The sequence below is a fragment of the Lacimonas salitolerans genome (assembly GCF_042677865.1).
GTDB lineage: Bacteria > Pseudomonadota > Alphaproteobacteria > Rhodobacterales > Rhodobacteraceae > Lutimaribacter > Lutimaribacter salitolerans.
In genome coordinates, this window is sequence record NZ_JBHUDD010000059.1 from 1 (window position 1) to 55,206 (window position 55,206).

Here is a 55,206-nt window from a genome sequence, read left to right on the forward strand (position 1 = left end):
TCCCAGCAAGCCGCTTCCTGCACGCTTCAGGCCAGAAAACCCGCCCTGAACCGCGGAAAACGACGAAAAATCGAGGTGCCCTTGTGTTAATATTCGCAACAATCCATCAAAACGTGATTACGTTTCCGTGACACTGGCCAAGTCCCGGGAAGATCCGGCTTGTCACAGCCAGTCGCGCAGAATCGGGATCAGGGGGATGTCGGCCGGCGGCATCGGATAATCGCGCAGCTCGCGCGCATGTGCCCAGGCCAGTGTCTGCCCCTCTTTCGGGTGGGGGATGCCGTTCCATTTGCGGCAGGCGAACAGTGGCATGAGCAGGTGAAAATCGTCATAGCCGTGGCTGGCAAAGGTGAGCGGAGCAAGGCAGGAGTTCCAGGTCTCGATCCCCAATTCTTCGTGCAGTTCACGCACAAGGGCCGATTCCGGGGTTTCGCCCGGCTCGACCTTGCCGCCTGGAAACTCCCACAGGCCCGCCATGGATTTCCCCGGCGGGCGCTGCGCCAGAAGGATGCGGCCATCGACGTCGATCAGGGCAACCGCGGCAACCAGAACGACCTTCAAGACCGGTAATCCGCGTTGATCGAGATATAGCCGTGGGTCAGATCGCAGGTCCAGACGGTTGCCTGCCGGGTGCCAAGGCCGATGTCTACCGTGATGGTCAGATCTGGCTGTTGCATGTAGGTCGCGCCCTGATCCTCGGCATAGCCGGGGGCGACCCAGCCGTTTTCAGCCACAAGGATGTCGCCAAAGCGGATGGTCAGGCGGTCGCGGTCGGCGGCGGCACCGGATTTGCCGATGGCCATGACGATGCGGCCCCAGTTGGGATCTTCGCCCGCGATGGCGGTTTTTACCAGCGGCGAGTTGGCGATGGACAGGGCGTGCGTGCGGGCGTCGGCGTCGCTGGCTGCGCCGGTCACCTGCACGGTGACGAACTTGGTGGCGCCTTCGCCGTCGCGCACGACTTGATGGGCCAGATCCTGCATCACGTCGTGCAGGGCGGCTTCGAATTCGGGGGCGTCATCGACCGCCACACCGGATGCGCCGGTGGCGGCCAGCAGCAGCGTGTCCGAAGTCGAGGTGTCGCTGTCGACCGTGATGCAGTTGAAGGTGCGGTCGGTCAGCCGGGACAGCATCGCCTGCAAGGGGGGCTGGGCAATCTGTGCGTCGGTGAAGATGTAGACCAGCATCGTGGCCATGTCCGGCGCGATCATGCCCGAGCCTTTGGCGATGCCCGCGATGCGCACGGGCTGACCGTCCACCATGATTTCCGCGCCAGCTCCCTTGGGAAAGGTGTCGGTCGTCATGATGGCGCGGGCGGCGTGCTCCATGTTGGCGGCTTCCAGTGCGCTGGCCAGATCATCGAGCTTGGCGATGATGCGGTCATGGGGCAGCGGCTCGCCGATGACCCCGGTGGAGGAGGTGAACACGCGCTCCACCGGCACGCCGGTGGCATTGGCCACGGACTGCGTGATGGCCTGCACCGATTCCACGCCGCGCCCGCCGGTGAAGGCGTTGGAATTGCCCGAGTTGACGAGGATCGCCGCGCCTGCGTCGGATGCGGTGCCGATCTTGGCCTGACAATCCAGAACCGGGGCCGAACGTGTGGCAGAGCGCGTGAACACCCCGGCCATCGTGGTGCCGGGGGCCAGACGGGCCAGCATCACATCGGTGCGGTCCTTGTATTTCACACCGGCGGCGGCGGTGGCAATCTCTACCCCGCCGATGTCGGGCAAGGTGGGAAAGCTGGCCGGGGCCAGTGGGGAAACGGCCAGCGCCTTGCCCATCAATTACTTCTCCAGCATGTCGAGGTTGGACAGCAGGGATTTGTCGATGCCGTCGGCCATGGTTTCGACCGTTGCGGCCTCGGTCAGTTCCTGAACGCGGGCGTCGACGACCTGCTGCTGCAATTGTGCCTCGACCTCTTCGCGGACCTCTTCCAGCGCGGGGATGTCCTTCATCCGCGTATCGTTCAGGCGCACGACGTGCCAGCCGAACTGGGTCTGCACGGGATCGGACACGCCTTCGGGGTCAAGCGTTTTCACCGCTTCTTCGAACTCGGGCACCATCATGCCGGTGCTGAACCATCCCAGTTCGCCACCGTTGGGCCCGGACGGGCCGGTGGAGTTGTCGCGGGCCAGTTGAGCGAAATCCTCGCCTGCGCGGGCACGCTCGGCCAGGGTTGCGGCCTCTTCCTCGGTCTCGACAAGAATGTGGCTGGCGTTCCATTCGGTGTCGGGTTCGGCACCGGCGTATTGGTCCTCATAGGCGGCCTGAATGGCGTCTTCGGTCATGGAACCGGCCAGCAGATCGTCGATCGCCTCGGCGGCAAGCAATTGGCGCATTTCGTTTTCCACGGCCATTTCCACGCGGCGTGGCGTTTCAGTCAGGGTTTCGGCCAGCACGCTTTGCTGCACAAGCTGGTTGAGGATGCCGTCGAACAGCACCTCGTCGGGCAGTTGGGTGAACTGCTGGGGCAGGTTGGCGCGCACAAGGATCATGTGGCCCAGGGTGATGTCCTGACCGTTGACCGTGGCGACGACGGTGTCGGCGGTGGGCGCGTCCTCGGCCTTGGCGGGCAGCGACAGGCACATGGCCAGGGCGGCAGCGGCAGCAAAGGTGAAACGGTGTGACATCTGGTTATCCTTTCAGGGCGCGATGGCCCGTGACATTGACACTTGCACAGCCGCCCCTTACGTAGCCTTGTGGCCGGTTTGGCTGTTATTTCCCGCCCGTTTTAGGCGGTGTGGATGCAGCGGGCAAGCAGTAGGCCCGCACTATTTTGTCAACGACCGGAACGGATGGACCATGCTTGGATTCGGAACTCTTACCCGAAAGGTGTTCGGCACCCCGAACGACCGCAAGGTCAAGGCCACGCGCCCCGTGATCGAAAAGATCAACGCGATGGAAGCCGAGTTCGAAAAGCTGGACGATGCAGGGCTGATCGCCAAGACCGAAGAGTTTCGCAAGCGGGTCGCCGGTGGCGAGACGCTGGACGCGATCCTGCCCGAGGCCTTTGCGAACTGCCGAGAGGCGGCGAAACGCGCGCTGGGGCTGCGCGCCTTTGACGTGCAGCTGATGGGCGGCATGTTCCTGCATCAGGGCAATATCGCCGAGATGAAGACCGGCGAGGGCAAGACGTTGGTGGCGACCTTTCCCGCCTATCTGAACGCGCTGACCGGCAATGGCGTGCATATCGTCACCGTCAACGACTACCTGGCCCGCCGCGACGCGGAATGGATGAGCAAGGTTTACGGCGCATTGGGCATGGACACCGGCGTTGTCGTGCCACAGCAGCCCGATGCCGAGAAACGCGCGGCCTATGCCTGTGACATCACCTATGCCACCAACAACGAGCTTGGGTTCGACTACCTGCGCGACAACATGAAGGCCGAACTGACCGACATGGCGCAGCGCGGCCATCACTTTGCCATCGTGGACGAGGTGGACAGCATCCTGATCGACGAGGCGCGCACGCCGCTGATCATTTCCGGCCCGTCCGACGACCGCAGCGATCTGTACGTGGCGATCAACCGGTTCATCCCCGAGATCCGCGACGAGCATTTCACGCTGGATGAAAAGCAGCGCAACGTGACCTTTACCGACGAGGGCAACGAGTTTCTGGAAGAACAGTTGCTGGCGCGTGGTGTGCTGCCCGAGGGGCAATCGCTGTATGATCCCGAAAGCACCACGATCGTGCACCATGTCAATCAGGCCCTGCGTGCGCACAAGCTGTTCCAGCGCGACAAGGATTACATCGTGCGTCCCGCCACCAATCAGGCGGGTCAGCCGCTGGGCCATGACGAGGTTGTGCTGATCGACGAGTTCACCGGGCGGATGATGTCCGGTCGGCGGCTGTCGGATGGCCTGCATCAGGCGATCGAGGCCAAGGAAGATTGCAAGATCCAGCCCGAGAACGTGACGCTGGCGCAGGTGACCTTTCAGAACTATTTCCGCCTGTATGACAAGCTGTCGGGCATGACCGGCACGGCGTCGACCGAGGCGGAAGAGTTCCAGACGATCTATGGTCTGGGCGTGGTCGAGGTGCCGACGAACCGGCTCATCGCGCGCAAAGACGATGACGACGCCGTCTACCGCACCGCGCAGGAAAAATACGACGCCATCGTCGCGACCATCAAGGAGTCGAACGCCAAGGGGCAGCCGATCCTTGTGGGCACGACCAGCATCGAGAAATCCGAGTCCCTGTCGGAGCTTCTGAAGAAAGCGGGGGTGGAGCACAACGTCCTGAACGCCCGCCAGCACGACAAGGAGGCGCAGATCGTCGCCGACGCGGGCAAGCTGGGCGCGGTGACCATCGCCACCAACATGGCCGGGCGCGGCACCGACATCAAGCTGGGCGGCAATCTGGATTTCCAGATCATGGAAGCCATCGAAGCCGACCCCGAGGCCGACCCCGAAGAAATCCGCAAGCGGATCGAGGCCGAGCACGTGACCGACGAGCAGAAGGTGAAAGAGGCCGGCGGCCTGTTCGTTCTGGCCACCGAACGGCACGAAAGCCGCCGCATCGACAACCAGTTGCGCGGCCGGTCGGGCCGTCAGGGCGACCCCGGACGCTCGGCGTTCTTCCTGAGCCTCGAAGACGACCTGATGCGGATTTTCGGGTCAGAGCGGCTGGACAAGGTGCTGTCGTCACTGGGCATGAAGGAAGGCGAGGCCATCGTTCATCCTTGGGTCAACAAATCGCTGGAACGCGCGCAGGCCAAGGTCGAAGGCCGCAACTTTGACATCCGCAAGCAGTTGCTGAAATTCGACGACGTGATGAACGAGCAGCGCAAGGTTATCTTTGCCCAGCGGCGCGAGATCATGGAAGCCAAGGACCTGTCGGAAATCGTGACCGACATGCGCCACGAGGTCATCGGCGATCTGGTGGACCAGTACATGCCGCCGAAAACCTATGCCGACCAGTGGGACACCGAAGGGCTGTATGCCGCGTGCATCGAGCAGTTGGGTGTCGATGTGCCGGTGATCGCCTGGGCCGCCGAAGAAGGCGTGGATGACGAGGAAATCACCGAGCGGCTTGAAAAGGCCAGCGACGAGATGATGGCCGAGAAGGCCGCTGCCTTTGGCCCCGAGACGATGCGCCAGATCGAAAAGCAGGTGTTGCTGCAGACGATCGACGGCAAGTGGCGTGAACATCTGCTGACGCTGGAACACCTGCGCAGTGTTGTCGGGTTCCGGGGCTATGCACAGCGCGACCCGCTGAACGAGTACAAGACCGAAGGCTTCCAGTTGTTCGAATCGATGCTGGACAGCCTGCGGATCGACGTGACGCAAAAGCTGTCCCAGATCCGGCCGATGACCGAAGAGGAACAGCAGCGGATGGTCGCGGAACTGACCGCGCAGCAAAGGGCGCAGCAGGACGCGCTGGACATGGCGCGCGAGGAAAGCGAGGCCGAAACGCTGGCCCCGCCCGAAGAGCGCGAGTTTGACGAAAATGACTCCGCCACCTGGGGCAACCCGGGCCGGAACGAGCTTTGTCCCTGCGGGTCGGGCAAGAAGTTCAAGCATTGCCACGGACGCTTTGCCTAGGCACATTTTGTGCTGAAAGAGCCTGAAATACTCCGCAACGGCGCCATATGGGCGCCGTTTTTGTTAATGAAACTCCGATACTGAAGCAGTGGGTTTCAGGAGTCGGCAATGTTTGATCCAAAGCGCTATATTCTGGCAGGTGGCACCGTCGTGGTTGCGCTTGGCATCGGTTTCGTGATGCAGCAGGCGCCTTCGCCGGTGACGCAGACCGCGTCGCTGAACACGCAGATGGATGTCATGACCGAACCGCCTGTGGTTGCTGCGGGCATGTCGGGCATGGAGTTGAGCGGGATCGCCCACACCGCGGCCACGTCGCGCACCAATGATATCGAGCGGTCTGCCCCCGTTCTGCCCGAGCCCGATACCGAACTGGCCGCCGCCGTGCCCGGTCTGGACGAGGTGTTGCGGACGCAGGATGCCCCGGGGACGCCGCCGCAGGGCTGTGATCCGGTGATGACGGCCCGCCCGGCCCCTGCCGCCATGGTCGATCTGACCGTGACCGCCGATTGCCTGCCGCAGGCCCGGGTGACGATCCATCACAACGGAATGATGGTGCAGGCGCTGACCGATGGGGATGGTGTCCTGCGGATGCGCGCGCCTGCCCTGACGCCCGAGGCGCTGTTCATTGCGTCGTTCGAGAACGGAAGCGGCGCGGTCGTGCGCGCGCAGGTGCCGGATTTTGATGCCTATGACCGCGTGGTCCTGCAATGGCGCGGCGATGCCGGGTTCCAGATACACGCGCTGGAATATGGCGCGACCTATGGCGATGCGGGCCATGTCTGGGAGGAGGCGCCGGGCGATCTGGATCGTGCGGTTGCCGGGCAGGGTGGCGTTCTGACCACGCTGGGTGACACGGCCATAAACGACGGTCTGCGCGCGCAGGTCTATACCTTCCCGTCCGGCGCTGGGCAGGCGGGCGAGGTGGAACTGACCGCCGAAGCGGTGATCACCTCGGGCAACTGCACCCGCGATGTCGAGGCGCAGGCGCTGCAGGTCGGGCCCGGCGGCGCGCTGAGCGCGCAGGACGTGGCGTTGACCATGCCCTCTTGCGATGTCGAGGTCGACATTCTGATGTTGAAAAACCTGCTGCAAGACCTGAAGATCGCCGGCAACTGACAACCGCGTTTTCTGGGGCAGACATCTTTCATGGTTTTCTTGCGTGCGGCGGCCTGCGCCGCACTTTTCCTTGTATGGGGCACGCTTGGGGCGGTGGCACAGGATGTCACGCTGACCTCGCGCGATGGCTCGGTCGAGATCACCGGCACGCTGCTGGGATTTGACGGCGAATTCTACCGCGTCGAAACGGTCTATGGCGAATTGACGGTGGATGGCTCGGGTGTGCTGTGTGATGGGCCGGGCTGTCCGAACCTGACCGCCTTTGTGGCCGAACTGCGGCTGGCTGGGGCAGAAACCATGGGTGCCGTGCTGATGCCCGCGTTGATCGAGGCCTTTGCCCTGCGCAGCGGGCTGACAGCCACCCGACAGGACGAGGGGCCGGCGCGCGCGACCTACCTGTTGCGCGACCGTGACAGCGGGGTGCTGGTGGGGCGGTTTCATATCCATGCCACAAATACGGACGAAGGATTTGCCGATCTGCTGGCGAACGAGGCCGATATCGTCATGTCGCTGCGCGAGGTGCGCGGCCCCGAGGCGGCCCGTGCGCAGGAGGCCGGGATGGGTGATCTGCGCGGGCGGGGCCGGTCACGGGTTCTGGCGCTGGATGCGCTGGTGCCGGTGGTGGCTGCCGACAACCCGCTGAGCACCATCACCACCCCCGATCTGGCGCAGGCCTTTGCCGGGCAGATCGACAACTGGCAGGCGCTGGGGGGGCCGGATGCGCCGATCACCCTGCATCTGCGCGATGCGCGCTCGGGGCTGGGGCAGGCGGTCGTGGACCGGCTGCTGCGCCCGATCCGCGCCGATCTTCCACCCGGCGTGCAGCGCCATACCAGCAATGCCGATCTGGCCGAGGCGGTGGCGGGCGATCCGTTCGGTCTTGGCCTTGCTTCGGGGGCTGCGCTGGGCCGGACCAAGCCGCTGGCCCTGTCCGGCGATTGCGGTTTTGCGTTGCAGGCCGGCCGGCGCAACGTCAAGACCGAGGATTACCCGCTGACCGCGCCGCTGTTTCTGTATCTGCCCGCACGGCGGTTGCCGTCGCTGGCGCGCGATTTCCTGACCTATCTGCGCGCGCCCGAGGCCCAGTTGGTGATCCGCCGCGCCGGGTTTGTCGATCAGACGCCCGAAGAGATTCCGGTGGATGCGCAGGGCAACCGTTTTGCCAATGCCATCGCGCAGGCAGGTGAGGAAGTCGGGCTGGACGAGTTGCAGCGCATGGTCTCGGTGCTGTCGCCGATGCGGCGGCTGACCACGACGTTCCGGTTTGAGCAGGGGTCCACGCGGCTGGATGCGCAATCACGCTCGAATGTCGAGCAACTGGCCCGTGCGATGGAGGCCGGGGTATATGACACGCGCAATTTGCTGTTCGTCGGGTTCACGGATGGGCAGGGCAGTGCGGGGGTCAACCGCGAGATTGCGCTTCGCCGGGCCGAGGCGGTGCGCGGCGCGGTGATCGTGGCCGCGGAAACCGCCAACCTGACCCGCATCGACCTGGGGGTCGCGGCCTTTGGCAAGGCGATGCCGATGGCTTGCGATGACAGCGCGTGGGGTCGGTTGGTGAACCGGCGGGTCGAGGTCTGGGTGCGCTAGATCAACCCCTCGGCCCGAAAGCTGAGTTCGCGGGATTTTCCGATGATCAGGTGATCGTGCAACGTGATCGACAGCGCCTGCGCCGCCAGCTCGATCTGATGGGTCATGGAAATGTCCGCCTCGGACGGGGTCGGGTCGCCCGAAGGGTGGTTATGCACCAGAATCAGCGCGCTGGCGTTCAGTTCCAGCGCGCGCTTGACCACCTCGCGCGGGTAGACCGGCACGTGATCGACGGTGCCCTGCGCCTGTTCCTCGTCCGCGATCAGGACGTTCTTGCGATCGAGGAACAGCACACGGAATTGTTCGGTATCGCGGTGCGCCATGGTGGTATGGCAATAGTCCAGCAACTGATCCCAACTGCTGACCACGTGGCGTTGCAGGATGCGGCCGCGGGCAAGGCGCTGCGCCGCAGCCTCGACGATCTTCAGCTCGCAGATTACGGCGTCGCCCACGCCCCTGACTTCTTTCAGGCGTTGGGCGGGGGCGGTGATGACCCCGTTGAAATCGCCAAAGCGGTCCAGCAACGCGCGTGCCAGCGGCTTGACATCCTGCCGGGGAATGGCGCGGAACAGGACGAGTTCCAGCATTTCGTAATCCGGCATGGCCTGTGCCCCGCCGTCCATGAACCGCACGCGCAGGCGTTTGCGGTGGTCGGCGATGTACGAGGGCAGCCGCCCGGCCGCCATGGGCGCAGGCGTCGTCGCCTCGTCCGGGTCGAACAGCGGCAGGGGCATTTCGGCAAAGGCGTTGGGCTGTTGCGTCATGCCGTCACGATGCGCGCCCAGTGGTGAACAGGCGGTTAACGCCCATGAAAAAGGCGCGCCCGGTGTGGGGCGCGCCATTTGTCGTTTTCAGGCGGTCAGCCCTTCATCGAGTCCCAGAAGCTTTTGACCGAGGCGAAAAAGCTGTGGGATTCCGGGTTGTTGTCTTCTGACAGGGCTTCGAATTCGCGCAGCAGTTCCTTTTGGCGGCTGGTCAGGTTGACCGGGGTTTCCACCGCCAGTTCGATGAACATGTCACCGACCGCCCCGCCGCGCAGGGCGGGCATGCCCTTGCTGCGCAGGCGCATCTGGCGGCCTGCCTGGCTGCCGCCGGGGATCTTGACGCGGCTGCGCCCGCCGTCGATCGTCGGCACCTCGATATCGCCACCAAGCGCGGCTGTCGTCATCGAGACGGGCACGCGACAGAACAGGTTCGTGCCCTCACGTTCAAAGATGTCATGCGGCGCGACCTCGATGAAGATATAGAGATCGCCGGCCGGTCCGCCGCGCATTCCGGCCTCGCCCTCGCCACCCAGACGGATGCGGGTGCCGGTTTCGACGCCTGCGGGGATGTTGACCGACAGCGCGCGATCCTTGTGGACGCGACCCTGACCGCCACAGGATTTGCAGGGATTCTTGATCGTCTGGCCCAGACCGCCACAGGTGGGGCAGGTGCGTTCGATGGTAAAGAAACCCTGCTGCGCGCGCACCTTGCCCATGCCCGAACAGGTGGGGCAGGTGGTGGGTTCGGCCCCGCCTTCGGCGCCTGATCCATTGCACGAATCGCAGGCGACCGAACTGGGTACGGTGATGGTTTTCTGAAGGCCCTGATGAGCCTCTTCCAGCGTGACGCGTAGATTGTAGCGCAGGTCGGCCCCGCGTGCGGCGCGTTGCCGTCCGCCCGGTCCGCCGCGCCCGCCCATCATGTCGCCGAACAGGTCGTCGAACACGTCCGAGAAAAAGTCGCTATTGCCGTGGAAGCCACCGCCGGGACGCGCGCCGCCGCCCCCGCCGCCGGGCATTCCGCCCTCGAACGCGGCATGGCCATAGCGATCGTATGCGGCCTTCTTGTCGGCGTCTTTCAACACCTCGTAGGCTTCGTTGGCTTCCTTGAACTGCGCCTCGGCCTCGGGATTGTCGGCGTTGCGGTCGGGGTGCAGTTCCTTGGCCTTGCTGCGGTAGGCTTTCTTGATCTCGTCGGGCGATGCGCCCTTCTTGATCCCAAGCACGTCGTAAAAGTCACGTTTTGCCATTGGGGGTCCCCCTTTACCGGAACGTCAAGGGCCGGCCCGGTGCCCGGACCGGCCCCCGCAGGTTCCGCAAAGCGCGCTTACTTGCGCTTGTCGTCGTCGAGATCTTCGAAGTCGGCATCGACGATGTCGTCATCGTCGGACCGGGTTGCACCATCTTCGCCGGTGGCGGGGTCTTCACCCTCTTCGGCCTGTGCCTTGTAGATGGCCTCGCCCAGTTTCATCGCCGCCTCGGTGACGTTCTGGATGCCGGACTTGATCTTGTCGGCATTGTCGTTTTCCAGCTCGTCCTTGAGAGCGGCCACGGCCAGTTCGATGGCTTCGACGGTCGAGGGGTCAACCTTGTCGCCGTGCTCCTCGATCGATTTCTCGGTCGAGTGGATCAGCGATTCGGCCTGGTTCTTGGATTCGACCAGTTCGCGGCGCTGCTTGTCGGCTTCGGAGTTTTCCTCGGCCTCTTTCACCATCTTCTGGATGTCTTCCTCGCTCAGGCCGCCCGAGGCCTGAATGGTGATCTGCTGCTCCTTGCCGGTGCCCTTGTCCTTGGCGCCGACCGACACGATGCCGTTGGCGTCGATGTCGAAGGTCACCTCGATCTGGGGCATGCCGCGCGGGGACGGGGGGATGTTTTCAAGGTTGAACGCGCCAAGCAGCTTGTTGTCCGAGGCCATTTCACGCTCGCCCTGGAACACCCGGATGGTCACGGCCGACTGGTTGTCCTCGGCGGTCGAGAAGATCTGCGACTTCTTGGTGGGGATCGTGGTGTTGCGGTCGATCAGGTGGGTAAAGACACCGCCCAGCGTTTCGATACCCAGCGACAGCGGGGTGACGTCGAGCAGGACGACATCCTTGACGTCGCCTTGCAGAACGCCGGCCTGAATCGCGGCACCCATGGCCACGACCTCGTCGGGGTTCACGCCCTTGTGGGGCTCCTTGCCGAAGAACTTGGTCACTTCCTCGACCACCTTGGGCATGCGGGTCATACCGCCGACCAGCACGACCTCGTCAATGTCGCTGGCCGAAAGGCCCGCGTCCTTCAGTGCCGCAGCGCAAGGCTTCATCGACGCCTTGATCAGATCGCCCACCAGGCTTTCCAGCTTGGCGCGGGTCAGTTTCATGACCATGTGCAGCGGCGTGCCGCTGTTGGGGTCCATCGCGATGAAGGGCTGGTTGATCTCGGTCTGGCTGCTGCTGGACAGTTCGATCTTGGCCTTTTCAGCCGCCTCTTTCAGGCGCTGGAGGGCCATCTTGTCCTTTGTCAGGTCGACGTTGTGTTCCTTCTTGAACTCGTCCGCCAGGTAGTTGACCACCCGCATGTCGAAGTCTTCGCCACCCAGGAAGGTGTCGCCGTTGGTCGACTTGACCTCGAACAGGCCGTCGTCGATTTCAAGGATCGTCACGTCGAAGGTGCCGCCGCCAAGGTCATAGACGGCGATGGTCTGGCTGTCTGTCTTGTCCAGACCATAGGCCAGCGCGGCCGCGGTCGGTTCGTTGATGATGCGCAGCACTTCAAGGCCGGCGATCTTGCCTGCATCCTTGGTGGCCTGACGCTGGGCGTCATTGAAATAGGCAGGAACGGTGATGACCGCCTGCGTCACATCCTCGCCCAGATAGCTTTCGGCGGTTTCCTTCATCTTGCCGAGGATGAAGGCCGAAATCTGGCTGGGGCTGTAGTTTTCGTTCTTCACCTCGACCCAGGCGTCGCCGTTGCCGCCGTCGATGACGTTGAACGGCATGTTCTTCTTGTCCTTGGCCAGATCCGAATCGTCCGAACGACGCCCGATCAGGCGCTTGACGCCAAAGATGGTGTTGGTGGGGTTGGTCACGGCCTGCCGCTTGGCGGACTGGCCGACAAGACGCTCGTTGTCGGTGAAGGCGACGATCGAAGGAGTCGTGCGCGCCCCTTCGGAATTCTCAATGACCCTGGGCTGAGAGCCGTCCATGATGGCGACGCAGCTGTTGGTGGTGCCAAGGTCGATACCGATAACTTTTCCCATGTTTTCGATCCCTTTCTATTCAAGGCGATGACACGAGACGCGGACCCTTTTTGGCATCCTTGCCCCGAATTGATACCGTGCAGTACCGGGATGCGGTACTGCGCTTCCCGGCGTATATAAGGAGGGGTCTGGCACCCTGCAAGCGTCGCAAATATGGCGAACAGGTGAATCGGAGGTAATTTCTTGACGAATGCGCCGCAAAATCTGCGTGGAGTCGCGATATATCAGGGGTTTCTGGGGCCCGAGGCACAGCAATCTCTTGTCTCGACCTTGCGTGACGTGGTGGCGGCTGCCCCGATGTTTCACCCCGAAACGCGTGGTGGCAAGCAGATGAGCGTGCGCATGACATCGGCCGGGGTGTGCGGCTGGGTCAGCGACAGGCGCGGTTACCGCTATGATCCGCGGCATCCGTCGGGCGTGCCATGGCCGCCTATACCTGCGCAGGTTCTGGAGATATGGCGCGCACTGGTCGGTGGTTCGCGCGACCCTGATTGCTGTCTGATCAATTACTATGCGGAAGGTGCGCGGATGGGCCTGCATCAGGACCGCGACGAGGCCGATTTCTCGTGGCCGGTGATGTCGGTCAGCCTGGGCGACGAAGGGTTGTTCCGGGTGGGCAACGTCGCGCGTGGCGGCAAGACCGAAAGCATCTGGCTGCGCTCGGGCGATGTGCTGGTGATGGCGGGCGCTGCGCGGCTGGTGCATCACGGGGTGGACCGGATCAGGTTCGGTTCCTCCACCCTGTTGCCGCATGGCGGGCGGCTGAACCTGACCTGCCGGGTGGTCACCTGAAATGGCGGGTTTCGCGAAAAATCGCATGATTTCAGGATGCGGGCATGCCACGGCCGTTAACCCGCTGGCAAGAAACCTTACGCTATCCCTGTCATCGGGTGAGATGAAAGGTGGTGGAGATGGGCGCGCAAACGAATGCGTCGCCAGTCATCATCAAACGGAAAAAGGTCGTCGCAGGCGGCGGGCACCACGGCGGGGCGTGGAAAGTCGCCTATGCTGATTTCGTGACCGCCATGATGGCGTTTTTCCTTTTGATGTGGCTGTTGAATGCGACAACGGAACAGCAACGCAAGGGCATATCCGACTACTTCACGCCAACCGTGCCGATGGCCCGGATTTCCGGCGGGGGTGATGGGGTGTTCGGCGGCGACAGCATGTTTTCCGAAGATACCTTGCCGCAGATGGGCACCGGGGCGACAAACCTGCGCCCGACCGAGGCACGTCAGGCCCGCGGCGAGACCGGAATATCCGAGGCCGGACCACAGGCCGAGTCCGGGGCCGATCACGAGGCATTCAAGGCTGTCGAAGAGGCGCTTATGGGTCGCGGCGGTGAAAGCATCGTGCGCGAGGATCAGTTGAAGCATATCGTCACCCGCGTCACCGACGAGGGTCTGGTGATCGAGCTGTTCGATATCGACCAGGCGACGCTGTTCAACGGCCAGACCGACGAGCCGACGCTGTTGCTGCGGGAGCTGGCGGGGATGCTGGCGCGGGTGGCAGGGCTGGTGCGCAACCCCGTCGCCGTCGAAGGGCATGTGGCCGCGCGGCCGCTGGTTCTGGCCGACAACCCGGTCTGGTCGCTTTCGGCTGCGCGCGCGGATGCGATGCGCCGCCTGCTGGAGGGCCGCGACCTGCGCCCGGATCGTATCCTGCGCGTGACGGGCCATGCCGACCGTGAACCCGTGACGCGTGACCCGATGTCGCCGCGCAACAACCGACTGGAGGTGATCCTTCTGCGCACGTCGCGTTGATCGCATTTTAGCTGTTAGCCCGGCGTTAAGCCCGCGCCGTTATGTCTGTGCTCCGACGACTGGTTGATGCAGCAGAAAGGCGTATGCATGACAATATCCTCTTCGCTTAACGCGGGTGTGGCAGGGCTGGCGGCAAATGCCAGCCGGTTGGGCTCGATCTCGGACAATATCGCGAACTCCGCGACCTACGGGTACAAGCGGGTGGAAACGGACTTTCATTCGATGGTCCTGGCCAACACGGGCCGGTCCTATACCGCCGGGGGGGTGCGCACCACGAACCAGCGCATGATCGATCAAAGCGGATCGCTGGTCACCACATCAAACGCCACCGATCTGGCGGTGCGGGGGCGCGGGTTTCTGCCGGTGGCACAGGCGACGCAGGTGGCTGCGGGCAATGGCGAGCCCACGATGTACCTGACCACCACCGGATCTTTCCGCACCGATGCCGACGGTTTTCTGCGCACCGAGTCCGGGTTGATGCTGCTGGGCTGGCCGGCGCAGCGCGATGGCAGCATCCCGACCTTTCCGCGTGACAATTCCGCCGGGCTGGAGCCGGTCCGGGTGAATGTGAACGAGTTCACGGGCGATCCGACGACGCGGATGTCGCTGGGCGTGAACCTGCCGGCAACCGACACTGCCGCAGGTGCACCGGGCGATGTGCAGGGTTTGACGATCGAGTATTTCAACAACCTCGGCACGTCCGAAGACCTGTTGGTGGAATTCTCGCCCACCGTTCCTGCCGCAGGCATGTCGAATGAATGGACGATGGTGATCCGCGATTCGGCCTCGGCCGGGGCGGTTATCGGGGAGTATACGCTGACATTCGACGACGGGCGCACCGCAGGCGGAACCCTGGCATCGGTCACCACCGTATCCGGCGGCGCCTATGACGCCGCGACGGGCGCGTTGATCGTGGATGTGGCCGGGGGCCCGATGGAAATCGCCATCGGCCGTCCGGGTGAGTCGAGCGTGCTGACCCAGCTGTCCGACAGTTTCGCACCGGTTGCGATTTCCAAGGATGGCGCGCCCGTGGGCAACCTGACCGGGGTCGAGGTGGACGGCAACGGGTTCGTCAACGCCTTCTTTGACACCGGGATCACGCGGCGGGTCTATCAGGTTCCTCTGGTGGATATGCCCAACCCCAATGGCATGATGGCGCTGGACCAGCAGACCTATCTGCCCTCACTCGACAGCGGCAGCTATTTTCTGTGGAACGCCGGTGACGGACCCACAGGCGATATTGCGGGCTATGCGCGCGAGGCATCCAGCACCGATGTGGCGGGTGAACTGACCGACATGATCCAGACGCAGAGGGCCTATTCCTCGAATGCCAAGGTCATTCAGACCGTGGACGAGATGTTGCAGGAAACCACCAACATCAAACGCTGATCCCTGAAGAAAGGCTGATCCGATGAGCATTTCCGGCGCGCTTTCCAACGCCCTGTCAGGCCTGACCGCCGCCTCGCGCGGGGCGCAGGTCGTGGCATCGAACGTGGCGAACGCCTCGACCGAGGGCTATGCCCCGCGCGAGATCGAACTGGCGTCCCGCGCACAGGGCGGCAACGGCGGTGTGATCGTGGCGGGCATGACCCGCCACGTGGATCAGGCCTTGCTGTCGGATCGCCGGTTGGCGGATGCCGCGTTTGGCAACAGCGATGCGCGCGCCGGGTTCCTGTCGCGCGTGTCGGATATCGCAGGCATGCCCGGCGCGCCCGGTGCGCTGGGCACCCTTGTGGCCGAGTTCGACGCGGCGCTGATTTCAGCGGCAAGCCAGCCCAATTCGACCACGCGGCTGGACATCGCCGTGGGCCGTGCAGGCGAGGTGGTCGCGCGGCTGAACACCATGTCGCGTGCCGTGCAAGACCTGCGGCAAGAGGCGGATGGAAAGATCGCGGCACAGGTCACACGGCTGAACGAATTGCTGAACGGGCTGCAGGAGATGAGCCCAAGGCTGGTCACTGCCACCGGCCATGAAGAGGCGGCGATGCTGGATCACCGTGACCGGATGATCGATGAGATCAGCCAGATCGTCCCGGTGCGCATGGCAGTGCGGGCCAACAACGGCATCGCGCTGTACACGCCGGGCGGGGCGATCCTGTTCGACGGGCGCGCGTCCGAGATCGGGTTCACCCGGTCACCCACCATCATGCCGCATATGACGGCGGATGCAGGCCTGTTGTCGGGGCTGATGATCAATGATGTGCCAGTGCGCACCGATCCGCCGGGCGGGTCACTGCGGGGCGGATCGTTGGGCGCGCTGTTCGAGATGCGGGATGAGGCTCTTGTCACCGGGCGACGCGGGGCTGTTCACCGATGAGGGTGCGCAGGTTGTCGCCGCCGATGAGGTCGGTCTAGCTGGCCGTTTGCGCTTGCATGCAAGCGTGGACCCGGCCGCCGGTGGTGCGGCGTGGCGTCTGCGCGATGGTCTGGCGGCGGTGGGTCCGGGGCCCGTGGGCAATGGTTCTTTGCTGACCGCCATGGGCACCGCGCTGGCCGAGATCCGCGTGCCCGGATCAGCGGCGCTGCCGGGGGTGGCACGGTCGTTTCACGGGATGGTCGCCGACCTGCAATCGGACGCGGCGGCTGCGGTCAATGAGCAGGACCGTCGGCAGGGGTTTGTGACCGCGCAGCGTGACGCCCTGCGCACCACCGAGAGGGCGGGCGGCGTTGATACGGATGCCGAGATGCAAAGGCTGATGCTGGTCGAGCAAAGCTATGCCGCCAACGCCCGGGTGATGGAAACCGTCGGCAAGCTGATCGACACATTGATGAGGATTTGAGCGATGACACTCACTACGTTGGGCGATCTGACATCGCATTTCATGTTGCGCCGGCACAATGTCGCCCTGCGCACCGAAATGCAGCGTCTGAGCCAGGAGCTTGCTACCGGGGAAACTGCCAACCCGATCCGCCATCTGACCGGTGATTATGCCATACTGGCCGATATCGAGCAGCGTATGGTGGGCAATGCGGCCTATCGCCAGGCCAGGGCCGAGGCATCGACCACCACGGATGCGATGCAAGGCGCGCTGGGCGGTTTGCAGGACATGACCGTGGGGCTGGCGTCATCCTTGATGACAACATCCGACTCGGGGCTTCTGGCTTCGGGTCGGGTGGCGGCGGATCAGGCGCGCGAAACGCTGGATCGGGCGGTATCGCTGCTCAACACGCGCGTTGCGGGCCGCGCGCTGTTTGCCGGAAACGAGGTGGCAATGCCGGCCATGGCGGATGCGGAAACCATCATGGCGGATCTTCGGGTGTCGGTTGCCGGCATGACGACGTCTGCACAGATCGGGGCGGCGTTGGATGCGTGGTTCAATACGCCCGGCGGGGGCTTCGATACGGTGGCCTATGTCGGTTCGGACATGTCGGTGCCACCGTTTCGCGTGGCCGAGGGGGAAAGCGTTTCGCTGGATCTGCGCGCCGATCACGCAGCCTTGCGTCAAAGCCTGAAGCCCATTGCGCTGGCGGCCCTGGCAGGCGATGCGACACTGGACATGGCGACACGGAACGCGATCTATCGCGCGGCGGGCGATCAGCTGTTTCAGGCCCAGGACGGGCTGACTGCCCTGCGCGCCGATCTGGGTGTAACCCAGGCGCGGCTGGAGGAAACGGGAGTTCGGCTGGCGTCGGAAAAACTGGCGCTGGAAGGGTCGCGGAGCGGTTTGCTGTCGGTCGATCCCTACGACACGGCGACGCGGCTGCAGGAGGTGCAGTTCAACCTCGAAAGCCTGTATACCCTGACCGTGCGCATGTCGCGGCTGTCGCTGACGGAGTACATGTGATGCGCATCGTTCTGGCCGCTGTTCTGGCGGCGACCCTTCCCGTTCATGCGATGGCAAATCCGGTGCGGATCAAGGATCTGGTGGAATTCGACGGGGTGCGCGGCAACGATCTGGTGGGCTATGGTCTGGTGGTCGGGCTGAACGGCACCGGTGATGGCATACGCAACGCGCCCTTCACCGAAGAGATCATGACCAACATTCTTGAGCGGCTGGGAGTGAATGTCAGCGGCGAGCAGTTTCGCCCGAAAAACGTGGCGGCGGTGTTCGTGACCGCCACGCTACCGCCTTTCTCGCGGGCGGGCGGGCGGATCGATGTGACCGTGTCGGCGATCGGCGATGCCAAAAGCCTGCTGGGGGGCACGTTGATCATGACGCCGCTGAACGCGGCCGATGGCCAGATCTATGCGGTGGCGCAGGGCACGATCATCGCGGGCGGTGCCGCAGCCGAGGGCGATGGTGCCCGGGTCGTGCAGGGTGTGCCCACGGCGGGCACCATTCCGTCAGGCGCGTTTGTCGAGCGCGAGATCGATTTCGATTTCTCGCAGCTTGCATCGCTGCGTCTGGCGCTGCGCGAGCCGGATTTCACAACAGCCGCACGGATCGAGACGCGGATCAACGCCAGTTTCGGGCGTGAGGTGGCGGTAATGCTGGATTCCGGCACGGTTGAACTGAACATCGCGGCAACGCGGGCGCGCTCACCCGCCCATGCCTTGGGGCAGATCGAGAACCTGCCGGTGGAGCCCGAGCGGCGTGCGCGTGTCGTGGTTGACCAACGCTCGGGCACGATCGTCATGGGTGAGGATGTGCGCATTTCCCGCGTGGCCGTGTCGCAGGGCAACCTGACCTTGCGGATCCAGGAGCGCCCGTTGGCTGTGCAGCCGAACCCCTTTGCCAATGGTGAAACCGTGGTGGTCCCGCGTACCGACGTGGCCATCGAGGAAGAGCCGGGGATCGGCCTGGCCGAGGTGCCTCCGGGCACGTCGTTGTCCGAAGTGGTTGCGGGGCTGAACGCGCTGGGGGTGGCCCCCCGCGACATGATCGATATCCTGAAAAGCATCAAAGCCGCAGGTGCGCTGCATGCGGATTTCATTGTGCGCTAAGCGGGCCTTGTCTGCCTGTTCGTCCCCGAAAACGGTATAGTCAGTTGGACGCCAGGAAAATGCCCGGATGATGGACCGGGTGTTTTCGGTTCAATGTGGCTCTGAAGGCGGCGCGCCGTCGGATCAAAGATAGCCGCGGACCAGTGCGCCGGCAATCAGCGCCCAGCCATCGGCAATCACGAAGAACGCCAGCTTGAAAGGCAATGAGACGATTACAGGGGGCACCATCATCATCCCCATCGACATCAGCACGGCCGAGACCACCAGATCGATGATCAGGAAGGGCAGAAAGATCAGAAAGCCGATCTGGAACGCGCGGGCGATCTCGGACAACAAGAAGCTGGGCACCAGAACCGAAAGCGGCGCATCGGCACCTGCGGGTATTGGTCCGAGGTCCTGGCGCAGGGCGGCGAGGGTTTCAAAAGTCTCGGTGTCCATCCGTGCGGACATGAAGGCACGAAACGGGTCAAGCGTGGCGGCGAAGGCGCGCTCCAGCTCCATCTCGCCTGCCATGAAGGGGCTGACCCCTGACTCCCAGGCAGTGCGCAACACCGGGTCCATCACGAAATAGGTCAGAAACAGCGCCAGCGTGACGATCAGCATGTTGGGCGGGGCCTGTTGCAGACCGATGGCCTGCCGCAGGATCGACAGAACCGTGACGATGAAGGGAAAACAGGTGATCATCACTGCCAGCCCGGGCACCAGCGACAGCAGGGTGATCAGTGCAAACAGCTGGATCGTACGGGTGGTGAGCGTGTCGCCATCCGACAAGGTGATCGACACGTCCTGCGCCACCGCCATCCCGGGTGCCGCAAGCGCAAGCAAGACAAGCCCGTGCAGCAGGCGCGTCATTCCAGCCCGTCCTGAAAGTCGCTGACCTCGGTCAGACGGACGGCCAGTTGTCCGGGCAGGTCGCCATCCACCTCTTCAAGCTGCCCACGCGCGATCAGGCGGTCGCCGATGTAAAGCTCGACAGGATCATCGACCCTGCGATCAAGCGTCAGGACCGAATTTTCACCCATCTGCAGCAGGTCACGGATCAACGGGCGGGCACGGCCGACCGAAATGGTGATCTCGATCGGGACCGAGGCAAAGGCGCTGCCAAGCTCGGCCATCGGGGTGGTGTGGTCGCCGTCAGCCATGTTTCTGGGCCTCCCTGGATGCGTGGAAAAATGCTGAAATACGCTGGCGGATTTCATCGAGAGCGGTGTCGAGATCGATCATCCGCTCGCGCTGCCCAAGGCGCAGGAAGGCCTGGCCTTCGCTTAAGGTTTTGTCCGGTTGCACGGAAACAGCGAGGGCATCCATGGTGCCGAGCAAGGCCTCGACCCTTTCAGCATGGGCGGGCGCCACGGACACGATCACGGTACCCCCACCCAACTCGCGCGACAGGGCGGTGAGTTCTTCGACTATCCGCGCGTCGAAGCCCTCTGTTGCTGCTTTGGGCAGGATGGTGTGCAGCAAGTGCTGAAACAAGGGTTCCAGATTGCGCAGCATCGCGGCCTGCGCCTCGTGAAAGGTAAAAGAAAGATCGCGCAGGTTGCGGGCCAGATCGCTGCCGATATGGCCTTGTTCCTGCGCGTGCGCCTTGCTGGCATCCTCCCATCCGGCCTGATAGCCCCGCTCGAATGACGCCAGCCGCTCTTCTTCAAGGGCCTGGTCTGTCATGACAAGCTGCTCGGCTTCCAGATCACCGAAGTCTTCAAGCAGGTGCTGAACGCTCATCGGGTCGGCTCCTCATCTTCAAGCCAGGTGCGCAGGATCTCGACCGTTTCATCCTGCCGTTCACCGATCAGCGCACGAAGGCGTTCAACCGCGTCAGATTGTGCGCCCGGATTGGCTGGGGACAGGGCGGTGCCGGTGGCTCCTGCGCCGGAGCTCATTGCAGGAATGAAGTTGCCGTCTTCATCCTCGATTTCGCCGGTCAGGGCCTCGGACTGCGGTGACGGTGCTGCACGGGCGGGCGCGGGTAGCGCTGCTGCGGCAGTCGCCTGCCGTCCGGATAGCACCGGTCTGACCACGAACAATCCGAGCAGCAGTGCGACAACCGCCAGAACCGCCATCTGGATCAGGGACATCGCATCAAGCGCAAGGCGGTCGAGCATCCCCGGCGTCGCCGCGGTGCCAAGCGGCGATATCGGCTCGAAGGCCATGGATTTGAGGGTGATGACGTCGCCGCGGGTCTCGTCATAGCCCACTGCCGAGGCGACAAGGTCACGCAGGGCGGCCAGTTCTTCATCGGGGCGTGGTTGGGACACCGCCGTGCCGTCATCGGCAGGGACGTTGGCGCCATTGACCAGAACCGCCACGGTCAGGCGTTTTATGGCCCCGGCGGCGCGTTGAATTTCGCGTTCGGTTTCAGAGACTTCATAGTTCACCCGTTCCCGTGTGCGGCTGTTCTGGCTGTTGCTTTGATTGCCGCCCCCGGCTTCGCCATCCGGCAAATTCGAGGCAACGGTCACCTCGCCCCCGCCTGCGTTCTGGGCGCTGTCACTGCTCTCTTCGGTTTCGGTGCTGATTGCGACGCGGCCCTGGGGGTCAAAGCGCTTTTCTCGGATCGATTCGCTTTCGTTCAGCGTTTCCAGCGTGACCTCGACCACGGCGTTGCCGGGGCCGACCCGCGCTTCGAGCAGTCGCTGCACCTTGTCGCGCAAGGCGGCGCCGCGGTCTTCGGCGGTGTTGCTTGGGGCCTCGGCCTCGGTACCGGCGACGATTGCCCCGGTGCCGTCAACGATCGTAACGTCCTCGGGTAGCAGACCCGACACAGCCGCGGCGACCAGATACCGCAGCGCCCGGGCCTGCGCAGGCGGGAGCGCGCCCCCAGCCGTCGTGACCGACACCGAGGCAGAGGGGCGCAGATCGCGCCGGAACGGATTGCCGCCGGCATTGGCGATATGCACGCGCGCAGATGTGATCCCGGGACCGGCAAGGATCGTGCGGGCCAGCTCGCCCTCCTTTGCGCGCCAATAGGCGGCATCGAACATCTGGGCCGTGGTTCCGAAACCCGACAGCCCGTCCAGTAGCTCATAGCCCTTGGCAGTGTTGGCAGGCAGGCCTTCGCTGGCCAGTGTCATGCGCAGGGTGTCGCGCTGAGCGGCCGCGACGAAAATGGCACCGCCGCGCACTTCGTACACCACGCCGCGTTGGTCAAGAGCACGCACGACCTCGCCCGCAGCACCGTTTTCCAGGCCGGAATACAGAAGCGTCAGACTGGGTTTTCCGGCCATTCTGGCCAACCCGATTACCGCTGCCAACATGGCAAGGGTGGCAAGGATCACGATCACCTTGCGGCGTGTTTCAAGCGCGTTCCAGACATTCACGATCTGCTGCACGGGCGACCTCCGGTTGACATGGCGTTCTGCCATTGTTCGCTCCGATCTATGGCGGATCAGGCTTAACAATCGGTTAGTCCCTGGCGGGTTATGCAGTCTGTGCGGATGAACGAATGCACAGGTGACGAAATGACCGACGCAACAGCACCGGAAGAGGTGAAGAAGCCTTCGAAAACCCCTTTGATTCTGGGGGTTTTTCTTGCCGTCGTTGGGGGTGGGGGCGGATTCTACGCGGTGTATTCCGGCATGCTCCTTGGAGGCGAATCGCCGGTTGCGCAAAGCACCGATGACAGCGCACCGCTTGCCGATCAAGCAGGGGAAAAGGGTGCGCAGCTAGGCGCGGCCGTTCCAATGGGTGACACGGCCTTTGTTCCGCTTGATCCGCTTGTCATTTCGCTGGCACCCGGGTCGGGCAGTCGTCATTTGCGGTTTCGGGCCCAGCTTGAAGTGCCCGCCAGCAAGGAGCGTGAAGTGAGCGCACTGCTGCCACGGGTGGTTGACGTTCTGAACAGCTATCTGCGTGCCGTCGAGCCGCGGGATTTCGAAGATCCCGCCATCCTGAGCCGGTTGCGGGCCCAGATGCTGCGCCGGGTGCAGATCGTGACCGGGGCAGATCGCGTGCGCGACCTGTTGATCATGGAATTTGTCCTGAACTGAAAGAGGGGACCATGGAACTGATTGCCGATATACTTCTGGTGGCTGGCGCGCTGGGGGCCGGATTCTACTGCTTCATCCTGGCGCGCCGCCTGAGCCGGTTCAACGACCTGGAAAACGGGGTTGGCGGAGCGGTCGCGGTGCTGTCGGCGCAGGTGGATGACCTGACCAGGATGCTGGCCACGGCGCAGAAAACGACGCAGGAGTCGACACAATCCCTGACGGCATTGACGGACCGGGCCGAAGCGATGTCCAAGCGGCTGGAATTGCTTTTGGCGTCGATGCATGACCTGTCCGAAACACCGCAGGAAGAGGTGCAGGAGCCGATGTTCGTGCGCCATGGGCGCGCGGACGAGGAGGCCCGCCAATGACCGTGCGCCGCAGACGAAAAACGGGGCGCGGCACACTTGCGGTGATTGCCGTTCTGTTGATCGGATCTGCGCTGGTCCGGGCCGGATTGGGGGCGGGCAGTGCCCTTGCACGCGCAGAAGAGTTTGCAGCGACCGAAGCTGCGGCAAGCACGCCGCCTGTCTGCGAGCCACCCAAGGAAATTGCCGCAGTTCTGGCTGCGCTGGATGAGCGTGAGACACGCCTGACCCAGCGTGAGGGACAGATGCGTGACCGTATGCGCGCGCTGGCCACCGCCGAGGAGGAACTCTCGCGAAAGACAGAGGAGCTTGTGGCTGCGGAAGAGGCGCTGCGGGCTACGATCGCACTGGCGGACAGTGCCGCCGAAGATGACATCACGCGGCTGGTCGCTGTCTATCAGGCCATGAAGCCAAAGGAAGCGGCCGCCCTGTTCGAGACAATGGCACCAGAGTTTGCGGCCGGATTCATGGGCCGCATGGAGCCGCAGGCCGCCGCGGGCATCATGGCGGGACTCAATCCGCAGACAGCCTATTCCGTCAGCGTGATTCTGGCTGGCCGCAATGCATCGGTTCCCAAGGAATAAAGTGACCGCGCTGAAGGTTTCTTAACCCCTCCTGTGCCACCGTCGGAGCAGGTGATCTGGTCGGAGGAAATCATGCTGGGACTTATCGGCATCGTCATGATCTTTGCCATGGTGTTTGGCGGCTATCTGGCTGCTGGCGGCAAGCTGGGCATCATTCTCAAGGCGTTGCCCTTCGAGATGATGATGATCGGCGGCGCTGCGGTCGGGGCGTTCCTGATCAGCAACGACATCGGCGCTGTGAAACACACGCTCAAGGATATCGGCAAGGTGTTCAAGGGAGCAAAATGGAAACCCGGCGATTATCGGGATCTTCTGTGTCTCTTGTTCGAGTTGATCCGCCTGGCCAAAGTCAGCCCCGTTGCAATCGAAGAGCATATCGAGGCTCCGGCCGAGTCGTCGATCTTTTCAAGATATCCTCGCATCCAGAAGGACAAGGAGGCGATCAATCTCATCTGTGATACCCTGCGGTCGGCATCGATGAACTATGACGATCCTCATCAGGTCGAGGAGGTTCTGGAAAAGCGGATAGATGCGAATCTGCACCATGCCATGCATGGCAGCCATGCCCTGCAGACCGTTGCGGATGGCTTGCCTGCCCTGGGCATCGTGGCTGCGGTTCTGGGTGTGATCAAGACGATGGCCTCGATCGATCAGCCGCCCGAGGTATTGGGCAAGATGATCGGCGGCGCCCTGGTGGGAACCTTCCTGGGCGTGTTTCTGGCCTATGGTTTGGTGGCGCCGTTTGCCGGGCGCGTGAAAGCCGTTGTCGAGGAGGACGCGCATTTCTACCAGCTGATCCGCGAGGTTTTGGTGGCGAACCTGTACAACCACCCGGCCAATATCTGTATCGAAGTCGGCCGTCAGAATACGCCATCGCACTACCGGCCCGACTTCAATGATCTGGAGGAGGCTCTGAAAGCTCTCAAGCAGGAGGCCGCATGATCCGTCTCGTGCTTTTCATGGCGGCTTTCTGGTCCATCGGCGTGGACCGGACTTTTGCGGCCGAGGCTGTGGTCCGGTCAGGAGAGCATGGCAGCTTTACCCGCCTTCTCATCGATCTGCCGCAGCAAAGCAGTTGGGAGCTGGACCAGTCAGCAAGGCAGGTCGTACTGCGGATTGCCCGAGGCGTGACGGGTTTCGACGTCTCGCAAGTGTTCACGCGCATCGATCGCCGTCGGCTGGCAGACTTGCGCAGCCTTGGCGGATCCGGCGATTTGGTGCTGGACCTTGGCTGCGAATGTTCGACCCGTGCTTTTCTGTTTGGGCAGAGCATGCTGGTTGTGGATATCTCGGATGCATCCGGCCCAATCGTGCCCGCGCCTGCTGCGCAGCAGACCGAGCAGCAAGGTCTGAGCTTTGGTACCGTCTTGCCCGAAAAACCGACCGTTGATCTGCCACTTTTCCTGCCACCACGCACCGCGCAATCGGAGCCTCTTCCGATACAATCGCCCGACTTGCCTATGCTCGATACCCGGACGGCAAATGCGGTCAAGGCGGCTGAGGAAAGACTGTTGCGGCAGCTTGGTCGCGCGGCGACTCAAGGACTCCTGGAGCCCGACATCCGGACGATGACGCCGCGACCCGAGCCCATTGAACGGGCCCCAAGAGAGGAGTTCCGGACCGTACTTGAGCAGGCCGCAGCTGAAGAGGTACCGCTTCGCGCGGTCACCAGCCGGGATGATGCCCTGACGGATCATCTGCGGGTAAATGAAGAAAGCCTTGCCGGGGCAGCCTGCCAGCCTGATGCAGAATTTGCCGTAGCCGATTGGGGATCTGACGATTTCGGGGCTGGCCTCGCCATGTGGCGGTCCAAACTCTACGGAGAATTTGACAAGATCGACCCGGTGGCTGCGATCGGTATGGCCCGACATTACCTGCACTATGGCTTTGGGGCAGAGGCGCGGCATAGCCTGTCGATGCAAACACAGCCACAAGCCCTTCTGACCATACTGTCACGTTTGGTGGATGGCGACGTGGTCGAGGATGCAGGGCCGCTACTTTCGCAGACCGTCTGTGACGGGGCCGTGGCACTGTGGGCCGTGCTGGCCCTGCCGGACCGGAAGGGGCGTGTCGAGATCGACGACAGGGCAGTGGTCCGCCATTTTTCCACCCTTCCGGTTCACTTGCGCAAGAGGCTCGGTCCCGATCTGGCGGGCCGCCTTTCGGCATTCGGTTACCGGGATGCCGCCGACATGGTGATGCGCCGACTTGACCTCCTGACGCAGACAGAAAGCCCCGAGCAGAATATGGCCCAGGCCCGAATTGCCGAAATGGAGGGTGCGTCGGACATTGCACAGGCCGCACGACAGGATGTGGTTGAAGCCAACGGTGCACAATCCGCGCAGGCTCTGGCGGACATGATTGCCGGTGAACTGGCCGCGGGTCGGGAGATATTGCCTGAAACTGCGGACTTGGCTGCGGCTTTTGCGTATGAACGCCGCAGAGAGCCGGAAGCGATCCGCCTCGCCTGGGCGGAGGTTCAGGCCAGGGCTGGGGCGGGTCAGTTTGCGCTTGCTTTTGAAAGGCTTGCTGCACTTGAAGACATGAGTGCAGATAGCCTGTCACAGGAACAAATCTCCGATCTGCTGCGCGAAAACGCGCCGGATACAGAGTTTCTGACAGTGCTTTTTCCGCGATTGGAGCAGGCAGCGGTGCTGGCGTCCAAATCAGCCAACGCCTTGGCCGAGCGTCTTTTGCGGTTGGGTTTTCCGCAACAGGCCTTGGTCGTCCTGCGGGAGGGGGCGACGGGACCGGACGGGCGCGCAAGACGCGTGTTGCGGGCAGAAATCGCCTTGAGCCTCGAGCGACCGCGACAGGCCGAGGCCGAGATCCTTGGGCTTTCCGGCAGGGATGTGGATGACCTGCGCATGCGGGCCAGGGAATTTGCAAGCGATTGGTCGGAACTGGACGGCGCCGAGGACACTGCTCTGTCTGCTTCCCGCCAGACAGCGCCGCAAGATCTCAGCGACCGCCCTGACCCTGATGGCGTTCTGGCACGCAACCGCGCCTTGTTGGATCGCAGTGCCGAAACACGGCGGTCGCTGGACCAGCTATTGGCGGCCTCTCCCGAGGTGGAGGCGGTGTCCGATAGCGCGCAACCAGACCAGTAACCGAATCGCAACGACCTGTGCCTAGACCTGAACACGCTGGAAGAACACGGCGGAGGACAGGATGAGCAGCAGAACACGGTTCGATCAGTCGAAGACGCAAAGTCGAACTCTGCGCGTGATCCTCGGCCTGACCCTGTTTTTCTCCGCCTCGGCGCCCCATGCCGAAACCACCTCAGGTCTGTGCGACCGGGCTGCTCAGGCAGCTGCGCAGGACACTGGGGTGCCGATTTCGGTTCTGCGCGCCATCACCCGGACCGAGACCGGGCGCAGCCGTGGCGGGATGCTGGCGCCTTGGCCATGGACGGTCAACATGGAAGGGCAGGGGGTCTGGTTCGATACGCTCGACGAAGCCAAGGCCTATGTCTTTCGACACTTCAAGCGCGGTGCGCGCAGTTTCGATGTGGGTTGTTTCCAGATCAATTATCGTTGGCACGGCGATGGTTTTCGCTCGATCGACGAGATGTTCGATCCCTTGGCGAACGCGCTTTACGCGGCGCGTTTCCTGCAGGACCTCCATGCCGAAACCGGCGACTGGACAAAGGCGGCAGGCGCATACCATTCGCGCACTGAAACCCATGCGCAGCGCTACGAGGCCCGGTTCACCGAAATCCTTGCTGATCTTGCGACGGATCCTGACAGGCCCGCGATCCTCGCACAGACGGCGGTACGCCAGAACCGGTTTCCATTGCTGAGGTCGGGACAGGCCCATGGGAGCAACGGGTCGCTGATGCCCGGAAGTGCCGGGCCTGTCCGCACTTTCATCGATTTCGGATCAGAGGAGCGTGGGTGATGAAAACCGGACTGACGATACAGGCAGTCTTTCAACCGACAATGCTGCTGGCCATGGCGCTTTTGGCGGTGATCGTGATGATGATCCTGCCAATGCCGGCCTGGGTTCTGGACATCGGGCTGGCGGTTTCGTTTGGTCTGGCGATCCTGATCTTCACGGTGACCCTTTTTGTCGAAAAGCCGCTGGATTTCTCGGCATTCCCCACCATCCTTCTCGCGTCACTTATGCTGCGCCTGTCACTGAATGTATCGTCCACCAAGCTGATCATCGGTGAGGGGCATACGGGCACGCGTGCCGCAGGCGGCGTGATCGAAGGCTTTGCCAATTTCGTCATGGGCGGCAGCCTTTTTCTGGGGCTCGTTGTCTTTGGCGTTCTGCTGATCGTGAATTTCATGGTGATCACCAAGGGTGCCGGTCGCATGGCCGAGGTGGGTGCGCGGTTCGCGCTGGACGGCATGCCCGGCAAGCAACTGGCCATCGACAGCGATCTGTCCGCGGGTGCCATTGATCACGCCGAGGCGCGCGCACGCCGCGAACGTGAGCAGCAGGAAACCACGTTCTTCGGGTCGCTGGACGGTGCCTCCAAATTCGTCAAGGGTGACGCGTTGGCGGGGCTGCTGATCACCTTGCTGAACCTGATCATGGGCCTTGTCATGGGTCTTGTCGTGCATGATCTGCCACTGGGAACCGCGTTTGAAACCTATGCGATCCTGACCGTGGGCGACGGGTTGGTCACGCAGATCCCAGCAGTCATCATCTCGATTGCGGCCGCACTTTTGCTGGCGCGCGGCGGCACCATCGGGGCAACTGACACCGCGCTGACAGCACAACTGGGCCGGTACCCGGCCGCCTTGGCCACAGTTGCCGTGATGATGGTTCTGTTCGGTCTGGTGCCCGGGTTGCCTTTCGTCCCCTTCGTTCTGGGTGGGGTGGTGCTGGGCTCGGCGGCGGCTCTGGTCCTTCGCCGCAAGACCCGCGAGGGACAGACCATGCTGGATGTCCAAAAGGACGAGGTGCCTGCCCCGCAGCCGCTGGGCGATGTGCTGGATCTTGATGATATCCACGTGGAATTTGCGCCCGATCTTGTGAACATGGTGCTGGACGCCGGCACCGGGCTGGACGTCCGCATCGCCAATATGCGCCTGCATGTGGCCAAGTCCTTTGGCCTGATCCTGCCGGAAATCAGGCTGACCGATGACGCGGCTTTGCCGCCGGGCACCTACGTGATCAGGATTCAGGGTGTAGAGCAGGTGCGCGCGCGGCTGTTTCCGGACAGGGTGCTGGCGTTGATGCCCGAGGGCAATGCCGCCATGCCCCCGGGAGAAGACGTTGCCGAGCCGGTGTATGGCGCGCCCGCGCGCTGGATTGCCCAAAGCGCGCGCGAGAAACTGGCGCTGGAAGGCGTGACCATCGTTACCCCGGCCGAGGTTCTGGCGACGCATCTTCTGGAAACGATCAAGCGCAACTTTTCGCGTCTCCTGTCGCTCAAGGCCCTGCGGCGCCTTCTGGACGAGATGGTGAACCTGTCGGATGCGACGCGATCCGAGGCGAACCGCAAGATGCTGGACGAGATGATACCGGATCGCGTGCCCATCGACCTGCTCCACCGCGTCACTCGCCTGTTGCTGGACGAGCAGGTGTCGATCCGCAACCTGCCCCTGATTCTCGAGGCAACTGGCGAAGCGCGCGCCGGGGGTCTAACCACGCCCGACGCGATCTGCGAACACGTCCGCCAACGGCTGGGCTTTCAGCTGGTTTCCGGCCTAAAGCGGACGGATGGCACGCTTCCGCTGATCCAGCTTGCGCCCGAATGGGAGGATACGTTCGCATCCTATCAGGTTGAAGGGGACCGCGGCGCGCTGGATATCGCCCTGCCACCCGAGATCTTTGCCAGGCTGACCGACGGCGTGGCCGCGAAGCTGACAGATGCCGCGGAACGCGGGGTTTATCCGGCACTGGTCACCGCGTCGCGTCGCCGTCGGTTCCAGCGCACGGTTCTGGCGGCCAAGGGCCTCGGCACGCCTGTGCTCTCGTTCGAGGAAATCGGCGTCGATGCCCAGCCGGCGCTTGTCGGCACGGTCGCGGCATGATCGAGCAGGCTGCGGCCTTGTCCGGTCTGACACAGGCTATGATCTGGCATGGCTTCGCGGTGTTCCTCCGGGTGGGTGCGCTGATTGCTTTGCTGCCCGGGTTTGGCGAAACATCCGTCCCCGTACGGATAAAGCTGGGCCTGGCGCTTGCCTTTACCGTGCCTGTGGCGGCTGTGGTTCCGCCTTTTTCCGGTGCACCCGATCTGTCGCGACTGGCGACGCTGGTTCTGACAGAGACGCTGGCGGGGACGCTGCTTGGCCTGTCCTTGCGGCTGTTCGTTCTGGGCCTTTCAGCCGCCGGGTCAATCGCGGCGCAATCCACCTCGTTGTCGCAGATGTTTGCCTCGGCCGGGTCCGACCCGCAACCCGCGATGGCACATGTCCTGGTGCTTGCCGGGCTGGCGCTGGCGATGATGACCGGCCTGCATGTCAAGGCCGTCAGCTTTGTCATCCTGTCCTATGATCTTTTTCCGCCCGCGCGCCTGCCCGATCCCGCTGTCGTGTCAACTTGGGGCATCGGCCTGGTCTCGCAGATGTTTGCGCTGGCCTTTTCGTTGGCCGCGCCGTTCGTCATTGTATCAGTGCTGTACAACCTGGCGCTCGGTGCCATCAACCGGGCGATGCCGCAACTGATGGTGGCCTTCGTCGGTGCGCCGGCCATCACCTTTGGCGGGCTTGCCCTGCTCATGTTGCTGTCGCCGCTGATCCTGCAGGTCTGGCTGGCCGCCATCGATGCCTTCCTGATCGCACCGCACGGGGCACCGTGATGAGCGCGCAGGAGGACGATGCCGAGAAATCCCACGAACCGTCGCAGCGCAAGCTGGATGAGGCCCGCAAGAAGGGTGAGGTTGCCAAGTCGCAGGATCTGTCGGTCGCGGCAGCCTATGGCGGGCTGTTGCTGGCGTTCCTTTTGACCGGCCTGCACGGGGTCGACCGTCTGGGCACCGCGCTCCAAAGCCTGATTGCACGCGCCGATAACTGGAGCCCAATATTCTTCGACGGCGCGGCCAGTGCACCGACCCTCGGGTTGATCGGCGCGGTCGCCGGGGCGGTCGCTCCCTGGTTCGCGATCCCGACGGCGGCGGTGCTGTTGACGGTGATTGCGCAGCGCGCCTTTATCGTGGCCCCGACCAAGCTGGCCCCGAAACTGAACCGCATTTCCTTGATCGCCAATGCCAAGAACAAGTTTGGCCGCAGCGGGCTGTTCGAGTTCGCCAAGAGCTTTGCCAAGCTGGTGATCTACTCCACCGTGCTATTCGTCTTTCTGAATGCCCGTCTGGAAGAGATGTCTGCCACTGTGCAGGCGGATCCCGGCGTGGCGATGGCGATCATGGCGCGGCTGTGCATGGAGTTCCTGCTGATCGCCTTGCTGGTGGCGCTGATGATCGGCGGCGTGGACTACCTGTTCCAGCATCACGAGCATCTGCGCAAGAACCGCATGTCACACAAGGAAATGCGCGACGAGCACAAGGAAACCGAAGGCGACCCGCAGATGAAGCAGTCGCGCCGCCAGAAGGCGCAAGAGATCGCCTCGCGCCGGATGATGCAGGATGTGCCAGGCGCGGATGTGATCATCGTCAACCCCACCCATTATGCCGTCGCCCTGAAATGGAGCCGCGCGCCCGGTACCGCGCCCGAATGCGTGGCCAAGGGCGTGGACGAGATTGCCAGAACCATCCGTGATATCGCACTGACGCATGGGGTGCCCGTTCATTCCGATCCGCCCACCGCGCGCGCGCTGTTCGCAACGGTCGAGATTGGGCAGGAAATCACCCCGGACCACTATCGTGCCGTGGCGGCTGCGATCCGTTTTGCTGATGTGCTCAAGCAAAAGGTGCGACGCAGATGACCGACCGTTACGCGGATCTGGCGCGGTTGACCGGCATGGTCTACCGCCAGCGACAAGCCGAGTTGCAGGCTTTGCGCGCCGAAGAACACAAGCTGCAAGAGGCAATGATGGCATTGCGCGACAATCGCCGCGCCTCGGCACAGGCGGATCACGCCGATCCGGTGCGCCAAAGCCTTGGGGCCGACATCTTGTGGCAGGGCTGGCTGGATGCGCGCCAGCGCGAGCTGAGCATCGAGATGGCGCGCCTGCGTGCTCGGCGCGAACCGGTCGAACAGCGGTTGCGACTGGCCTTCGGACGCGACCAGGTGGCGCAGAAACTGCATGAAAGAGCCGCGCAGGCAGAGCGTGCGCGGCGGGCCGCAAAGCAGCAGGGCTGACGGTGTGATCAGACGTCTTGCCGCGCGATGTCGGTGATCAGCACATTCGTCACGTCCCCCCCCATCACGCCCTGCGCCGCATCCAGCAGGGCCTGGCGCAGCGAATCCATGTTGCCGGATGTCGTGAAAGCGCCCCGAAACCCCCCGACGTTGGCGTGATCAAACAGCACCTGCAGGAAAACGTCGCGCAGTTTCGGCTCGCGGGCGAACACCGCGTCACTGGACCCTGCCCTGGCTTCGAGGCTGAGCGACAAGACCACCATGGATGCGACCCGTTCGCGGTCGACCACGGGCACGACAAACTGGTTGTTCAGCTTGACGTATTCCGGCTGCACCGGCGTGCTACCCGGGGTGATCTGTGCGGTTTCAACGGGTTTGCAATCAGGCAGCGAGGCCTGCTCGGACGTGTCCGGGCGCAAGGCCAGCCCCGCGCCGACACCGCCGCCGACACCGACAAGCACCAGCAGGATAGGAAGGATTTTGCCCATGATCGGCCTCCTGTTCAGAACGGCAACACGGCGTCCAGCACCTGTTGGCCATAGCGGGGTTGCTGCATGTCGGAAATCTGTCCGCGCCCGCCATAGGACACGCGCGCCGAGGCGATCTTGTCATAGGTCACCTCGTTCTGGCGCGAGATGTCCTCGGGGCGGATGTAGCCGGTGACCAGCAATTCGCGCATCTCGGCGTTGACGCGCACTTCCTGACTGCCGGAAACCGCCAGGACCCCGTTCGGCAGCACCTCGGTGACGGTGGCCGCGACACGCAGCGTCAGCTTTTCGTTGCGCCGGACCGATCCACTGCCGGAACTGGACGAGGTGGACGAGATCGACACCGCATCGGCCATCGACGCGCCGTCGGGCAATTTGTCGTCGATCCGTTGCGGGATGCCGAACAGGCTGGGCAGGCCCAGGCTTTCCGATCCGTCACGCGCCCGCTGGGTGTTGTTCGAGATCTCGGCCTTGTCGTCGATCTCGATCACCACGGTCAGGATGTCGCCGCGTTGCATGGCGCGGCGGTCGCCCAGCAGCGATTGCCGACCCGCCCGCCAGAGCGAGGCCTGATCGACCGGGCGCAGCATCTCTTGCCTCAGCGGCAGGCCGGGGCTGAACATCGCCTGATGATCGGCGGTGTCCTGGATGGGCGTGAAACTTGGGGCCTTGCCCAGGTGATCGCCCCGTCCGCAGGCGGCGATCAGCGCAAGAGCGGCAAGGGCGGGCAGGGTTCTCGGCGTCATTTCATACCTTCCACAAGGACAGAACCATCGGGTTGCACCCTTCCGGTCACCGGGTTGCGCGAGCTCAGGTTCAGCACGCGGATCAATTCACCAGCACCGGCGCGGGCCAGCGCCCGTGCCTCGGTCTCGATGCGTAGAATGGTGGAATCGTACACCAGCGGGACGATCTGGTTGCGCTCGACGACCGCGGGCGGGCCGATGTCGCCGGGGCGCAGGGGGCGGCCCGCATAAACCGTCACGCGGGTTTCCTGCCCGATCACTTGCGCGGGATCCGACAGGCCGGTGTCGGGCCCGTCGCGCAGGATCAGATCGGCACCCGTCACGATGGTCTGCGCCCGCAAGGTGCGCGCGGCCACCAGCATGTCGGCCTGCGCGGGCGCTGCGGCCAGCAAGGGGATCAGCCAGACCCAGCGCATCACCGCACCTGCACCGTGGCACCCAGCATCTGGTCGGCGGCGGATATGACCTTGGAATTCAGCTCGTATCCCCGCTGTGCCTCGATCAACTCGGTGATCTCGCGCACCGGATCGACCGAGCTGTCCTCAAGATAACCCTGCCGCAGCGTGCCCAGCCCGTCCTGACCCGGCGCCGCGACCAGCGCAGGCCCCGACGCCTCGGTCTCGGTGAACAGGTTCGACCCGATCGCCTCCAGCCCCTTGGGATTCGTGAACCCGACAAGGTTGAACTGCCCCAGAAGCTGCGCCTCGGCGGCAAGATTGAAATAGGCATAGACCTCGCCATCGGCATTGATCGAGACCGAGCGCGCATCGGCGGGGATCACGATTTCGGGCTGCACGGGAAAGCCGTCCGATGTCACGATCAGCCCGTCGCCAGTGCGTTTCAGCCCGCCATCGCGGGTGTATCCGGCCTGCCCGCCGGGCAGCGTGACCTCAAGATACCCCAGCCCGTCGATGGCAACATCCAGGTCGCCGCCCGTCTGGCTCAGCGCGCCCTGCGCCAGGTTGACCGACACCGACGATGGGCGCACGCCCAGCCCCAGTTGCACGCCGGTGGGCAGCACCGTGCCATCGGCGGCATTCACGGTGCCTGCGCGCGCGGCCTGCTGATAATGCAGGTCGGAAAACTCGGCCCGGCGCGCGTTGTAGCCGGTGGTCGACATATTGGCGAGGTTGTTGGAAATCGTTTCAACCCGCATCTGTTGGGCGGACATGCCCGTGGCTGCGATCTTCAAAGCGCGCATTGCGGCCTCCTGCGGTTAACGGATGAATGTCTTGACGGCCGAGCGGATGCGCTCGTCCTCGGTTTCCAGGAATTTCTGACCCAGCTCATAGGCGCGCTGCACCTCGATCATGCGGGCGATCTGGCCCAGCGGATCGACGTTCGATCCTTCCAGAAAGCCTTGCAGGATGCGCGCCTCTTCGACCGGTTCGATCCCGTCCTCGGACCGGAACATGACACCATCCTCGCGGATCAGGCTGTTGGGGTCGGCGGGACGAAACAGGCCGATCTGGCCCAGTGGCTGGCCATCGCTGCTGATCGTGCCATCGGCGGAAATGCCCAATGCCCCGGCATCGGGCGGCACGAAAATCGGTGCGCCCCCCGCATCCAGCACACGAAACCCGTCAGGGGTGACAAGATCGCCCTCGGCATTTGGGGTGAAACTGCCCGCGCGGGTCAGCCGCTCGCCCCGAGGCGTTTCGATCAGGAAGAATCCCTCGCCCTCGATTGCCAGATCAAAGCGCCCGTTGGTCTGGGTCAGCGCGCCCTGCATCAGCGAGGTATTGCGCACATTCGCCGTGGCCATCGACAGCGACGGCCCGTCCGTCACGCGTTTTACATGCTCGGCAAAGATCAGCCCCTCTTGCCGGAAACCGGTGGTGGCCATGTTGGCGATATTGTTCGCCACCACCCGCATTTCGCGCATCAGCCCGGTCTGCCGGGTCAGCGTGGTATAGCCTGTATTGTCCATATCCTGCTCTTTTTCGGGTCAGCCGCTGATCATCAGCGGCACAAGCGTATCTTGAAAGAAACTGACCAGCGTCTGGGTCATGAAGCCCATCGAGATCCAGTAGACGATCACGATGGCCGCCAGTTTCGGCACGAATGTCAGGGTCATTTCCTGGATCGAGGTCAGCGCCTGAAACAGTCCCACGACCAGCCCCGCCACCAGCGCCACGGACAGGATCGGCACCGAGATGATCACAGCCACCCATAGCCCCTGTCGCACCGTGTCGTAAAAGACGCCCTGATCCATGTCTCAGACCGGCATCCGCAGGATTTCCTGATAGGCCTCGACCACCTTGTCACGCACCGCCACGGCGGCATCGACGGCCAGTTCGGTCTGAGTCAGGGCCTGCACCAGCGCGTGCGGATCGGCCTCGCCGGTCATCGCGGCCTGGGCCGTCGCCTCGGTCTGTTGCAGCGTCGCGGTGAAATCGCGCGCCAAGTTCAACGCGGTCTCGCCCGCGCCTGTGCCGGGTTGCGGTTCGGTGGCGGGACGCGCGGCGGCATAGTTCTGCCCGGCTAGGGCGGCAATGGTCTGCATCTGGGGTCTCCTTTGGGGTTAGCCGGCTTTACCGGCGCAGCAGGTCCATCAGGGCGGTGGACATCTGCCTGGTCTGGTCGAACATTTTCAGATTCGCCTCGTAGCTGCGTTGCGCTTCTCGCGCGTCCGCGATCTCGATCACCAGATCGACGTTGGAACCAAGAAAATGCCCGGTTTCATCCGCCATCGGGTGCGAGGGGTCGTAGATCCTGTCAAGCTCGCTGCGGTCCAGCTTTACGCGGCCGGTGCTGACCGAGCTTACACCGTCGCGCTGCATCTCGGCCTCGAACGGGATCGCCTTGCGGCGGTATCCGGGGGTGTCGGCATTGGCGATGTTCTCCGACACGTGGCGCAGGCGCTGCGCCTGTGCGGTCAGACCGCTTGCCGATACCGACAGGGATTTTGAAAAATCGCTCATATCATGTGCTCCTTACCGGCGGCCGACCGTGCTGCGCAGGATGGTCAGCGCGCTTTTGTAGATCGCCAGCGCGCGGTCATGCTGGCGCTTGGCATCGACCGCATGCAGCATCTCGTGCTCCAGTGTGACGGCGTTGCCATTCGGGTTGGTGTCATTGCCGCTGCGCTCCATGGCGGCCAGCGATATCTGCCCCTGCACACTGCCGTTCAGGTGCTGCCCCCGGGTGGCGCGCAGATCGACGCGATCGGGTGCCACCATGTCTGCAAAGGCGCGCAGGTCGCGCGCCTTGTAGCCGGGCGTATCGGCATGGGCGATATTCTGGGCGATCGTGGCCTGACGTGCACCGGCATGGGTGGCCATGGCGTGTGACAGGCGGAAAATCTGCAAATTCGCGAACATCCGGGCTTCTCCCTCGGTAACTACACCGATGTTTAACCCCGATTCCTTTAGAAACGGTTTTCAACAGATTATCGGAGAGTGCGATGCCCCAGACCCAGCTATCCCCCCTGTTGTCCGACCTGCAATCGCTGTCCTGCGTGCGCGATGTCGGGCGCGTGACAGGGGTTTCCGGTGGGCTTGTCCGCGTTCAGGGTCTGGGCGCGCTGGCCCGCCTTGGCGACCGGTTGCGCCTTGTGCGGCGCGACGCGCCCCCGCTTGAAGGGGAGGTCGTGCAACTGGCCGAAGGGCATTTGACGATGCTGCCCGAGGATGGGCTGGCGGGTGTGTCCCTGGGTGACCGGGTCGTGCTGGCCGGGGCGGCGCGGATCGCACCCTGCGACGGCTGGATCGGGCGGCTGATCGATCCGATGGGCCGGCCGCTGGACGGGCGGCCGCTGCCCGCAGGTGATACGCCCCGCGATCTGCTGGCCCCGCCGCCCCCCGCCGCACAGCGTCGCGGGCTTGGTCCGCGTCTGGGCACAGGGATGCGGGTTTTCAACACGCTCTTGCCACTGGTGCAGGGGCAGCGGATGGGCCTGTTTGCCGGGTCCGGGGTGGGCAAGACGCGGCTGCTGGGGCATCTGGCGCAGCATGTGCAGGCCGATGTGGTGGTCATCGCCCTGATCGGCGAGCGTGGGCGCGAGCTGGGCGAATTCGTGCATCGCGTGCTGGGGCCTGACGGCATGGCGCGGGCGGTGATCGTGACCGCCACCTCGGATCAGTCGCCGTTGCTGCGCCGCCGCTGCGCCTGGACGGCGATGTGCGTGGCAGAGCATTTCCGCGATGCCGGGCGTCAGGTGCTGCTGCTGGCCGATTCGATCACCCGCTTTGCCGAGGCGCATCGCGAGATCGCCGTTGCCGCGGGCGAGGCGGCGGCCCTGCGCGGCTATCCTGCCTCGACCGCGCACACCATCATGGCGCTGGCGGAACGCGCCGGGCCGGGCACGCAGGGCATGGGCGATATCACCGCGCTGTTCACCGTTCTGGTCGCGGGCTCGGATATGGAGGAACCCGTGGCCGACATCCTGCGCGGGGTGCTGGACGGGCATGTGGTGCTGGATCGAAAGATCGCGGAACGCGGGCGGTTTCCGGCCATCGATCTGCCGCGCTCGGTTTCGCGCAGCCTGCCCGAGGCCGCGGACGAGGCCGAAAATGCCGCCATCTCCGAGGCGCGCCGCCTGCTGGGGGCCCATGACGAGAACGAGATGATGATTCGCGCGGGTCTTTATGCGGCAGGCAGTGATCCGCTTCTGGATCGTGCCATCGGTATCTGGCCCGAGCTTGACGCTTTCCTGGCCGAAACCGAAAGCCAGGGCATCACCGACAGCTTTGCACGGCTGCGGCTGCTGTTGCGCCGCGCCGGGAGTCAGACCGGCCGATCCGGTTAGGCCGGATCAGAACAGCCGCGGCATCGATTGGAGCAAGGTCAGCGCAAGCGCGCCTGAACTGGGCACCGCGGTTTCGGCCACCTGCGCGCGCAGCAGATAGCGCTGGATCAAGGCCTCGCGCGTCTCGGGTCTGGCCAGATCGGCAAAACTCTCGACGCCCAACTGGCCGCGCGCCTTGTCGCTGAAGACTTCCCGCTGCCTGTCCAGATCAAGCTGACCAAAGCTTTTGGGAAGGCCCAGCGCCACTTCGAACACCTCGCGCAGGGGGCCGGTGCCCATGACGCGGAACCATTTCGTGGCGTCGCTGCCCTGTTCGGACACGATCTGCGGCAGTTGACGGTCCGCATTCAGGGCCAGCCGCATGGCGTTGTCCTGATCGCCCACCGCCAGTTCGAACGCCTGCTGGCGATACTGCGCCACGATCTTTGCGCCAAAGTCGCTCAGCTTGGTGTTGGGAACGGGGAAATCACCGAATCCGAACCCATTGGACAGACGCTTGTAGCGATCATCGGCCAGCTTGTTCGACAGTGCCTTTGGGTCAAGCGTGCCATCCTCCAGGACCTTGCGGATGAAGAACCGGTTGTCGATATCGTCCTGCAGGCCATAGGCCCCAAGGGCTACGCGCAGCAACCGGCGGTCGCTCACCAACTGCTCGGCACTGTCGATCTGGCCGATCTTTTCCAGAAAGTAATCGGTGTCGCGGGCGATCTGGACGCCCTGGTTGAAGGTTTCTGTCTGCGTCGCCATCGTGCGCTGCAAGAAGCGCCAGCCGACCAGACCGCCTGCGGGGATGACCGGCTGAAAGCTCATCGTGTGGATGCCGCCAGCAGGCGGTCCTCGCGCGGGATCAGACGGCGCAGCGCCTTGAGGCAATGGTAGTACCGCCGGGCAATCAGCGCCTCGGTCGCGGCGGCCAGTTGCGCGCGGCTGTCAGGGTCGGTCAGCACCTGGCTCAGCTCCTCGATCCGGCGCAGCAATTGCTGCTGCGCATCATCCGGGTCCATATCGCCGGACAGGACAAGCTGCGCGGCATAACAGACGCGGCGCACGGGGGTGCGGGCCTCTTCGGGATGGATCGCATCGCGCAGACGCAGGATATGCGCATCCGGTGTCATGATCGCCAGCCGCGCGCGACGGTCGCCGTTCTCGATCACGGCCCCGTTGACCAGCACGCGTTCCTTGGGGTTGAGTTTCAGGACAAGTCCGCTCATCACGCTGTGCCTTCCTTGCGCAATCCGCGCATGACGGTGGTATTCACCTCGATCAGCGGTGCGACCGGCGCTGCGCCGCGCAGAACCTTCCGGCTGTGAGCTTCGGTGAATTCGGCCAAGTAGAACAGGCGCGCGCGCAGGTCAGCCGGCAGCGCATTGTCGGTGTCGGCCACGGCTGCGGCCAGCGTGACCCACAGGCGGCGATTGTCATGCAGCGCCTCGGCCAGTTTGGCAAATCCGCGGGTGCCTTGCCGGGCCGCTCCGGCCATGCGATGCGTGATACGGGCAAACGCTTCGTATTCCACGCCGCGCGGGGTGCGGATCGGGGTGGCTTGTGATTGATAGGCGCGCTGCGCCAGACGTTGGGTGTTCACGTCTGTTCCTTCCGGGTTGCGATGCTTTGGGGATCGGATGCCGGGGGCGCGGTGAAACGCCCCCGGTCACTTCCGGATTTAGCGGAAGAGCGACAGGATGCTCTGCGGGGCCTGGTTGGCGATCGACAATGCCTGGATACCAAGCTGCTGCTGCACCTGCAGCGCCTGCAACCGGGCCGAGGCTTCTTCCATATCGGCATCCACCATGGTGCCGATCCCCGACCGCAGGGCGTCGGTCAGGCCGCTGATGAAATCCTGCTGGATTTCCAGCCGCCCCTGAACCGAACCAAAGGCCGCACCAGCGTCGATCGAGGTCTGGATCAGGCCTTCGATGCCGGCCAGCGCCGCTGCGGCACCTTCTGCCGATGTCACATCGAACTCTTCCAGCAGGTTCAGACCCCCGCCAGCCGTACCGCCCGTGGTGCGGTTGACGTCACCGGCCGCGATGCCTGTGATCGCGGCATCGGTGTTGTTGGTCACGTTGATGATGGCCGGATCGGTATCGCTGATCGAAAAGGTGACATCGGCCCCTTCACGCGCCGCGACAAAGTTCAGCCGGTTGACCATTTCCGACGCGACCGAGGCGGCAGTGTCACCCTGACGCACCACATAGCTGACCTGATCCCCGGCGGCGACCGCCGTGCCGGCCATGCTTTCGATGTTGTAGGTCGTGCCATAGGTCACGTTGGCCGGTACGACGGTCATGAAGGCCGAAGTGCCACCCGCAGCAAGGGAAGGAATGGCCGTGGCTGCCGTGCCGCCCGCTGTCGTGCCGTCGGTTGCAGCACCGACACCAAGATCGGCCTTGGTCACATCGATTTCGCTCGATGCGACGCCGCTGCCGCTGCGATCCAGCGAGGACAGCACGCTGATCTGGTTCGACCCGGGTGCCGCCACAGCGGTTTCGGTGTTCGACAGCAGGTTCAGACCGTTGAACTGCGCGGCCTTGGTAACCGCGTCGATCTGGCTGCGCAGGGCCGCGATATCGGTCTGGATCTTGTCGCGATCCACGTTTTCTTCCTGCGAGGCAACGACCTTGCCCTTGATCTCGGTCAGCAGGTCGGTGACCGTTTCCGCGGCCTGACGGGCCACCGCGACGGTGGACTGGCCCAGGCTCAGGCTGTCCTGAATGCCCTTGAAGCCCTTGACGTCCGATTCCATCACCTTGGAAATGGCCCAGACAGCGGCGTTGTCCTTGGCTGTGGCCACGCTTTTGCCAGTCGAAATCTCGTTCTGGGTCGTGGCAAGGTTCTTGTTGATCGACTTGAGCGTTTGCAGCGTGACCATGGCGCCGTTGTTGGTCAGAATGCTCGACATGAGGTGTTCCTTTGGTCTGAAAGGCGGTTTCCGCCCGTTTGGGTATCCCGTCCCGCGACGCGGGCTCGGGGCGACCGTCTTCTGACGTTTGCGGGACTGGCCCTTGCCATCCCCGCGCCACCCGGAAGGTGCGCCGCCAAACTGGCGTTCAAACCGCTAAAAGAACCTTAACTTGCCCCGCCGATTTCCACCGCATTTGACTGAACATCGCGCCGAATTTGACGGGCTCAGGCGCGCCGTTCGACCTGCGGACGGGTCAGCCCTTCGATGCTCTGTCTGCGCCCGCTCTGATCATAGGTGTTGAGCGTGTTGCGCACGTCGCGCAGGGCCTGCAGGCGGCTGGCCACGGCGCGGATTCCCTCCAGCGCGCTGTTGAGCAATTCCTGATTCCGCGCGGCCTTGGCTTGCAGACCGTCCAGACGGGTGTGTTCATGGCCCGACACCTGTGTCAGCAGACGTTCCTTTTCATCGGCCAGCCGTCCCAACCCTTCGATGTCGCCTGCCAAAAGCGCCGCGCGCTCGCGATCCAGCAGATCCTCCAGCGCATCGCAGATCATGTTCTGTGCGTCGTCAGTCATCCTGTTTCTCCTTCAGGGCGTTGAAAATGGTTTCGGCCAGGCCGATTCCCCCGCGTTCAGCCAGCGCGCGCGCCTGTTCGCGCACCAGGAACGATGAAAACTGATCCTCGCCTGCGCCGCCGCCGAATCCGTCGGGCGATTTGCCAAGCCCCGCCGACGTCAGCATTTCCGCCAGGAAACTCGCCTCAAGCTCGGTCGCGACCCTGCGCAGGCGGGCGTTGTCGGGCGGTGGCGCTGTGGGCGAAACCGGGGGCAGGTCGGTCATTGGCGGGCTTCCTTCAATTCGACGGATTTTTCCGATCATGCCTGTCGAGCGGTAAAGAACCGGTAACCAACACCCCCCATAGTCCCGGTGATCCAGAACGGAGCAGCCATGATACCCCTGATCCCCCCCATGCCCGGGGCACTGCCCCCGAACGCACCCCCTGCCGGCGGCCCCAGGATGCCGGATGGCCGCGCATTTATGGATGCGTTTTTGGCGCTGGCAGAGGATGACGCGGACAAACCGACCACCATGACCCTCGCACCGCACGACACCGAAGAGGACGAGCCAAAACCAAAAAACGAACACGCCGTCGGGTCGGACACCCCGGATGCCAAGCATCAAAACACAGGGCAGGAGCAGCCGGATTTTTCCGCACGGGCACCGAGAATGTCAGGGGCGCGCGCCCGGGATGCGGATGAATCGCCCCTTCGACCGCATGAAAAAGGCCCGGAAATCGTAGATCCGGTTGGAAACCCGCCCGACACGCCCCCCCGTGGATCGGAAATACCCGCAGTCGCCACACAGTCGGCTAGTGTGGCGGCACCGGATCGTCCATCGCCTCAGCCCGCCAGACCCGTCGCTGCGCAACGGGCAGATGCGCCGCGGCAACAAACACCCCTTTTGCGCCCCAGGCAATCAAGCCCGCCGCCGCGCGTGGATATACCGGTCGGAGCCGCGCATTGGACAGCGACGATCCCTGCCACACAAGATCAAAAAACCGGCCATGCCCGGCCTTCCGACGTCCCGGCCCACCACCCTCGCATCGGCGCTTTCACCCCTGCACCCAACCGGCCACCCTCGTCAGAGCTGGTCAAGGTCGATACTCCCACCGGCGGACGCCCTCCCACCGTACTGAAAACGCCGAACACCACGGGCAGAGGGCCGGGCAAGGTCGATGTGGGCGCCGGGCCCGTACCTAGCCCTGCTGAGCGCCTTGAAACCAGCCAGACAGTCGCGCCCCAGTCGCGCAGCGTATTGACCCAAGACACTGTTACTCCGACCATCAAGGGCGTGGATCAACCTGCCGAAACCCCTTCGCCGGGCCAACGCCTCGCAACTCAGGCGCAGCTTCACCCTTCTGCAACATCAACCGTGCGCAAGGCGGTCGAACCCGATCGCGCCGCCCGCGGTTCTGTTCCGCGTTCCGCAGGTGAGGTCAATTTACCGCTGACAGCAAACCCGGGCATGACTGTCGAACCCGACCCGTCCACGGTTGCCCGATCGGCGCCGAACAGCGCAGAAACAATCAGACGTGACCTGCCGACACGTGATCAGATGCCTGATGCACCAGCTCTGGCCGAGCCGCGACCTGCACCCGACCCCAGTGCCCCATCCAGGATGGCAGAAGCGGTTCCGCCCGACCCACGCCCGCAACTCTCGGCACAGGGTGACGTGCGGGACCAGTCCCGTGCTGGCACGGTCGGGTCGCCACACGGAAGGCCCTTGCCAGAACGGGGCATCCCGAATGCCGCGCCCATACAGCCAGAGTCGCTGAACGTCACCGTGGCGGCTCCTCGGCAAGCCCCGGCGCAGTTGATGGCCGGTGTGTTCGACCCGCTGCAGCGAACGGCCGTGCAACCTGAATCGACGCAACCCTCCGTTGGACCCCAGCCGCTGCTTTCGGCAGGCAGCCCCCCACAGGAGTCCATCAGGCCACAACCACCAGGCCCGGACCGGCCAATCCAGCCCGAATTCCCGCCGCACCCAACGGCCCCGCGTGACCTGTCGAGCCGCGCCACCGCAGCCACGCGGCCGCAGCCCTATACTGTCGGGCAGGTGCCCCTTGCCATGCCGCAGACCGGTGCGACAAGCCGGCGGGAAGGGACCGGTCCTCTCGCGCCTGATGAGGACAGGCTTGTCACCGGATCAATTGGCATCGCAGATGGCCCGGCCGAACGCGCTGCTCTTACCGCTTCCGCGCCGTCCATCGACCCTGCATCGCGACCGGGCACCGCCGCCATGGGTCAGCAGATCGCCCGCCAGATCGCCGATGCCGTGCCGCGCAATGGCGATGCGGCGCTGGAAATCACCTTGCATCCCGAAGAACTGGGGCGTCTGAAACTGACCCTTGTGTCGGGCGAGGGCGTGCCGGTGCTGCATGTTCTGGCGGACCGGCCCGATACGATGGACCTGATCCGCCGCCATATCGACCTGCTGACGCGGGAATTCGCGGCGCAGGGCTTTGCCGGGCTGGATGTCGCGCTGGGCCAGGACCGCCGCGCGCAAGGCCAGTCACGGGGTCAGTCTGCGGCCTCCGGACCCGATGCGGCGCTGACCGCTGCCGACCCCGCCCCAACCCCGCGCCCCGCGATCTCGCAGGGTGGCGGCCTTGATATCCGTCTGTAAGGAGACCCCAGATGACCGAACTTTCCGGCATACAGCCCGCGTTTTCAGCCGCGTCGGCAAGCCAAAGCACGCCCTCTGTCGGGGCAAAGGCCACGCTCAGTTCTGATTTCGAGACGTTTCTGAAAATGCTGACCGTGCAGATGCAGAATCAGGACCCTCTGAACCCGGTCGATTCGTCGGATTACGCGGTGCAACTGGCCACGTTTTCCTCGGTCGAGCAGCAGGTGCTGACCAACGATCTGCTGGGCACTCTGGTCGGCCAGTCCGGCGCTGGGCTGGACAAGCTGGCCAATTGGGTCGGGATGGAGGTGCGCGTGCCCGGCACCGCCAGCTTTGATGGCAAGCCCATCGCGGTCTGGGCCGAACCTGCGCCGGGGGCCGATCGCGCCTTTCTGGTGGCACGTGACAGCTACGGAAACGAGATCACGCGCCACCGCGTCGCAGGCGATGGCGGTCGGCAGGACTGGTCGGGCAACCTTGAGGCGGGGGGCACCGCGCTGCATGGCACCTACACGTTCGAGGTGGAAAGCCAGACCGCCGATGGCACCGTGATCGACAGACGGCCGGCAGAAATCTACACCACGGTGGTCGAGGTGCAAAGCACTCCGCGTGGCCTGCGACTGGTCACTGGCGGTGGCGATCTGGTCGCGGCCAGCGCGGTGACGGCCCTGCGCCAGCCCTGATGCTTGTTCCGCAGGCGGAATGGCAGTAGCGTCCTGCGCTGATGCCAGCCGACCGGAATGACCCAGCGTGACCAGACCTGCCCCATGCTGTCCGCCCATGGCGGACGACCCGGCCTTGCGCGGGTGGGTGACGCAGAACGCCGCGTGGCACCCGTTGCCCGGTGGGCGCACCAACGACCTCTGGCGCGTCGTGACGTCGGACTGCGCGCTGGTGGTCAAACTCTATCGCCCGGCACAGGCCTCGCCTCTTTTTCCCAACGATCCGGTGGCCGAGGCTGCCGCCTTGCGGCATCTGCATGGTCGGGGTCTGGCGCCCGCTTTCGTGGCGCTGGTGGACACGCAATACGGCACCTGTCTGATCTATCGCCATGTGACCGGCGCACCGGGGGCTGTTGCGCCTGCCGATCTGGGCCGGGTTCTGGCGCGGCTGCATCGCACAACACCCCCGGCCGGGTTGCGACGCATCCCTGCGGGCAGCGCCGCGATACTGGCGCAGGGTGACCGGATGCTGGCGGCCTGCACCGGTGCGGGTGATCTGTTGCAGCTCAGGCCCGCCATCGACCTGCCCGCCGCCGATCCGGTGTTCCTGCACGGCGATCCGGTGCCCGCCAATGTGATCGCCACTGCCGATGGTCCTGTCCTGATCGACTGGCAATGCCCCGCGATCGGTGACCCGCTCGAGGATCTGGGGCTGGCCCTGTCACCGGCCATGCACCATCTGTATGGCATGGGGCCGCTGACCGCCGCGGCGCGCGATGCGCTGCTGGCGGGCTATGCAAATCCGGCGGTCGCGCACAGGTATCGCGCGATGGCCCCTGCGCTGCACTGGCGCATGGCGGCCTATTGCCATTGGCGATTGCAGCATCGCGGTCACACCGGGCAGGACGAAACCGCCCTGCGGCTGGAGGTCGAGGCGCTGAAAGCCGCCGCTCAGTCCAGCAGATAGATCAGCGCGGCCATTGCCACCGCCCCGCCCGATGCGCTCAGCCCCGCACCCAGCCACAAAAGCCACGTTTCGCGTGTCGCGGGCGGTTCGGGCGGCAGCGCCTGCCGGATCAGCGCCGCCTCGACCAGACCGGGCAGGCGCGGGCCGAACCGGGCCAGCACCATCGCCGTCTTGCCCAGATCGCGCGCCAGCGCCTTTGGTCCGATGGATTGGCGGATGTAATTCTCGACGACCGGCTGCGCCACTTTCCAGATGTTGATCTGCGGGTTCAGCGACCGCGCCACCCCTTCGACCACCACCATGGTGCGTTGCAGCAGGATCAGCTCGGTCCGGGTTTCCATGCCGAACCGTTCCGTCACCTCGAACAGGTAGCTCAGCAAGCGGCCCATCGACACCTTGGTGGCATCCAGCCCGAAAATCGGCTCGCCCACCGCACGCAGCGCGCGGGCGAACTCGTCGACATCCTGGTCGGCGGGCACGTATCCCGCCTCGAAATGCACCTCGGCGACGCGTTTGTAATCCTTGCGGATGAAGCCATACAGGATCTCGGCATAGACGCGGCGGGTGTATTCGTCGATATGGCCCATGATCCCGAAATCATAGGCGATGATGTCGCCATCGGGGGCCACCTTGAGGTTGCCCTGATGCATGTCGGCGTGAAAGAAACCGTCGCGCAGCGCGTGGTTCAGGAACAGTTGCAGCACCCGTTCGCCCAGCACCGCGCGGTCATGCCCGGCCGCGTCCAGCGCCGCGTTGTCGCCCATCGGCTGCCCCTCGGCCCAGCCCATGGTCATCACCCGTCGGCCCGAATGGGGCCATTTGATCTCGGGCAGGGTAAAGCCTTCGTCATTGGCGGTGTTGGCGGCGAACTCGCTGGCCGAGGATGCCTCGAGCCGCAGGTCAAGCTCGCCCATGACCACGCCCTCGAAATGGGTGATCACATCCATCGGGCGCAAGCGTCGCGCCTTGGGGCCCAGCAGTTCGATCACCGTGGCGGCCAGGTAGAAGGCGTCGATATCCTTGCGAAAGGCGCGTTCGATGCCGGGACGCAGCACCTTGATCGCCACCGCCTCGCCGGTGTCGCGCACCCGCGCCTTGTGCACCTGCGCGATCGAGGCTGCGGCGACAGGCTCGCTGATCTCCATGAAAATGTCGTCGGCAGGCACGCCAAGCTCGGTTTCGATGCTGCGCTTGGCCTCGGCCAGCGAGAAGGGTGGCAGCTTGTCCTGCAGCACCCGCAACTGGTTGGCCAGCTCGTCGCCCACCACGTCGGGCCGGGTCGAGAGCACCTGACCGAACTTGATATAGGCCGGGCCCAGCGCCGACAGCGCCCGGGTGGCGGGCGGCATGCCCGGATCGCCCTTGTAGCCCAGCCAGCGAAACGGCCAGACCACGCCGCGCAACACGATGCGCAGGGGGCGCGGCGCGTCCAGCGCATCCATCACCGCGCGCATCGCACCCGTGCGCTCCAGCGTGGCGCCGGTGCGGATCAACCGCCAGAGGTTGTGGGGTCCGCGCATCAGATCTTCCAGCCGGAGTGCAGGCAGGCGATCCCCATGGACAGGTTGCGATACTTGGCATTGCCGAATCCCGCCGCGCGCACCATCCCCAGGAACGTGTCCTGATCGGGGAACTTGCGAATGGATTCGACCAGATACTGATAGCTGTCGCGATCGCGCGCGATCACCTGCCCCATGCGCGGAATGATGTTGAACGAATACAGGTCATAGACCTTCTGCATGATCTCGTTCGGGATCTGGCTGAACTCCAGCACCATCAGACGCCCGCCGGGGCGCAGCACGCGGAACGCCTCGTTCAGCGCCTCTTGCGGGCGGGTCACGTTGCGGATGCCAAAGCTGATCGTGTAGGTGTCAAACGTGTTGTCGGCAAAGGGCAGGGCCATCGCATCGCCCACAACCCAATCCAGGTTGTCGGCCTGCTGTTCGGCCTCGGCCCGCTTGCGGCCCTCGATCAGCATCGGCTCGGTCAGGTCCAGCACGGTGGCATGGGCGCGGCCTGCCCGCTTGAGGTAGCGAAAGGCGATATCGCCCGTCCCGCCCGCCACGTCCAGCAGCCTTGTGCCGGGGCGCGGGGCCAGCCAGTCCATCATCGCATCCTTCCAGATGCGGTGGATGCCAAAGCTCATCGCGTCGTTCATCACGTCGTATTTCGAGGCCACCGACCCGAACACGCCGCGCACGCGCCCGGCCTTTTCGGATTCGGGGATGTCCGTGAACCCGAAATGGGTGGTTTTCTGGGTCTCGTCGCTCATGGGGCTTGCCGTTCCTTTGCCTGTGCCCTTCTTATAGGGCGCTGAGGGGGCGCTGCAATGCGCCCTTCTGTCTTACAGGAGTATGTGCATGCCCGAACTGCCCGAGGTTGAAACCGTCCGAAGGGGGCTTGCCCCGGTGATGGAAGGGGCGGTGATCGCGCGCGCGGATGTCAACCGCCCCGACCTGCGCTGGCCGTTTCCGCCCGACATGGGCCCGCGGCTGACCGGTCGGCGGGTGCAGGCGCTGCGGCGGCGGTCGAAATACATTCTGGCCGATCTCGATTCGGGGGAAACCCTGCTGATCCACCTTGGGATGTCGGGGCGGATGCTGGTGTCCGGCGATCCCTTGGGCATTTTTGTGCACGAACACCCGGCAACGGAAAAGCACGATCACGTCGTGTTTCACATGGCCAACGGCGCGCGCGTCACCTTCAACGACCCGCGCCGCTTTGGCGCGATGGACATGATGCCGACCGCCGGGGCCGACACCCACAAACTGTTGGCGGCCCTCGGGCCCGAACCGCTGGGCAACGGGTTCAGCGAGCCGCATCTGGTGGCGGCGTTGCGCGGGCGCAACACGCCGGTCAAGGCGGCGCTGCTGGATCAGCATGTCGTGGCCGGTCTGGGAAATATCTATGTGTGCGAGGCACTTTACCGGGCCCGTATCCATCCGGCGCGCAAGGCCGGGCGCATCTCGGCGGCGCGGGTGGCATCGCTGGTGCCGATCATCCGGCAGGTGTTGACGGATGCCATCGCGGCAGGCGGATCATCCCTGCGCGATTTCCGGCAGGCCGATGGTGAACTGGGGTATTTCCAGCACGCTTTCGATGTCTATGGCCGCGAGGGTCAGCCCTGCCGCACACCCGGCTGTCAGGCCAGGATCGCGCGCATCGTGCAATCGGGCCGATCCAGCTTCTACTGCACGTCATGTCAAAGATAGCTTGAACCGGGGCGCAAGGGTGGTAATCGTGTCGGACTAAGCGAAACAAGCGAAAGCGAAACTTCATGGCCTATGAGACGATCATCGTCGAAGTAGAAGACCACGTCGCCCTCATCAAACTCAACCGTCCTGATGCAATGAATGCCCTCAACGGCCAGTTGCTGAGCGAGCTGGCGGATGCGTTGTCGGCGGCGCAGGACAATGACAAGGTGCGCTGCATCGTGATCACCGGCAGTGAAAAGGCATTCGCCGCCGGGGCCGACATCAAGATGATGAGCGACAAGAGCTTTGTCGACGTGTTTGCAGGTGACCTTTTCACCACCGAAACCGAGGCCATCGCCCGGGTGCGCAAGCCGATGATCGCAGCGGTCTCGGGCTATGCGCTGGGCGGCGGCTGCGAACTGGCCATGATGTGCGATTTCATCATCGCCTCGGACACGGCCAAGTTCGGACAGCCCGAAATCAACCTCGGCGTCATGGCCGGCATCGGCGGCACCCAGCGCCTGACCCGCGCCATCGGCAAGGCCAAGGCGATGGACATGAACCTGACCGGGCGATTCATGGACGCCGAAGAGGCCGAGCGCGCGGGCCTGGTCAGCCGCATCGTGCCCTGCAAGGAGCTGATGAAGGAAACCATGGCCGCCGCGGGCAAGATCGCCGAGAAATCGATGATCACGGCGATGGCGGTCAAGGAATCCGTGAACCGCTCGTTCGAGACCTCTCTGCGCGAAGGGATGCTGTTCGAACGCCGGATGTTCCACGCGCTGTTCGCCACCGATGACCAGACGGAAGGCATGGCTGCCTTTCTGGAAAAACGCACCGCGCAGTTCCGCGACCGCTAAGGCGCGTCTGCCGCGCATGGGCCCGAACCCCGCCCCGGTTTCCGGTGGCGGGGTCTTTCATGCGTGGCCGTCTGCACGGGATGTGTATGGTTTGTGCATGGCTCGTGCCCGGCGTTTTTGCGGTTTTCTTTCGCGGCGGAATACGCTATGCGCCATCGCCATACATGCGTGTGCAGCCCGCTCTGGCTCGAATCGAACCGGCCTTCTGGCTGCCGGGTCGGGTTTGCATTGCAAGACACATATCGAACCCGAAAGACAAAGGTCAGACATCATGGCAAATACGCCCCAGTCCAAGAAACGCGCCCGCCAGAACGAACGCCGCACCGCCGTAAACAAGGCGCGCCGCTCGCGCATCCGCACATTCCTGCGCAAGGTCGAAGAGGCCATCGCCTCGGGCGACAAGGAAGTCGCAACCGCAGCCCTGCGCGCCGCCCAGCCTGAACTGATGCGCGGCGTGACCAAGGGCGTGTTCCACAAGAACACCGCCTCGCGCAAGATTTCGCGCCTGTCGGCACGGGTCAAGGCGCTCGGCTGACGTTTGCCGCACAGCACCGGTTTTTAAAGGGCGTTGCAGTTTTGCAGCGCCTTTTTTCATGTCTGCAAAGGATTCAAAGACCTGCTGCGGGTGCCAAGGATTCTTTTCCGGGTAATCCAGAGTCAAGCGCGAAGAACAGTTGCCGCTGGCTTCGCCAACTTGGTAACTTTGGACCTGCGAGTCACATCGCCTTGGGGGGACAGGTTAATGCCCATGCATGCGGAACAGGCGCATGTGAGGGCTTGAAGGGAAGACCGATCGCGCATCTGCCGCGCGAAACGCATTCTCTGCGGCTGCTTCTGCGGCCCGACCCGTCCAACATTCTATACGGTCTGTGGGCCGCTGCGTCGTTTTGGGGTGGGAACCTCCTTACGGGCAGCGCCACGCGCCGAACCAGAAAAAGCGGCCCGTTAAAGGGCGGCGACAGGCTGAGCAGTGTCAGCAGGGTAGTGATTTTTTGTGTGCGCTTCGCGGTTGGACAGGCCGCGAAGCTTGATGGAACGAATAGCGGCGAGCAAACGGGGAAAAGATGACGCAGGAACAATGGGGGCAGTTGCGCCAGAACTTGTTGGGGACAGTAGGCAAGAACAACTTTGCGAACTGGATCGAACCGATCGAGTTCTCGGATATCGCGGATGGCGTGGCGGTGTTCAACGTGCCCACCAGTTTTCTGGGCAATTATGTTTCGCAGAATTTCGGGGATCTGATCCTGCATCAGCTTCACACCGCGGGTGAACATGTACGCCGCCTGAAGTTTCAGGTGGCTGCCAATGACAATCCCGGGTCTGCGACCCGGACGCGGCCCGCTGCTGCCGCCGCACGCGCGGCACCTGCGGTCAGCACCGTGCAGGACGACATGCTGCCAGGCGCGCCGCTGGACGAACGATTCACCTTTGACACCTTCGTGGTCGGCAAGCCGAACGAGTTGGCTCATGCCGCCGCCCGCCGTGTGGCCGAGGGCGGGCCAGTCACGTTCAATCCGTTGTTTCTGTATGGTGGTGTGGGGCTGGGCAAGACGCACCTGATGCACGCCATTGCGCATGAGTTGCAGACCAGGCGCCCCGATCTGAATGTCGTCTACCTGTCGGCGGAACAGTTCATGTACCGTTTCGTTCAGGCCCTGCGCGACCGCCGCATGATGGATTTCAAGCAGTTGTTCCGTGCGGTCGATGTGCTGATGGTCGATGACGTGCAGTTCATAGCCGGCAAGGACAGCACGCAGGAAGAGTTCTTTCACACCTTCAACGCGCTGGTGGACGGTCACAAGCAGATCATCATTTCCGCCGACCGTGCCCCGGGCGAGATCAAGGACCTGGAAGATCGCATCAAGAGCCGCCTGCAATGCGGGCTGGTGGTCGATCTGCATCCCACCGACTATGAATTGCGGCTGGGCATCCTGCAATCCAAGGTCGCGCTGTTCCGGGCGCAGTATCCCGATCTTGTGCTTTCGGATGGCGTGCTGGAATTTCTGGCCCACCGGATCAGCACCAATGTCCGTGTCCTCGAAGGCGCGCTGACACGGCTGTTTGCCTTTGCCAGCCTTGTGGGCTGCGAAATCAACCTGGACATGACGCAGGATTGCCTGGCCGACATCCTGCGCGCATCCGAGCGCAAGATCACAATCGAGGAAATCCAGCGCCGCGTGGCCGAGCATTTCAACATCCGCCTGTCCGATCTGGTCGGGCCAAAGCGCGTGCGCAATTTTGCGCGCCCTCGTCAGGTGGCGATGTATCTGTGCAAACAGTTGACCAGCCGCAGCCTGCCGGAAATCGGCCGTCGTTTTGGCGGGCGCGACCACACCACCGTGATGCATGGCGTCAAGCGCATCGAAGAGCTGCGCGTGCAGGATGGCCAGATCGCCGAGGATATCGAAATGCTCCGCCGAACGCTTGAGGCGTGACCGCAACGCCCCGCTTTAGATCGAAAATCGCAGAACTCCGGGGCGGGCGCTGGCCCGCCCTTGACGCTTTGGTGTTTTCCCCCGACAACCCTATAAAACGCTTGCGAGGGCAGGGATTTGCGGTACCGTGCCCCTCCCGGCGACAGACCGGCACGACGGGATAAGGAACGAGGATCATGAAGTTCAGCATCGAACGCGGCACGCTGCTCAAGGCCGTATCGCAGGCGCAATCCGTGGTAGAGCGGCGCAACACGATCCCGATCCTGGCCAACGTGCTGATCGAAGCCGAGGGAGAGACAGTGCATTTCCGGGCCACCGATCTGGACATCGAGGTGGTCGACAAGGCCCCCGCCCAGGTCGAGCGCGCAGGGGCCACGACGGTCGCTGCAGTGACCCTGCACGAGATCGTGCGCAAGCTGCCTGATGGCGCGCTGGTCACCCTGTCCGATGACGGTGCGAACGGGCGGCTGTCGGTCACGGCGGGCCGGTCGCAGTTCAATCTGGCGACCCTGCCGAAAGAGGATTTTCCGGTGATGGCATCATCGGAGTACAGCGCGAATTTCACCGCGCCGGCGCCCGTGTTGCGTCGACTGTTCGACAAGTCGAAATTTGCCATTTCCACCGAAGAAACCCGGTATTACCTGAACGGTGTCTACATGCACGTCGCGGATGCCGACGGGGGCCGCGTTCTGCGATGCGTTGCCACCGATGGTCACCGGCTGGCCCGGATCGACGCCGATCTGCCCATGGGGGCCGAGGACATGCCCGGCGTGATCGTGCCGCGCAAGACCGTGGGCGAGATGCGCAAGCTGCTGGATGATGACGAGGCCAAGATCGCCGTGTCGGTCTCGGAAACCAAGGTGCGGTTCGCCACGCCCTCGATCACCCTGACATCCAAGGTGATCGACGGCACCTTCCCCGACTACACCCGCGTGATCCCGACCGGCAACACCCGCAAGATGGAGGTGGATGCCAGCGAGTTCGCCGCCGCGGTGGATCGTGTGGCGACCGTCAGCTCGGAGCGCTCGCGCGCGGTCAAGCTGCAACTGGACGAGGATCGCCTGATCCTGTCGGTCAACGCACCTGACAGCGGTGCCGCCGAGGAGGAGCTGGCCGTGGCCTATGGTGACGAGCGGCTGGAGATCGGATTCAACGCGAAATACCTGCTGGAAATCGCCAGCCAGGTCGATCGTGAAAACGCGGTGTTCATGTTCAACTCGTCGGGCGATCCGACCCTGATGCGCGAAGGCAACGACACCAGCGCGGTCTATGTGGTCATGCCGATGCGGGTGTGACGCCGGACGCTGTGGCCGGTCTCTACCTCTCTCACCTCACCCTGTCGCATTTCCGCTCGCACCTGGCGGCGCGGCTGGATCTGGACGCGCGGCCCGTGGCCATCCACGGGCCGAACGGCGCGGGCAAGACCAACCTGATCGAGGCCGTGTCGCTGTTTTCGCCCGGGCGCGGGCTGCGTCGATCCTCGGCCGAGGACATGACCCGACGCCCCGAGGCGCTGGGCTGGAAGATCACCGGCCTGCTGCACACCCCGCGCACCACGCATGAGGTTGAATTCCTGTCCGAAAATGGTGCCGCGCGGCAGGTGCGCATCGACGACAAGGCCGCCTCGCAGCTGGCGCTGGGGCGCATCGCGCGCGTGCTGTGGCTGGTGCCCAGCATGGACCGGCTTTGGATCGAGGCGGCCGAGGGGCGGCGGCGGTTTCTGGACCGCATGACGATGAGCTTCACCCCCGATCACGCCGAGGCGGTGCTGGCCTATGAAAAGGCGATGCGCGAACGCAATCGGCTGCTCAAGGATCAGGTGCGCGACGGGCACTGGTATGTCGCGCTGGAGCGTCAGATGGCCGAGGCCGGCGCGCAGATCCATGCCAACCGCATTGGCGCGCTGATGGCGCTGGAACGCGCGCAGGCGCAGGCTGAAACCGCGTTTCCCACGGCGCATCTGGAACTGGTGCAATCCGAAGGCGCCATGCCCGATACCGCCAGCGACCTGCGCGACGCCCTGTCCGAGGGGCGGTTCCGCGATCTGGCCGCCGGGCGCACGCTGGTCGGGCCGCATCGCACCGATCTGTATGGCGTCTTTGCCGCCAAGGGCGTGCCCGCGCGCGACTGCTCGACCGGTGAGCAGAAGGCGCTGCTGGTGTCGCTGATCCTGGCCAATGCGCGCGCGCTGACGCCTGATTTCGGTGCGCCGCCGCTGCTGCTGCTGGACGAGGTGGCGGCCCATCTGGATGCCGCCCGCCGCGCCGCGCTTTATGACGAGATCTGCGCGCTGGGGGCGCAGGCATGGATGACCGGAACGGGGCCCGAGCTGTTCGCCGAACTGGGCGCGCGCGCGCAATATGTCGAGGTGGTCGAGGATCGTGGCACCAGCGCAGCGCGGCAGATCACGCAGGCCTAGGCCAGACCCGGCCGACCGCGCAAAATATGGTGTATCCGCGTGACAATGCCCCCCACAGATCGTATAAAACCTGTCAAAGAACAAGGAAGTCATGAATGGCAGAGAACGCGCAGACCTCGCAAGAATATGGTGCAGATTCCATCAAGGTTCTCAAGGGCTTGGAAGCTGTACGCAAGCGTCCGGGAATGTACATCGGCGATACCGATGACGGCTCGGGCCTGCATCACATGGTTTACGAGGTCGTGGACAACGGTATCGACGAGGCGCTGGCGGGCCACGCGGATTTCGTGCGCGTGAAAATTCATGCCGACAGCAGCGTTTCCGTGCGCGACAACGGCCGTGGCGTCCCTGTGGATATCCACGAAGAGGAAGGCGTGTCCGCAGCCGAGGTCATCATGACCCAGCTTCACGCGGGCGGCAAGTTCGACCAGAATTCCTACAAGGTGTCTGGCGGTCTGCATGGCGTGGGTGTTTCGGTGGTGAATGCGCTGTCCGACTGGCTGGAACTGCGGGTCTGGCGCAATGGCAAAG

58 protein-coding genes (1 of these 58 only partly in view) are annotated in these 55,206 nt (G+C 64.0%); 31 read left to right on the forward strand and 27 right to left on the reverse strand.

The window, feature by feature from the left end; translation table 11 throughout:
- Positions 1-162: 162 nt before the first annotated feature.
- From mutT to ACFTOW_RS11760, 3 genes are read right to left on the reverse strand one after another with little or no spacing between them, the layout of a single operon-like run.
- Complete coding sequence (gene mutT / locus ACFTOW_RS11750) at positions 163-561, reverse strand: 8-oxo-dGTP diphosphatase MutT (RefSeq protein WP_379915882.1); 399 nt, start codon at positions 559-561, stop codon at positions 163-165.
- Positions 558-1,784: a bifunctional glutamate N-acetyltransferase/amino-acid acetyltransferase ArgJ gene (argJ, locus tag ACFTOW_RS11755; RefSeq protein WP_379915884.1), complete on the reverse strand. Its 1,227-nt coding sequence runs from the start codon at positions 1,782-1,784 to the stop codon at positions 558-560. Before argJ ends, mutT begins: the two co-directional genes overlap by 4 nt.
- A gap of 3 nt (positions 1,785-1,787) precedes the next feature.
- Positions 1,788-2,633: a peptidylprolyl isomerase gene (locus ACFTOW_RS11760; RefSeq protein WP_379915886.1), complete on the reverse strand. Its 846-nt coding sequence runs from the start codon at positions 2,631-2,633 to the stop codon at positions 1,788-1,790.
- A gap of 172 nt (positions 2,634-2,805) precedes the next feature.
- Here ACFTOW_RS11760 and secA point away from each other — a divergent pair, with 172 nt between their 5' ends.
- The 3 genes from secA (at position 2,806) to ACFTOW_RS11775 (ending at position 8,253) form a co-directional block, all read left to right on the forward strand.
- Positions 2,806-5,547 carry a preprotein translocase subunit SecA gene (gene secA, locus ACFTOW_RS11765; protein WP_379915889.1) on the forward strand — a complete coding sequence of 914 codons (2,742 nt, stop codon included), beginning with the start codon at positions 2,806-2,808 and terminating at the stop codon, positions 5,545-5,547.
- Between the two features lie 108 nt (positions 5,548-5,655).
- Positions 5,656-6,663, forward strand: a complete 1,008-nt coding sequence (locus ACFTOW_RS11770; RefSeq protein ID WP_379915891.1) for a hypothetical protein — start codon at positions 5,656-5,658, stop codon at positions 6,661-6,663.
- 30 nt (positions 6,664-6,693) lie between these two features.
- The gene (locus tag ACFTOW_RS11775; protein ID WP_379915893.1) at positions 6,694-8,253 is read left to right on the forward strand and encodes a substrate-binding domain-containing protein; all 1,560 of its coding nucleotides are present in this window, start codon (positions 6,694-6,696) and stop codon (positions 8,251-8,253) included.
- Here ACFTOW_RS11775 and radC read toward each other — a convergent pair.
- The 3 genes from radC to dnaK all read right to left on the reverse strand — a co-directional run bounded on the left by radC (position 8,250) and on the right by dnaK (position 12,261).
- Positions 8,250-9,017 carry a RadC family protein gene (gene radC / locus ACFTOW_RS11780; RefSeq protein WP_379915896.1) on the reverse strand — a complete coding sequence of 256 codons (768 nt, stop codon included), beginning with the start codon at positions 9,015-9,017 and terminating at the stop codon, positions 8,250-8,252. The two genes, ACFTOW_RS11775 and radC, sit on opposite strands and share 4 nt — an antisense overlap.
- 95 nt (positions 9,018-9,112) lie before the next feature.
- Complete coding sequence (gene dnaJ, locus ACFTOW_RS11785) at positions 9,113-10,267, reverse strand: molecular chaperone DnaJ (RefSeq protein WP_379915898.1); 1,155 nt, start codon at positions 10,265-10,267, stop codon at positions 9,113-9,115.
- Positions 10,268-10,344: 77 nt separating this feature from the next.
- Positions 10,345-12,261, reverse strand: a complete 1,917-nt coding sequence (gene dnaK / locus ACFTOW_RS11790; protein ID WP_379915900.1) for a molecular chaperone DnaK — start codon at positions 12,259-12,261, stop codon at positions 10,345-10,347.
- 183 nt (positions 12,262-12,444) lie between these two features.
- Here dnaK and ACFTOW_RS11795 point away from each other — a divergent pair, with 183 nt between their 5' ends.
- From ACFTOW_RS11795 to ACFTOW_RS11825, 7 genes are all read left to right on the forward strand, one after another.
- On the forward strand, positions 12,445-13,053 hold the full coding sequence (locus ACFTOW_RS11795; protein WP_379915903.1) for an alpha-ketoglutarate-dependent dioxygenase AlkB family protein: 609 nt from the start codon (positions 12,445-12,447) through the stop codon (positions 13,051-13,053).
- Between the two features lie 119 nt (positions 13,054-13,172).
- Positions 13,173-14,024, forward strand: coding sequence for a flagellar motor protein MotB (locus tag ACFTOW_RS11800; protein ID WP_379915905.1), 852 nt, complete (start codon positions 13,173-13,175; stop codon positions 14,022-14,024).
- Positions 14,025-14,111: 87 nt separating this feature from the next.
- Complete coding sequence (locus tag ACFTOW_RS11805; protein WP_379915907.1) at positions 14,112-15,413, forward strand: flagellar hook protein FlgE; 1,302 nt, start codon at positions 14,112-14,114, stop codon at positions 15,411-15,413.
- 22 nt (positions 15,414-15,435) lie between these two features.
- Positions 15,436-16,341 carry a FlgK family flagellar hook-associated protein gene (locus ACFTOW_RS11810; RefSeq protein WP_379915909.1) on the forward strand — a complete coding sequence of 302 codons (906 nt, stop codon included), beginning with the start codon at positions 15,436-15,438 and terminating at the stop codon, positions 16,339-16,341.
- Positions 16,307-16,804 (forward strand): flagellar basal body rod C-terminal domain-containing protein, encoded by a 498-nt coding sequence (locus ACFTOW_RS11815; RefSeq protein WP_379915911.1) that lies wholly within the window; start codon positions 16,307-16,309, stop codon positions 16,802-16,804. The genes ACFTOW_RS11810 and ACFTOW_RS11815 overlap by 35 nt, the downstream gene beginning before the upstream one ends.
- Positions 16,805-16,807: 3 nt before the next feature.
- Complete coding sequence (locus ACFTOW_RS11820) at positions 16,808-17,809, forward strand: flagellin (RefSeq protein ID WP_379915913.1); 1,002 nt, start codon at positions 16,808-16,810, stop codon at positions 17,807-17,809.
- Positions 17,809-18,909: a flagellar basal body P-ring protein FlgI gene (locus ACFTOW_RS11825; RefSeq protein WP_379915915.1), complete on the forward strand. Its 1,101-nt coding sequence runs from the start codon at positions 17,809-17,811 to the stop codon at positions 18,907-18,909. Before ACFTOW_RS11820 ends, ACFTOW_RS11825 begins: the two co-directional genes overlap by 1 nt.
- Positions 18,910-19,032: 123 nt before the next feature.
- On the opposite strand, the gene fliP is transcribed toward ACFTOW_RS11825, so the two are convergent.
- The 4 genes from fliP to fliF are packed head-to-tail and all read right to left on the reverse strand — an operon-like array spanning position 19,033 to position 22,274.
- Positions 19,033-19,761, reverse strand: coding sequence for a flagellar type III secretion system pore protein FliP (fliP, locus tag ACFTOW_RS11830; RefSeq protein ID WP_379915917.1), 729 nt, complete (start codon positions 19,759-19,761; stop codon positions 19,033-19,035).
- Positions 19,758-20,051, reverse strand: coding sequence for a FliM/FliN family flagellar motor switch protein (locus tag ACFTOW_RS11835; protein WP_379915919.1), 294 nt, complete (start codon positions 20,049-20,051; stop codon positions 19,758-19,760). The genes fliP and ACFTOW_RS11835 overlap by 4 nt, the downstream gene beginning before the upstream one ends.
- Positions 20,044-20,634 (reverse strand): FliH/SctL family protein, encoded by a 591-nt coding sequence (locus ACFTOW_RS11840; RefSeq protein WP_379915921.1) that lies wholly within the window; start codon positions 20,632-20,634, stop codon positions 20,044-20,046. The genes ACFTOW_RS11835 and ACFTOW_RS11840 overlap by 8 nt, the downstream gene beginning before the upstream one ends.
- On the reverse strand, positions 20,631-22,274 hold the full coding sequence (gene fliF, locus ACFTOW_RS11845; protein ID WP_379915923.1) for a flagellar basal-body MS-ring/collar protein FliF: 1,644 nt from the start codon (positions 22,272-22,274) through the stop codon (positions 20,631-20,633). The genes ACFTOW_RS11840 and fliF overlap by 4 nt, the downstream gene beginning before the upstream one ends.
- Positions 22,275-22,370: 96 nt before the next feature.
- Between fliF and ACFTOW_RS11850 the strand changes: the two genes are divergently transcribed.
- From ACFTOW_RS11850 to ACFTOW_RS11895, 10 genes are all read left to right on the forward strand, one after another.
- Positions 22,371-22,898 carry a flagellar basal body-associated FliL family protein gene (locus ACFTOW_RS11850; protein ID WP_379915925.1) on the forward strand — a complete coding sequence of 176 codons (528 nt, stop codon included), beginning with the start codon at positions 22,371-22,373 and terminating at the stop codon, positions 22,896-22,898.
- An 11-nt stretch (positions 22,899-22,909) separates the two neighbouring features.
- Positions 22,910-23,266, forward strand: a complete 357-nt coding sequence (locus tag ACFTOW_RS11855) for a hypothetical protein (RefSeq protein WP_379915927.1) — start codon at positions 22,910-22,912, stop codon at positions 23,264-23,266.
- Positions 23,263-23,847 carry a MotE family protein gene (locus ACFTOW_RS11860; RefSeq protein WP_379915929.1) on the forward strand — a complete coding sequence of 195 codons (585 nt, stop codon included), beginning with the start codon at positions 23,263-23,265 and terminating at the stop codon, positions 23,845-23,847. The genes ACFTOW_RS11855 and ACFTOW_RS11860 overlap by 4 nt, the downstream gene beginning before the upstream one ends.
- A gap of 72 nt (positions 23,848-23,919) precedes the next feature.
- Positions 23,920-24,789, forward strand: a complete 870-nt coding sequence (gene motA, locus ACFTOW_RS11865; protein WP_379915931.1) for a flagellar motor stator protein MotA — start codon at positions 23,920-23,922, stop codon at positions 24,787-24,789.
- Positions 24,786-26,957, forward strand: coding sequence for a hypothetical protein (locus tag ACFTOW_RS11870; protein ID WP_379915933.1), 2,172 nt, complete (start codon positions 24,786-24,788; stop codon positions 26,955-26,957). Before motA ends, ACFTOW_RS11870 begins: the two co-directional genes overlap by 4 nt.
- 61 nt (positions 26,958-27,018) lie before the next feature.
- On the forward strand, positions 27,019-27,747 hold the full coding sequence (locus ACFTOW_RS11875; RefSeq protein ID WP_379915935.1) for a transglycosylase SLT domain-containing protein: 729 nt from the start codon (positions 27,019-27,021) through the stop codon (positions 27,745-27,747).
- Positions 27,747-29,837 (forward strand): flagellar biosynthesis protein FlhA, encoded by a 2,091-nt coding sequence (gene flhA / locus ACFTOW_RS11880; RefSeq protein WP_379915937.1) that lies wholly within the window; start codon positions 27,747-27,749, stop codon positions 29,835-29,837. The genes ACFTOW_RS11875 and flhA overlap by 1 nt, the downstream gene beginning before the upstream one ends.
- On the forward strand, positions 29,834-30,604 hold the full coding sequence (locus ACFTOW_RS11885; RefSeq protein ID WP_379915939.1) for a flagellar biosynthetic protein FliR: 771 nt from the start codon (positions 29,834-29,836) through the stop codon (positions 30,602-30,604). Before flhA ends, ACFTOW_RS11885 begins: the two co-directional genes overlap by 4 nt.
- Positions 30,604-31,686, forward strand: a complete 1,083-nt coding sequence (locus tag ACFTOW_RS11890) for an EscU/YscU/HrcU family type III secretion system export apparatus switch protein (protein WP_379915941.1) — start codon at positions 30,604-30,606, stop codon at positions 31,684-31,686. Before ACFTOW_RS11885 ends, ACFTOW_RS11890 begins: the two co-directional genes overlap by 1 nt.
- Positions 31,683-32,063, forward strand: a complete 381-nt coding sequence (locus tag ACFTOW_RS11895; protein WP_379915943.1) for a hypothetical protein — start codon at positions 31,683-31,685, stop codon at positions 32,061-32,063. The genes ACFTOW_RS11890 and ACFTOW_RS11895 overlap by 4 nt, the downstream gene beginning before the upstream one ends.
- 8 nt (positions 32,064-32,071) lie before the next feature.
- On the opposite strand, the gene ACFTOW_RS11900 is transcribed toward ACFTOW_RS11895, so the two are convergent.
- From ACFTOW_RS11900 to ACFTOW_RS11940, 9 genes are read right to left on the reverse strand one after another with little or no spacing between them, the layout of a single operon-like run.
- Complete coding sequence (locus ACFTOW_RS11900) at positions 32,072-32,551, reverse strand: flagellar basal body-associated FliL family protein (RefSeq protein WP_379915945.1); 480 nt, start codon at positions 32,549-32,551, stop codon at positions 32,072-32,074.
- Positions 32,552-32,565: 14 nt separating this feature from the next.
- On the reverse strand, positions 32,566-33,297 hold the full coding sequence (gene flgH / locus ACFTOW_RS11905; RefSeq protein ID WP_379915947.1) for a flagellar basal body L-ring protein FlgH: 732 nt from the start codon (positions 33,295-33,297) through the stop codon (positions 32,566-32,568).
- Positions 33,294-33,713, reverse strand: a complete 420-nt coding sequence (gene flgA, locus ACFTOW_RS11910) for a flagellar basal body P-ring formation chaperone FlgA (protein WP_379915949.1) — start codon at positions 33,711-33,713, stop codon at positions 33,294-33,296. The genes flgH and flgA overlap by 4 nt, the downstream gene beginning before the upstream one ends.
- The gene (gene flgG, locus ACFTOW_RS11915; protein ID WP_379915951.1) at positions 33,713-34,498 is read right to left on the reverse strand and encodes a flagellar basal-body rod protein FlgG; all 786 of its coding nucleotides are present in this window, start codon (positions 34,496-34,498) and stop codon (positions 33,713-33,715) included. The genes flgA and flgG overlap by 1 nt, the downstream gene beginning before the upstream one ends.
- 15 nt (positions 34,499-34,513) lie before the next feature.
- A complete protein-coding gene (locus tag ACFTOW_RS11920) occupies positions 34,514-35,227 on the reverse strand; it encodes a flagellar hook-basal body complex protein (RefSeq protein ID WP_379915953.1) in 714 nt (237 codons plus the stop codon).
- A gap of 18 nt (positions 35,228-35,245) precedes the next feature.
- Entirely contained in the window at positions 35,246-35,512 is a 267-nt protein-coding gene (locus tag ACFTOW_RS11925; RefSeq protein WP_379915955.1) for a flagellar biosynthetic protein FliQ, read from the reverse strand.
- A gap of 3 nt (positions 35,513-35,515) precedes the next feature.
- Complete coding sequence (gene fliE / locus ACFTOW_RS11930; protein ID WP_379915957.1) at positions 35,516-35,803, reverse strand: flagellar hook-basal body complex protein FliE; 288 nt, start codon at positions 35,801-35,803, stop codon at positions 35,516-35,518.
- 28 nt (positions 35,804-35,831) lie between these two features.
- Positions 35,832-36,221, reverse strand: coding sequence for a flagellar basal body rod protein FlgC (gene flgC, locus ACFTOW_RS11935; RefSeq protein WP_379915959.1), 390 nt, complete (start codon positions 36,219-36,221; stop codon positions 35,832-35,834).
- Positions 36,222-36,233: 12 nt separating this feature from the next.
- Entirely contained in the window at positions 36,234-36,620 is a 387-nt protein-coding gene (locus tag ACFTOW_RS11940; protein WP_379915961.1) for a FlgB family protein, read from the reverse strand.
- Positions 36,621-36,703: 83 nt separating this feature from the next.
- Here ACFTOW_RS11940 and ACFTOW_RS11945 point away from each other — a divergent pair, with 83 nt between their 5' ends.
- Positions 36,704-38,047 (forward strand): FliI/YscN family ATPase, encoded by a 1,344-nt coding sequence (locus ACFTOW_RS11945; protein ID WP_379915963.1) that lies wholly within the window; start codon positions 36,704-36,706, stop codon positions 38,045-38,047.
- 6 nt (positions 38,048-38,053) lie between these two features.
- Here ACFTOW_RS11945 and ACFTOW_RS11950 read toward each other — a convergent pair whose 3' ends face one another.
- The 6 genes from ACFTOW_RS11950 to ACFTOW_RS11975 form a co-directional block, all read right to left on the reverse strand.
- Entirely contained in the window at positions 38,054-38,857 is an 804-nt protein-coding gene (locus tag ACFTOW_RS11950) for a DUF1217 domain-containing protein (RefSeq protein WP_379915965.1), read from the reverse strand.
- Positions 38,854-39,258, reverse strand: coding sequence for a flagellar biosynthesis repressor FlbT (flbT, locus tag ACFTOW_RS11955; protein WP_379915967.1), 405 nt, complete (start codon positions 39,256-39,258; stop codon positions 38,854-38,856). The genes ACFTOW_RS11950 and flbT overlap by 4 nt, the downstream gene beginning before the upstream one ends.
- On the reverse strand, positions 39,258-39,632 hold the full coding sequence (gene flaF, locus ACFTOW_RS11960) for a flagellar biosynthesis regulator FlaF (RefSeq protein WP_379915969.1): 375 nt from the start codon (positions 39,630-39,632) through the stop codon (positions 39,258-39,260). The genes flbT and flaF overlap by 1 nt, the downstream gene beginning before the upstream one ends.
- Before the next feature lie 78 nt (positions 39,633-39,710).
- Entirely contained in the window at positions 39,711-40,949 is a 1,239-nt protein-coding gene (locus tag ACFTOW_RS11965; protein ID WP_379915971.1) for a flagellin N-terminal helical domain-containing protein, read from the reverse strand.
- Positions 40,950-41,176: 227 nt separating this feature from the next.
- Positions 41,177-41,527: a flagellar biosynthesis protein FlgN gene (locus ACFTOW_RS11970; protein ID WP_379915973.1), complete on the reverse strand. Its 351-nt coding sequence runs from the start codon at positions 41,525-41,527 to the stop codon at positions 41,177-41,179.
- Positions 41,520-41,792 (reverse strand): rod-binding protein, encoded by a 273-nt coding sequence (locus tag ACFTOW_RS11975; protein WP_379915975.1) that lies wholly within the window; start codon positions 41,790-41,792, stop codon positions 41,520-41,522. Before ACFTOW_RS11975 ends, ACFTOW_RS11970 begins: the two co-directional genes overlap by 8 nt.
- A gap of 1,959 nt (positions 41,793-43,751) precedes the next feature.
- On the opposite strand from ACFTOW_RS11975, the gene ACFTOW_RS11980 reads away from it, so the two are divergent.
- The 3 genes from ACFTOW_RS11980 (at position 43,752) to ACFTOW_RS11990 (ending at position 45,767) form a co-directional block, all read left to right on the forward strand.
- Positions 43,752-44,138, forward strand: a complete 387-nt coding sequence (locus ACFTOW_RS11980) for a flagellar hook-length control protein FliK (RefSeq protein WP_379915977.1) — start codon at positions 43,752-43,754, stop codon at positions 44,136-44,138.
- Positions 44,139-44,149: 11 nt separating this feature from the next.
- Positions 44,150-44,821 carry a flagellar hook capping FlgD N-terminal domain-containing protein gene (locus ACFTOW_RS11985; protein ID WP_379915979.1) on the forward strand — a complete coding sequence of 224 codons (672 nt, stop codon included), beginning with the start codon at positions 44,150-44,152 and terminating at the stop codon, positions 44,819-44,821.
- A gap of 97 nt (positions 44,822-44,918) precedes the next feature.
- The gene (locus ACFTOW_RS11990) at positions 44,919-45,767 is read left to right on the forward strand and encodes an aminoglycoside phosphotransferase family protein (protein WP_379915981.1); all 849 of its coding nucleotides are present in this window, start codon (positions 44,919-44,921) and stop codon (positions 45,765-45,767) included.
- Here ACFTOW_RS11990 and ubiB read toward each other — a convergent pair.
- On the reverse strand, positions 45,752-47,287 hold the full coding sequence (ubiB, locus tag ACFTOW_RS11995) for a 2-polyprenylphenol 6-hydroxylase (RefSeq protein ID WP_379915983.1): 1,536 nt from the start codon (positions 47,285-47,287) through the stop codon (positions 45,752-45,754). The genes ACFTOW_RS11990 and ubiB overlap by 16 nt on opposite strands.
- Complete coding sequence (gene ubiE / locus ACFTOW_RS12000) at positions 47,287-48,039, reverse strand: bifunctional demethylmenaquinone methyltransferase/2-methoxy-6-polyprenyl-1,4-benzoquinol methylase UbiE (protein ID WP_379915985.1); 753 nt, start codon at positions 48,037-48,039, stop codon at positions 47,287-47,289. Before ubiE ends, ubiB begins: the two co-directional genes overlap by 1 nt.
- Before the next feature lie 88 nt (positions 48,040-48,127).
- Between ubiE and mutM the strand changes: the two genes are divergently transcribed.
- The 7 genes from mutM to gyrB all read left to right on the forward strand — a co-directional run.
- Positions 48,128-48,979: a bifunctional DNA-formamidopyrimidine glycosylase/DNA-(apurinic or apyrimidinic site) lyase gene (gene mutM / locus ACFTOW_RS12005; protein ID WP_379915987.1), complete on the forward strand. Its 852-nt coding sequence runs from the start codon at positions 48,128-48,130 to the stop codon at positions 48,977-48,979.
- A 65-nt stretch (positions 48,980-49,044) separates the two neighbouring features.
- On the forward strand, positions 49,045-49,821 hold the full coding sequence (locus ACFTOW_RS12010) for an enoyl-CoA hydratase (protein WP_379915989.1): 777 nt from the start codon (positions 49,045-49,047) through the stop codon (positions 49,819-49,821).
- A 271-nt stretch (positions 49,822-50,092) separates the two neighbouring features.
- The gene (rpsT, locus tag ACFTOW_RS12015) at positions 50,093-50,356 is read left to right on the forward strand and encodes a 30S ribosomal protein S20 (RefSeq protein WP_379915991.1); all 264 of its coding nucleotides are present in this window, start codon (positions 50,093-50,095) and stop codon (positions 50,354-50,356) included.
- A 529-nt stretch (positions 50,357-50,885) separates the two neighbouring features.
- Positions 50,886-52,256, forward strand: a complete 1,371-nt coding sequence (dnaA, locus tag ACFTOW_RS12020) for a chromosomal replication initiator protein DnaA (RefSeq protein ID WP_379915993.1) — start codon at positions 50,886-50,888, stop codon at positions 52,254-52,256.
- A 176-nt stretch (positions 52,257-52,432) separates the two neighbouring features.
- Positions 52,433-53,551, forward strand: a complete 1,119-nt coding sequence (gene dnaN / locus ACFTOW_RS12025; RefSeq protein ID WP_379915995.1) for a DNA polymerase III subunit beta — start codon at positions 52,433-52,435, stop codon at positions 53,549-53,551.
- Positions 53,552-53,562: 11 nt separating this feature from the next.
- Positions 53,563-54,675 (forward strand): DNA replication/repair protein RecF, encoded by a 1,113-nt coding sequence (recF, locus tag ACFTOW_RS12030; RefSeq protein ID WP_379916464.1) that lies wholly within the window; start codon positions 53,563-53,565, stop codon positions 54,673-54,675.
- Positions 54,676-54,770: 95 nt separating this feature from the next.
- Positions 54,771-55,206: the start of a DNA topoisomerase (ATP-hydrolyzing) subunit B gene (gyrB, locus tag ACFTOW_RS12035; protein WP_379915997.1), read on the forward strand. The gene runs 1,982 nt beyond the window's last position; only the first 436 of its 2,418 coding nucleotides appear in the window; it begins with the start codon at positions 54,771-54,773; its stop codon lies beyond the right edge, outside the window.

Bases quoted from the DNA above. Each gene is read 5' to 3' on its own strand.
- ACFTOW_RS11965 (WP_379915971.1), bottom strand. From the start codon at position 40,949: ATGTCGAGCATTCTGACCAACAACGGCGCCATGGTCACGCTGCAAACG.
- dnaJ (WP_379915898.1), bottom strand. From the start codon at position 10,267: ATGGCAAAACGTGACTTTTACGACGTGCTTGGGATCAAGAAGGGCGCA.
- fliP (WP_379915917.1), bottom strand. From the start codon at position 19,761: ATGACGCGCCTGCTGCACGGGCTTGTCTTGCTTGCGCTTGCGGCACCC.
- ACFTOW_RS11850 (WP_379915925.1), top strand. From the start codon at position 22,371: ATGACCGACGCAACAGCACCGGAAGAGGTGAAGAAGCCTTCGAAAACC.
- ACFTOW_RS11875 (WP_379915935.1), top strand. From the start codon at position 27,019: ATGAGCAGCAGAACACGGTTCGATCAGTCGAAGACGCAAAGTCGAACT.
- ACFTOW_RS11820 (WP_379915913.1), top strand. From the start codon at position 16,808: ATGACACTCACTACGTTGGGCGATCTGACATCGCATTTCATGTTGCGC.
- ubiB (WP_379915983.1), bottom strand. From the start codon at position 47,287: ATGCGCGGACCCCACAACCTCTGGCGGTTGATCCGCACCGGCGCCACG.
- ACFTOW_RS11920 (WP_379915953.1), bottom strand. From the start codon at position 35,227: ATGGACAATACAGGCTATACCACGCTGACCCGGCAGACCGGGCTGATG.
- ACFTOW_RS11860 (WP_379915929.1), top strand. From the start codon at position 23,263: ATGACCGTGCGCCGCAGACGAAAAACGGGGCGCGGCACACTTGCGGTG.
- ACFTOW_RS11870 (WP_379915933.1), top strand. From the start codon at position 24,786: ATGATCCGTCTCGTGCTTTTCATGGCGGCTTTCTGGTCCATCGGCGTG.
- ACFTOW_RS11855 (WP_379915927.1), top strand. From the start codon at position 22,910: ATGGAACTGATTGCCGATATACTTCTGGTGGCTGGCGCGCTGGGGGCC.
- ACFTOW_RS11885 (WP_379915939.1), top strand. From the start codon at position 29,834: ATGATCGAGCAGGCTGCGGCCTTGTCCGGTCTGACACAGGCTATGATC.
- ACFTOW_RS11975 (WP_379915975.1), bottom strand. From the start codon at position 41,792: ATGACCGACCTGCCCCCGGTTTCGCCCACAGCGCCACCGCCCGACAAC.
- flhA (WP_379915937.1), top strand. From the start codon at position 27,747: ATGAAAACCGGACTGACGATACAGGCAGTCTTTCAACCGACAATGCTG.
- secA (WP_379915889.1), top strand. From the start codon at position 2,806: ATGCTTGGATTCGGAACTCTTACCCGAAAGGTGTTCGGCACCCCGAAC.
- ACFTOW_RS11945 (WP_379915963.1), top strand. From the start codon at position 36,704: ATGCCCCAGACCCAGCTATCCCCCCTGTTGTCCGACCTGCAATCGCTG.
- ACFTOW_RS11925 (WP_379915955.1), bottom strand. From the start codon at position 35,512: ATGGATCAGGGCGTCTTTTACGACACGGTGCGACAGGGGCTATGGGTG.
- ACFTOW_RS11900 (WP_379915945.1), bottom strand. From the start codon at position 32,551: ATGGGCAAAATCCTTCCTATCCTGCTGGTGCTTGTCGGTGTCGGCGGC.
- ACFTOW_RS11985 (WP_379915979.1), top strand. From the start codon at position 44,150: ATGACCGAACTTTCCGGCATACAGCCCGCGTTTTCAGCCGCGTCGGCA.
- ACFTOW_RS11950 (WP_379915965.1), bottom strand. From the start codon at position 38,857: ATGAGCTTTCAGCCGGTCATCCCCGCAGGCGGTCTGGTCGGCTGGCGC.
- flgC (WP_379915959.1), bottom strand. From the start codon at position 36,221: ATGAGCGATTTTTCAAAATCCCTGTCGGTATCGGCAAGCGGTCTGACC.
- ACFTOW_RS12010 (WP_379915989.1), top strand. From the start codon at position 49,045: ATGGCCTATGAGACGATCATCGTCGAAGTAGAAGACCACGTCGCCCTC.
- ACFTOW_RS11980 (WP_379915977.1), top strand. From the start codon at position 43,752: ATGGGTCAGCAGATCGCCCGCCAGATCGCCGATGCCGTGCCGCGCAAT.
- radC (WP_379915896.1), bottom strand. From the start codon at position 9,017: ATGACGCAACAGCCCAACGCCTTTGCCGAAATGCCCCTGCCGCTGTTC.
- ACFTOW_RS11990 (WP_379915981.1), top strand. From the start codon at position 44,919: ATGGCGGACGACCCGGCCTTGCGCGGGTGGGTGACGCAGAACGCCGCG.
- ACFTOW_RS11835 (WP_379915919.1), bottom strand. From the start codon at position 20,051: ATGGCTGACGGCGACCACACCACCCCGATGGCCGAGCTTGGCAGCGCC.
- ACFTOW_RS11890 (WP_379915941.1), top strand. From the start codon at position 30,604: ATGAGCGCGCAGGAGGACGATGCCGAGAAATCCCACGAACCGTCGCAG.
- argJ (WP_379915884.1), bottom strand. From the start codon at position 1,784: ATGGGCAAGGCGCTGGCCGTTTCCCCACTGGCCCCGGCCAGCTTTCCC.
- flgA (WP_379915949.1), bottom strand. From the start codon at position 33,713: ATGCGCTGGGTCTGGCTGATCCCCTTGCTGGCCGCAGCGCCCGCGCAG.
- dnaA (WP_379915993.1), top strand. From the start codon at position 50,886: ATGACGCAGGAACAATGGGGGCAGTTGCGCCAGAACTTGTTGGGGACA.
- ACFTOW_RS11770 (WP_379915891.1), top strand. From the start codon at position 5,656: ATGTTTGATCCAAAGCGCTATATTCTGGCAGGTGGCACCGTCGTGGTT.
- ACFTOW_RS11825 (WP_379915915.1), top strand. From the start codon at position 17,809: ATGCGCATCGTTCTGGCCGCTGTTCTGGCGGCGACCCTTCCCGTTCAT.
- rpsT (WP_379915991.1), top strand. From the start codon at position 50,093: ATGGCAAATACGCCCCAGTCCAAGAAACGCGCCCGCCAGAACGAACGC.
- dnaN (WP_379915995.1), top strand. From the start codon at position 52,433: ATGAAGTTCAGCATCGAACGCGGCACGCTGCTCAAGGCCGTATCGCAG.
- ACFTOW_RS11970 (WP_379915973.1), bottom strand. From the start codon at position 41,527: ATGACTGACGACGCACAGAACATGATCTGCGATGCGCTGGAGGATCTG.
- ACFTOW_RS11810 (WP_379915909.1), top strand. From the start codon at position 15,436: ATGAGCATTTCCGGCGCGCTTTCCAACGCCCTGTCAGGCCTGACCGCC.
- mutM (WP_379915987.1), top strand. From the start codon at position 48,128: ATGCCCGAACTGCCCGAGGTTGAAACCGTCCGAAGGGGGCTTGCCCCG.
- flbT (WP_379915967.1), bottom strand. From the start codon at position 39,258: ATGAGCGGACTTGTCCTGAAACTCAACCCCAAGGAACGCGTGCTGGTC.
- motA (WP_379915931.1), top strand. From the start codon at position 23,920: ATGCTGGGACTTATCGGCATCGTCATGATCTTTGCCATGGTGTTTGGC.
- ACFTOW_RS11775 (WP_379915893.1), top strand. From the start codon at position 6,694: ATGGTTTTCTTGCGTGCGGCGGCCTGCGCCGCACTTTTCCTTGTATGG.
- ACFTOW_RS11840 (WP_379915921.1), bottom strand. From the start codon at position 20,634: ATGAGCGTTCAGCACCTGCTTGAAGACTTCGGTGATCTGGAAGCCGAG.
- ACFTOW_RS11760 (WP_379915886.1), bottom strand. From the start codon at position 2,633: ATGTCACACCGTTTCACCTTTGCTGCCGCTGCCGCCCTGGCCATGTGC.
- ACFTOW_RS11895 (WP_379915943.1), top strand. From the start codon at position 31,683: ATGACCGACCGTTACGCGGATCTGGCGCGGTTGACCGGCATGGTCTAC.
- flgG (WP_379915951.1), bottom strand. From the start codon at position 34,498: ATGCGCGCTTTGAAGATCGCAGCCACGGGCATGTCCGCCCAACAGATG.
- fliF (WP_379915923.1), bottom strand. From the start codon at position 22,274: ATGGCAGAACGCCATGTCAACCGGAGGTCGCCCGTGCAGCAGATCGTG.
- ubiE (WP_379915985.1), bottom strand. From the start codon at position 48,039: ATGAGCGACGAGACCCAGAAAACCACCCATTTCGGGTTCACGGACATC.
- dnaK (WP_379915900.1), bottom strand. From the start codon at position 12,261: ATGGGAAAAGTTATCGGTATCGACCTTGGCACCACCAACAGCTGCGTC.
- flgH (WP_379915947.1), bottom strand. From the start codon at position 33,297: ATGACGCCGAGAACCCTGCCCGCCCTTGCCGCTCTTGCGCTGATCGCC.
- ACFTOW_RS11805 (WP_379915907.1), top strand. From the start codon at position 14,112: ATGACAATATCCTCTTCGCTTAACGCGGGTGTGGCAGGGCTGGCGGCA.
- fliE (WP_379915957.1), bottom strand. From the start codon at position 35,803: ATGCAGACCATTGCCGCCCTAGCCGGGCAGAACTATGCCGCCGCGCGT.
- ACFTOW_RS11940 (WP_379915961.1), bottom strand. From the start codon at position 36,620: ATGTTCGCGAATTTGCAGATTTTCCGCCTGTCACACGCCATGGCCACC.
- ACFTOW_RS11800 (WP_379915905.1), top strand. From the start codon at position 13,173: ATGGGCGCGCAAACGAATGCGTCGCCAGTCATCATCAAACGGAAAAAG.